The sequence below is a fragment of the Verrucomicrobiia bacterium genome (genome assembly GCA_035765895.1).
Taxonomy (GTDB): domain Bacteria; phylum Verrucomicrobiota; class Verrucomicrobiia; order Limisphaerales; family DSYF01; genus DSYF01.
The window spans coordinates 1-57671 of sequence record DASTWL010000014.1 but is presented as its reverse complement, the minus strand read 5'-3'; the positions used below and the strand labels follow the sequence as shown (position 1 = coordinate 57671).

The 57671-nt window shown below is 62.2% G+C and carries 55 protein-coding genes; 46 read left to right on the top strand and 9 right to left on the bottom strand.

The features are described from left to right. Nucleotides 1-95: 95 nt before the first annotated feature. From VFV96_03510 to rplQ, 28 genes are all read left to right on the top strand, one after another. Nucleotides 96-1418 (top strand): homoserine dehydrogenase, encoded by a 1323-nt coding sequence (locus VFV96_03510; protein HEU5069463.1) that lies wholly within the window; start codon nt 96-98, stop codon nt 1416-1418. An 11-nt stretch (nt 1419-1429) separates the two neighbouring features. Next, complete coding sequence (gene thrC, locus VFV96_03505; protein ID HEU5069462.1) at nt 1430-2788, top strand: threonine synthase; 1359 nt, start codon at nt 1430-1432, stop codon at nt 2786-2788. A gap of 110 nt (nt 2789-2898) precedes the next feature. Continuing rightward, nucleotides 2899-4116 carry an aspartate kinase gene (locus VFV96_03500; protein HEU5069461.1) on the top strand — a complete coding sequence of 406 codons (1218 nt, stop codon included), beginning with the start codon at nt 2899-2901 and terminating at the stop codon, nt 4114-4116. Nucleotides 4117-4359: 243 nt separating this feature from the next. Further along, on the top strand, nt 4360-5214 hold the full coding sequence (gene rplB, locus VFV96_03495) for a 50S ribosomal protein L2 (GenBank protein HEU5069460.1): 855 nt from the start codon (nt 4360-4362) through the stop codon (nt 5212-5214). A gap of 3 nt (nt 5215-5217) precedes the next feature. Next, on the top strand, nt 5218-5499 hold the full coding sequence (gene rpsS, locus VFV96_03490; GenBank protein ID HEU5069459.1) for a 30S ribosomal protein S19: 282 nt from the start codon (nt 5218-5220) through the stop codon (nt 5497-5499). A 1-nt stretch (nt 5500) separates the two neighbouring features. Then, complete coding sequence (gene rplV / locus VFV96_03485; protein ID HEU5069458.1) at nt 5501-5833, top strand: 50S ribosomal protein L22; 333 nt, start codon at nt 5501-5503, stop codon at nt 5831-5833. A 4-nt stretch (nt 5834-5837) separates the two neighbouring features. Next, a complete protein-coding gene (gene rpsC, locus VFV96_03480) occupies nt 5838-6506 on the top strand; it encodes a 30S ribosomal protein S3 (protein ID HEU5069457.1) in 669 nt (222 codons plus the stop codon). Nucleotides 6507-6523: 17 nt separating this feature from the next. After that, nucleotides 6524-6943 (top strand): 50S ribosomal protein L16, encoded by a 420-nt coding sequence (gene rplP, locus VFV96_03475; GenBank protein HEU5069456.1) that lies wholly within the window; start codon nt 6524-6526, stop codon nt 6941-6943. A 12-nt stretch (nt 6944-6955) separates the two neighbouring features. After that, on the top strand, nt 6956-7165 hold the full coding sequence (rpmC, locus tag VFV96_03470; GenBank protein HEU5069455.1) for a 50S ribosomal protein L29: 210 nt from the start codon (nt 6956-6958) through the stop codon (nt 7163-7165). A gap of 3 nt (nt 7166-7168) precedes the next feature. Then, a complete protein-coding gene (gene rpsQ / locus VFV96_03465; protein HEU5069454.1) occupies nt 7169-7477 on the top strand; it encodes a 30S ribosomal protein S17 in 309 nt (102 codons plus the stop codon). A 10-nt stretch (nt 7478-7487) separates the two neighbouring features. Next, nucleotides 7488-7853 (top strand): 50S ribosomal protein L14, encoded by a 366-nt coding sequence (gene rplN / locus VFV96_03460; GenBank protein ID HEU5069453.1) that lies wholly within the window; start codon nt 7488-7490, stop codon nt 7851-7853. 1 nt (nt 7854) lies between these two features. Next, on the top strand, nt 7855-8127 hold the full coding sequence (rplX, locus tag VFV96_03455; GenBank protein HEU5069452.1) for a 50S ribosomal protein L24: 273 nt from the start codon (nt 7855-7857) through the stop codon (nt 8125-8127). Nucleotides 8128-8157: 30 nt separating this feature from the next. Continuing rightward, nucleotides 8158-8700 carry a 50S ribosomal protein L5 gene (gene rplE / locus VFV96_03450; protein ID HEU5069451.1) on the top strand — a complete coding sequence of 181 codons (543 nt, stop codon included), beginning with the start codon at nt 8158-8160 and terminating at the stop codon, nt 8698-8700. A gap of 15 nt (nt 8701-8715) precedes the next feature. Further along, a complete protein-coding gene (gene rpsN / locus VFV96_03445) occupies nt 8716-8985 on the top strand; it encodes a 30S ribosomal protein S14 (protein ID HEU5069450.1) in 270 nt (89 codons plus the stop codon). 1 nt (nt 8986) lies between these two features. Next, nucleotides 8987-9382, top strand: coding sequence for a 30S ribosomal protein S8 (gene rpsH, locus VFV96_03440; protein ID HEU5069449.1), 396 nt, complete (start codon nt 8987-8989; stop codon nt 9380-9382). Between the two features lie 11 nt (nt 9383-9393). Beyond that, a complete protein-coding gene (gene rplF / locus VFV96_03435; GenBank protein ID HEU5069448.1) occupies nt 9394-9930 on the top strand; it encodes a 50S ribosomal protein L6 in 537 nt (178 codons plus the stop codon). Between the two features lie 42 nt (nt 9931-9972). Continuing rightward, nucleotides 9973-10338 carry a 50S ribosomal protein L18 gene (rplR, locus tag VFV96_03430; protein HEU5069447.1) on the top strand — a complete coding sequence of 122 codons (366 nt, stop codon included), beginning with the start codon at nt 9973-9975 and terminating at the stop codon, nt 10336-10338. A gap of 5 nt (nt 10339-10343) precedes the next feature. Then, a complete protein-coding gene (gene rpsE / locus VFV96_03425) occupies nt 10344-10985 on the top strand; it encodes a 30S ribosomal protein S5 (protein ID HEU5069446.1) in 642 nt (213 codons plus the stop codon). A 6-nt stretch (nt 10986-10991) separates the two neighbouring features. Next, entirely contained in the window at nt 10992-11465 is a 474-nt protein-coding gene (gene rplO / locus VFV96_03420) for a 50S ribosomal protein L15 (protein HEU5069445.1), read from the top strand. A gap of 17 nt (nt 11466-11482) precedes the next feature. Next, the gene (gene secY, locus VFV96_03415; protein ID HEU5069444.1) at nt 11483-12874 is read left to right on the top strand and encodes a preprotein translocase subunit SecY; all 1392 of its coding nucleotides are present in this window, start codon (nt 11483-11485) and stop codon (nt 12872-12874) included. Nucleotides 12875-12925: 51 nt separating this feature from the next. After that, nucleotides 12926-13702 (top strand): type I methionyl aminopeptidase, encoded by a 777-nt coding sequence (gene map, locus VFV96_03410; GenBank protein ID HEU5069443.1) that lies wholly within the window; start codon nt 12926-12928, stop codon nt 13700-13702. After that, on the top strand, nt 13663-13884 hold the full coding sequence (gene infA / locus VFV96_03405) for a translation initiation factor IF-1 (protein HEU5069442.1): 222 nt from the start codon (nt 13663-13665) through the stop codon (nt 13882-13884). The genes map and infA overlap by 40 nt, the downstream gene beginning before the upstream one ends. A gap of 3 nt (nt 13885-13887) precedes the next feature. Continuing rightward, nucleotides 13888-14001, top strand: a complete 114-nt coding sequence (rpmJ, locus tag VFV96_03400; protein ID HEU5069441.1) for a 50S ribosomal protein L36 — start codon at nt 13888-13890, stop codon at nt 13999-14001. A 6-nt stretch (nt 14002-14007) separates the two neighbouring features. Beyond that, entirely contained in the window at nt 14008-14403 is a 396-nt protein-coding gene (rpsM, locus tag VFV96_03395; GenBank protein HEU5069440.1) for a 30S ribosomal protein S13, read from the top strand. Between the two features lie 9 nt (nt 14404-14412). Next, nucleotides 14413-14994: a 30S ribosomal protein S11 gene (rpsK, locus tag VFV96_03390; GenBank protein ID HEU5069439.1), complete on the top strand. Its 582-nt coding sequence runs from the start codon at nt 14413-14415 to the stop codon at nt 14992-14994. Nucleotides 14995-15025: 31 nt separating this feature from the next. Continuing rightward, nucleotides 15026-15634, top strand: coding sequence for a 30S ribosomal protein S4 (rpsD, locus tag VFV96_03385; GenBank protein ID HEU5069438.1), 609 nt, complete (start codon nt 15026-15028; stop codon nt 15632-15634). Between the two features lie 147 nt (nt 15635-15781). Further along, nucleotides 15782-16792: a DNA-directed RNA polymerase subunit alpha gene (locus VFV96_03380; GenBank protein ID HEU5069437.1), complete on the top strand. Its 1011-nt coding sequence runs from the start codon at nt 15782-15784 to the stop codon at nt 16790-16792. A 22-nt stretch (nt 16793-16814) separates the two neighbouring features. Continuing rightward, nucleotides 16815-17285: a 50S ribosomal protein L17 gene (rplQ, locus tag VFV96_03375; GenBank protein HEU5069436.1), complete on the top strand. Its 471-nt coding sequence runs from the start codon at nt 16815-16817 to the stop codon at nt 17283-17285. An 84-nt stretch (nt 17286-17369) separates the two neighbouring features. Here the strand turns inward: rplQ and VFV96_03370 are convergent, their stop codons facing one another. Together VFV96_03370 and cutA are read right to left on the bottom strand one after the other, a co-directional pair. After that, nucleotides 17370-17951 (bottom strand): GNAT family N-acetyltransferase, encoded by a 582-nt coding sequence (locus VFV96_03370; protein HEU5069435.1) that lies wholly within the window; start codon nt 17949-17951, stop codon nt 17370-17372. Nucleotides 17952-18022: 71 nt separating this feature from the next. Beyond that, entirely contained in the window at nt 18023-18346 is a 324-nt protein-coding gene (gene cutA, locus VFV96_03365; GenBank protein ID HEU5069434.1) for a divalent-cation tolerance protein CutA, read from the bottom strand. 83 nt (nt 18347-18429) lie between these two features. Between cutA and VFV96_03360 the strand changes: the two genes are divergently transcribed. From VFV96_03360 to VFV96_03350, 3 genes are all read left to right on the top strand, one after another. Further along, the gene (locus tag VFV96_03360) at nt 18430-19554 is read left to right on the top strand and encodes a glycosyltransferase (protein ID HEU5069433.1); all 1125 of its coding nucleotides are present in this window, start codon (nt 18430-18432) and stop codon (nt 19552-19554) included. 71 nt (nt 19555-19625) lie between these two features. Then, nucleotides 19626-21185: a pseudouridine synthase gene (locus tag VFV96_03355; GenBank protein ID HEU5069432.1), complete on the top strand. Its 1560-nt coding sequence runs from the start codon at nt 19626-19628 to the stop codon at nt 21183-21185. Nucleotides 21186-21278: 93 nt separating this feature from the next. Next, nucleotides 21279-21788: an SET domain-containing protein-lysine N-methyltransferase gene (locus VFV96_03350; protein ID HEU5069431.1), complete on the top strand. Its 510-nt coding sequence runs from the start codon at nt 21279-21281 to the stop codon at nt 21786-21788. A 23-nt stretch (nt 21789-21811) separates the two neighbouring features. On the opposite strand, the gene VFV96_03345 is transcribed toward VFV96_03350, so the two are convergent. Next, nucleotides 21812-23209, bottom strand: coding sequence for a UTP--glucose-1-phosphate uridylyltransferase (locus VFV96_03345; protein ID HEU5069430.1), 1398 nt, complete (start codon nt 23207-23209; stop codon nt 21812-21814). Nucleotides 23210-23460: 251 nt separating this feature from the next. Here VFV96_03345 and VFV96_03340 point away from each other — a divergent pair, with 251 nt between their 5' ends. Next, nucleotides 23461-23808 carry an NADH-quinone oxidoreductase subunit A gene (locus tag VFV96_03340; protein ID HEU5069429.1) on the top strand — a complete coding sequence of 116 codons (348 nt, stop codon included), beginning with the start codon at nt 23461-23463 and terminating at the stop codon, nt 23806-23808. A gap of 18 nt (nt 23809-23826) precedes the next feature. Here VFV96_03340 and VFV96_03335 read toward each other — a convergent pair whose 3' ends face one another. After that, the gene (locus VFV96_03335) at nt 23827-25155 is read right to left on the bottom strand and encodes a response regulator (protein ID HEU5069428.1); all 1329 of its coding nucleotides are present in this window, start codon (nt 25153-25155) and stop codon (nt 23827-23829) included. 257 nt (nt 25156-25412) lie between these two features. Between VFV96_03335 and VFV96_03330 the strand changes: the two genes are divergently transcribed. Further along, a complete protein-coding gene (locus VFV96_03330) occupies nt 25413-26150 on the top strand; it encodes a hypothetical protein (GenBank protein HEU5069427.1) in 738 nt (245 codons plus the stop codon). Between the two features lie 9 nt (nt 26151-26159). Here the strand turns inward: VFV96_03330 and VFV96_03325 are convergent, their stop codons facing one another. Beyond that, the gene (locus tag VFV96_03325; GenBank protein HEU5069426.1) at nt 26160-26900 is read right to left on the bottom strand and encodes a tetratricopeptide repeat protein; all 741 of its coding nucleotides are present in this window, start codon (nt 26898-26900) and stop codon (nt 26160-26162) included. A gap of 139 nt (nt 26901-27039) precedes the next feature. Between VFV96_03325 and VFV96_03320 the strand changes: the two genes are divergently transcribed. The 7 genes from VFV96_03320 (at nt 27040) to VFV96_03290 (ending at nt 40823) form a co-directional block, all read left to right on the top strand. Then, the gene (locus tag VFV96_03320; protein ID HEU5069425.1) at nt 27040-28044 is read left to right on the top strand and encodes an aspartate-semialdehyde dehydrogenase; all 1005 of its coding nucleotides are present in this window, start codon (nt 27040-27042) and stop codon (nt 28042-28044) included. 102 nt (nt 28045-28146) lie between these two features. Next, a complete protein-coding gene (locus tag VFV96_03315; protein ID HEU5069424.1) occupies nt 28147-29619 on the top strand; it encodes a sensor histidine kinase in 1473 nt (490 codons plus the stop codon). Next, nucleotides 29616-30299: a response regulator transcription factor gene (locus VFV96_03310; GenBank protein ID HEU5069423.1), complete on the top strand. Its 684-nt coding sequence runs from the start codon at nt 29616-29618 to the stop codon at nt 30297-30299. Before VFV96_03315 ends, VFV96_03310 begins: the two co-directional genes overlap by 4 nt. A 219-nt stretch (nt 30300-30518) precedes the next feature. Next, complete coding sequence (locus tag VFV96_03305; protein HEU5069422.1) at nt 30519-31274, top strand: PEP-CTERM sorting domain-containing protein; 756 nt, start codon at nt 30519-30521, stop codon at nt 31272-31274. 412 nt (nt 31275-31686) lie between these two features. Further along, a complete protein-coding gene (locus tag VFV96_03300) occupies nt 31687-35148 on the top strand; it encodes an Ig-like domain-containing protein (protein HEU5069421.1) in 3462 nt (1153 codons plus the stop codon). Nucleotides 35149-35256: 108 nt separating this feature from the next. Beyond that, nucleotides 35257-36198 (top strand): prepilin-type N-terminal cleavage/methylation domain-containing protein, encoded by a 942-nt coding sequence (locus VFV96_03295; protein HEU5069420.1) that lies wholly within the window; start codon nt 35257-35259, stop codon nt 36196-36198. Between the two features lie 101 nt (nt 36199-36299). After that, entirely contained in the window at nt 36300-40823 is a 4524-nt protein-coding gene (locus VFV96_03290) for a TIM-barrel domain-containing protein (GenBank protein ID HEU5069419.1), read from the top strand. 121 nt (nt 40824-40944) lie between these two features. Here VFV96_03290 and VFV96_03285 read toward each other — a convergent pair whose 3' ends face one another. The 4 genes from VFV96_03285 to VFV96_03270 form a co-directional block, all read right to left on the bottom strand. Beyond that, complete coding sequence (locus VFV96_03285; protein ID HEU5069418.1) at nt 40945-41115, bottom strand: hypothetical protein; 171 nt, start codon at nt 41113-41115, stop codon at nt 40945-40947. A gap of 380 nt (nt 41116-41495) precedes the next feature. Beyond that, complete coding sequence (locus tag VFV96_03280; GenBank protein ID HEU5069417.1) at nt 41496-41930, bottom strand: hypothetical protein; 435 nt, start codon at nt 41928-41930, stop codon at nt 41496-41498. 362 nt (nt 41931-42292) lie between these two features. Next, nucleotides 42293-42736: a hypothetical protein gene (locus VFV96_03275; protein HEU5069416.1), complete on the bottom strand. Its 444-nt coding sequence runs from the start codon at nt 42734-42736 to the stop codon at nt 42293-42295. Nucleotides 42737-42958: 222 nt separating this feature from the next. Further along, nucleotides 42959-44344 (bottom strand): sulfatase-like hydrolase/transferase, encoded by a 1386-nt coding sequence (locus VFV96_03270; protein ID HEU5069415.1) that lies wholly within the window; start codon nt 44342-44344, stop codon nt 42959-42961. A 337-nt stretch (nt 44345-44681) separates the two neighbouring features. Between VFV96_03270 and VFV96_03265 the strand changes: the two genes are divergently transcribed. The 6 genes from VFV96_03265 to VFV96_03240 all read left to right on the top strand — a co-directional run. Further along, complete coding sequence (locus VFV96_03265; protein HEU5069414.1) at nt 44682-47852, top strand: GH116 family glycosyl-hydrolase; 3171 nt, start codon at nt 44682-44684, stop codon at nt 47850-47852. 21 nt (nt 47853-47873) lie between these two features. Further along, the gene (locus VFV96_03260; GenBank protein ID HEU5069413.1) at nt 47874-49085 is read left to right on the top strand and encodes a DUF6786 family protein; all 1212 of its coding nucleotides are present in this window, start codon (nt 47874-47876) and stop codon (nt 49083-49085) included. Nucleotides 49086-49110: 25 nt separating this feature from the next. Further along, entirely contained in the window at nt 49111-50721 is a 1611-nt protein-coding gene (locus VFV96_03255) for a glycoside hydrolase family 172 protein (protein HEU5069412.1), read from the top strand. A 111-nt stretch (nt 50722-50832) separates the two neighbouring features. Further along, a complete protein-coding gene (locus VFV96_03250; GenBank protein HEU5069411.1) occupies nt 50833-53910 on the top strand; it encodes a glycoside hydrolase domain-containing protein in 3078 nt (1025 codons plus the stop codon). Between the two features lie 252 nt (nt 53911-54162). Continuing rightward, complete coding sequence (locus VFV96_03245) at nt 54163-57240, top strand: two-component regulator propeller domain-containing protein (protein ID HEU5069410.1); 3078 nt, start codon at nt 54163-54165, stop codon at nt 57238-57240. 63 nt (nt 57241-57303) lie between these two features. Beyond that, a partial coding sequence (locus VFV96_03240) for a response regulator transcription factor (protein HEU5069409.1) occupies nt 57304-57671 on the top strand: 368 nt, incomplete at its 3' end.

Sequence of the window (57671 nt, the reverse complement as noted above, 5' to 3'; positions counted from 1 at the left end):
AATGCAGTCGCGGCGGGCCAAGGCTTTTTTTGAACTTATTCCGGTTCCAAAATTGCATTGTCCGTGCGGGCGCTTCCCGGCACTCTCCGCGCCCTATGCAGCAGGTGAACATTGGCATGATCGGGGGCGGAACGGTGGGCAGCGGCGTTTTCCATCACTGGCAAAACAACGGCGCCCTGATGGCCGCGCGCCTGGGTGTCCAGGTTGCCATTACCAAGGTCGCCGTGAAGTCGTTGACCGAGCCGCGGCCCTACGACATCCCGCGCTCCCTGCTAACCACGGATTGGAAGGAAGTCGTCAACGATCCGAACATTCATGCGGTCATCGAACTCGTCGGCGGCACCGGCATTGCGAAGGAAATCGTCCTGACGGCGCTGAAGCAGGGCAAGCCGGTCATCACCGCCAACAAGGCGCTGATCTCCGCGCACGGCGAGGAATTGTTCGCTGCGGCGAAAGCGAACCGGACGAATCTCTACTACGAGGCGAGCGTGGCGGGTGGCATTCCCATCATCAAGACCATCCGCGAAGCCCTCGTGGGCAACCGCTTCACGCACATCTACGGCATCGTCAACGGCACCTGCAATTACATCCTGACACGCATGAAGCAGGAGGGCGCGGAGTTTGCCGACGTGCTGGCGGACGCGCAACGGCAGGGCTACGCGGAGACGCCGCCAGACCTGGACATTGACGGTTTCGACGCCGAGCACAAGACCGGCATTCTCGCGTCGCTGGCGCACGGTTTCTGGGTGCGGCCGCAGCAGATTCACGTGGAAGGCATCCGGCACATCTCGAAACTCGACATGCAATTCGCGCAGCAGCTCGGCTACACCATCAAGCTGCTCGGCATCGTGAAGTCGCTGGAAGCCGGCGAACGCAGAGCCAAAGGCGCCAAACAGATTCAGGTTTCGGTTTACCCGACGCTCATTCCCAATGCCCACGTGCTCGCGAACGTGAATGGCGTGTTCAATGCCGTGTTTGTTCGCGGCGACGCCGTGGGCGACACGCTGTATTACGGTCGCGGCGCGGGCAAGGATGCGACCGCCAGCGCCGTGTTGAGCGATCTGGCGGATGCGGCCCTCGACCTGGTGCACGGCACGTTGCGCGTGCCGCCGTTCGCATCCTACGAGCGCAAGGGCACGGTGGCGCCCATCGGTGACGTGGTGTCGCGCTATTATCTGCGTTTGAGCGTCGTCGATCAGCCGGGCGTCATTGCGAAGATTTCAACCATCCTGGGCGCGGCAAAGATTGGCATTGCGTCGGTCATTCAGCCGGAAGGTCACGTGGGCGAAGTGGTGCCGCTGATTCTGATGATTCATGACGCGCCCAACGCCGCGATGCAAAAGGCCCTGACGAAAATCGCGAAGCTGCCCGTGGTGAAGGCGAAACCGGTGATGCTGCGGGTGGAAAGTTTTGACTAATTGCGCGGTTCATGGCTGCCATTCTTCTTCACAGCACGAACGGCCGGTCCCCGGCGGTTGATTTGCGCACGGCGCTGCTGCAAGGGCAGGCGCCGGACAAGGGATTATATCTGCCAGATGCCTTCCCGCCGTTCACGCCGGCCGAGATGGCCGCGTTCGGCACGATGCCCTATCACGAAATCGCCTTCCGCGTGCTGGGCAAATACACCGAAGACGTGCTGCCCGCGCACGTGCTCGAAAAGCTCTGCCAGGACGCCTACGACTTTGAAGTGCCGCTGGAGCGGGTGCGCGGGCTGGACCGCGTGGCGGTGATGCGGCTGGACCAGGGGCCGACGGCCTCATTCAAGGATTTTGCCGCGCGCATGATGGCCCGGCTCATCGGCCGCTTCGTGCGTGAAGCCGGACAGCAATTGACGATTCTCGTCGCGACGAGTGGCGACACCGGCTCCGCCGTGGCCAGTGCGTTTCACGGCGTGGAAGGCATTCGTGTCATCGTGTTGTTTCCCATCGCCGAAGTCAGCGACCGTCAGCGCAAGCAGATGACCACGCTGCGCGGCAACATCCGCAGCATTGCGGTGGACGGAAAGTTTGACGATTGCCAGGCGCTGGTGAAGCGCGCCTTTGCCGATCCGGCGTTGCAGCACATTCCGCTGTCGTCAGCCAACTCCATCAACATCGGCCGCCTGCTGCCGCAGAGTGTTTATTACTTCTACGCGGCATCACGGCTGGCCAAACCGGGCGAGCCGATCGTGATCTGTGTGCCCAGCGGGAACTTCGGGAACATGATGGGCGCGGTCATCGCGGGCCGGATGGGATTGCCGGTCAAAAAGCTCGTGGTGCCGGTGAATGGCAATGACGAGTTCCCGCGTTTCCTCGGCACCGGTGGCTATGCGAAGATCGAGCCGTCGCGCAATTGCCTTTCAAACGCGATGAACGTCGGGCACCCGAGCAACCTGGCGCGGCTGGTTGCGGTTTACGGCGGGCAGATGGATGAAACGGGCACCATCCTCCGGGCACCCAGCCTAGAAGCCATGCGGTGTGATTTGTATTCCAGTTCCGTTTCCGATGAACAGACGCGCGCCACCCTCAAGCTGGCGTGGGAGAAGCATCAACTTTTGTTGGAGCCACACGGGGCGGTGGGCTGGCATGGGTTTGGGGATTACCTGGCCACGGAACCGCTGGCCGGTGCGCCGGCAGTGGTCCTGGAGACCGCGCATCCCGCGAAGTTTCCCGCCGAGATCGAAAAGGTGCTGGGCTTTACGCCCGAAGTCCCACCGTCGTTGGCGGCTTTGGAGGTGTTGCCTGAGGACTTCGACCGCATGACGACAGACTACGACGCGTTTCGTGATTACCTGGCTGCCGCCCATTGAAAAGCGGGCCTGCTGATGGTGCGCTTAAGCGTTTATTCTGCGCCATTTCCCCGCTTTGCAAACCGGGTCAAACCCCCTATTTTGCGCGTCCGCCAAAGGGCGGGCACAACATGGCACTGATTGTTCAGAAATACGGTGGCACCTCGGTGGGCAACCCCGACCGCATTAAAAATGTCGCGGCCCGGGTGGCCAAATACCACGCCAAAGGCGACCAGGTGGTGGTGGTCGTTTCCGCGATGAGCGGAGTGACCGACAACCTCATCAAGCTGGCCAAGGAAATCATGCCGCTGCCCGCGGAACGCGAGATGGACGTGCTGCTCGCGACCGGGGAACAGACCACCATCGCGCTGACCGCCATCGCGTTGCATGCCTTGGGCGTCAAGGCGGTTTCGCTCACCGGCGCCCAAGCGGGCATCGTTACGGACGGGGTGCACACCAAGGCCAAGATTCACAACATCACCCCGCAAAGAATTCACGAGCACTTGCAGGCCGGCAGCGTGGTCATTGTGGCTGGCTTCCAGGGGCAGACGCCCGAAGGTCAGATCACCACGTTGGGCCGCGGTGGTTCCGACCTTTCGGCGATTGCGCTCGCCGCGGCGCTCAAGGCCGATCTCTGCCAGATTTACACGGACGTGGACGGCGTTTACACGGCCGATCCGCGCATCGTGCCCACGGCGAAAAAATTGCCCGAAGTGTCCTACGACGAAATGCTCGAGCTCGCGAGCCTGGGGGCCAAGGTGATGCAATCCCGCTCGGTCGAGTTCGCCAAGAAATTTGGCGTCGTCTTTGAAGTGCGCTCCAGCTTGAACGAAAACCCCGGAACGATTGTGAAAGAAGAAACGAAATCCATGGAAGGCGTCGTTGTGCGCGGCGTCTCGCTCGACAAGAACCAGGCCAAGGTCACGCTCATCGGCATTCCCGACAAGCCGGGCATGGCGGCGCGCGTGTTCAAGGCGCTCGGCGACGCGACGGTGAACGTGGACATGATCGTGCAAAACATCAGCCACGGCACGGGCAGCCCGTCCACCGACATTTCCTTCACCATGGACAAGCCTGACCTGCTCAAGGCGAAAAAAGTCATCGACGCGTTGAAGGCTGAGCTCAGCATCCGCGAAGTGATGGCCAACGAAAGCATCGGCAAGCTGTCCATTGTGGGCGTGGGCATGAAGAGCCACACGGGCGTGGCGGGCAAGATGTTCGACGTGTTGGCGCAGGAAGGCGTCAACATCGACATGATTTCCACCAGTGAAATCAAGATCTCGGTGGTGATTGATCTTGCGAAGGGCGAACAGGCCATGCGCGCAGTGCACACGGCTTTTATTGGCTGACCTTCCGGTTGCGCGGGCCGGCCGGTGTGTGGCAGAGCTGGGATTTGAACGGTTTCCGCGCCCAACCAAAAATCTGTAAAAAACCACTTGCCATCAAAAAGCAGATTGATATTGTCTGCGCTCCGTTTCGCCCAAAAGGCCAAACCGGACAGCATTACATCGGAACCGATAACTGATCGCCTCACCGGCGCAGGAATGATGGCTCCGCTAGCTCCAAGCTGACTTGGGTTTTGTTGACGACTTATGCCAGTTAAAACTTTTAGACCGCTGACGCCGTCGCTGCGATACAAGACTGTCGCGGACTTCAGCGATATTACCAAGACGACTCCGGAGAAGAGCTTGGTTGTGATCCGCAAGAAGACCGGCGGACGCAACTGCTATGGCCGTGTGACTGCCCGTGGTATTGGTGGCGGTCACAAGCAAAAGCTCCGCATCGTGGATTTCAAACGGAAGAAGCACGGTGTGGAAGCCACGGTGTCCGCGATTGAATACGATCCGACGCGTTCCGCCCGGCTGGCCCTTTTGGAATACAAGGATGGGGAAAAGGCCTACATGTTGGCGCCCGTTGGCATCCAAGTGGGGCAGAAAGTCATGAGTGGTCCGGCGGCGGCCCCGGAAGTGGGCAACGCGCTCCCGCTCAAGGCGATCCCGGTGGGTGTCGCGATTCACAATCTTGAACTCGTCCCGGGCAAGGGTGCCCAAATGGTCCGCTCGGCCGGCGGGGCGGCGACCTTGATGTCGCGCGACAGTGGTTACGCCCAAGTGCGCCTGCCTTCCGGCGAAATCCGTCGTATTCACGAAGAGTGCTACGCAACGATCGGGCAGGTGGGCAATACCGAGCATGAAAACGTCGTCCTCGGCAAGGCGGGGCGCGCGCGTCATCTCGGTTACCGTGGCATCACGCGCGGTGTGGCGCGGAACCCGGTCGATCACCCGAATGGTGGTGGTGCAGGCAAATCAAAATCCGGTGGCGGCTGGCAGCAATTGACCTCCCCGTGGGGTTTGCTGGCCAAGGGTTATCGCACCCGGAACAAGAAGAAAATTTCCAATCGGTTCATTCTGGTCCGTCGTGACGGCCGGCCGATGAAACTCAAGTAAACTATGGGTCGTTCGATTAAAAAAGGTCCCTTTGTTGACGGGCACTTGATGGATAAAATCGTCAAGGCGAAGGAGACGAAGTCCAAGGCGCCCATCAAGACGTGGTCGCGGCGCTCGATGATCACCCCCGAGTTCGTGGGGCTGACGTTCAATGTGCACAACGGCAAGGTGTTCAACCCGGTGTTTGTCACGGAAAACATGGTGGGCCACCGGCTGGGCGAATTCTCGCTGACCCGCACGTTCAAGAAACACGGCGCTCACACGGCGAAGGCGGAGGCCAAGTAGCATGGAAGTCCAAGCCATTACCAAGAACGTCAACACCAGCGCGCAGAAGATGCGCGAGGTGGTGCGGCAAATCCAGGGGCTGCCGGCGCTGCAGGCCGCCGCGGTGCTTTCCTTCATGCCCGGCAAACGCGCCGGCATTGTGGCCAAGACGCTGAAGAGCGCCATCGCCAATGCGGAAAACAACAACAGCCTCAAGCCTGAGGTGCTCCGCATCAAGGTGGCCACAGCCGGCACGGCGTCCACCTACAAACGGTTTCAGCCCAAGGCTCGCGGGTCCGCGGGTCCGATTCTGAAGCGTCACTGCCATGTTAAGATCATTCTGACAGACGAGTAAGCGTATGGGTCAAAAGACAAATCCAATCGGCCTCCGCGTTGCCGTCACCAAAGACTGGCGTTCCAAGTGGTATGCCAACAAGAAGGACTTCTCCGCGCTGGTTGTCGAAGACAACCGCATCCGCAGCTTCCTCAAGAAGAAGCTCGAAGGCGCCGCCGTGCCGCGCATTCTGATCGAACGCGCCGCCAGCCGCTGCCGCGTGACCATTCAAACCGCCCGCCCTGGCGTCGTCATCGGCCGCAAAGGGGCTGAAATTGACAAGCTCAAGGAAGAATTGAGCAAAATGACGGGCAAGGAAATTTACGTGGACATCGTGGAGATCAAGAGCCCCGATCTCGACGCCCAGTTGGTGGCCGAAAACATCGCGCTTCAGTTGGAGCGTCGCGTCTCTTTCCGCCGGGCCATGAAGAAGGCGCTGCAGGTGGCCAAGGATTTGGGGGCGCAGGGCATCAAGGTTCGTTGTGCCGGCCGGTTGGGCGGCGCGGAACTGGCTCGCGTTGAATCCTACCATTGGGGCCGCGTGCCGCTCCATACGTTGCGCGCGGAAATTGATTACGGCTTTGCCGAGGCGAAGACGGTTTACGGCAAGCTGGGGGTCAAGTGCTGGATTTGCAAAGGCGACCGCAAGCCGGTGAAGGCGGAGACTGCTAAAACCGAAACGGCTGCGGCCTAACCGAGGAGAGATGTGATATGGCATTGATGCCCGAGAGAGTTAAGTATCGCAAAATGCAGCGTGGCAGCCGCACCGGCCTGGCCACGAGCGGGAATACCGTGGCATTCGGCGAATACGGTTTGATGGCGCTCGAGCGCGCGTGGATCGACACCAAGCAGCTGGAAGCCTGCCGTGTGGCCATTGCCCGCCATATGAAGCGGCATGGCAAGATGTGGATTCGCGTGTTTCCGCAAAAGTCCTTCACCAAGAAGCCGCTGGAAGTTCGTATGGGCACCGGCAAGGGTCCGTTGGAGTCCTGGGTGGCCGTGGTGCGTCCCGCGAACATTTTGTTTGAAGTGGACGGGGTGCCGGAAGTCATTGCCCGCGAAGCGATGCGTCTGGCGGCGACCAAGCTGCCGATCGCAACCAAATTCGTTTCGCGTCACCAGCATTCATAACGCGCTACTGACATGAAATTTTCGGAGATTAAAGATTCGACGCTGACGGAACTCGCGGCCAAAGGCCGGGATTTGCGTCAGGAACTGTTCAACCTGCGCCTGCAGCAGGCGAGCGCCCAGCTGGAAAAGCCGGCGCGCCTGCGTCAGTTGCGCCGTGACATTGCGCGCGTGGAAACCCGCATGTCGCAACTCCGCAACGAGCAAACCAAGAAGGCAGCTTAAGGTATGGCCGATACGAACACGACAGCAGCGACAACCGGCGAACCGCGCGGCAAGCGCAAGGAACGCGTGGGCGAGGTGGTCTCGAACAAAATGACCCGCACCATTGTGGTGCAGGTTCTGCGGCGTCATCCGCACCCGCAGTTCAAAAAGGTCATCAGCACCTACAACAAGTTTTACGCGCACGACGAAAAACAGGAAGCCCGCATTGGCGACCGGGTGCGCATCGTGGAAACCCGCCCGCTCTCCAAGCTGAAGCGCTGGCGGCTGGTGGAAGTTGTGGAACGCGCCCCGGAAGTGAATCCGGCCGCCTAAGAAAGAAGCCATGTTACAAGTCCGCTCTCATCTCGATGTGGCCGACAATACGGGCGCCAAGGTCGCCTGGGCGATCGGCGTGCTGGGCCGCAACCAGCGCTACGCCCGGGTTGGCGATGTCATCAAGGTGCACATCAAGGAAGCTGCGCCGGACGGCCAGGTCAAAAAGGGCGAGGTGCACGACGCCGTGGTCGTGCGCACCCGGGAGGCGATCCGTCGTGACGATGGCTCCTGCCTGCGGTTTGACTCGAACGCCTGCGTCATCATTGACAAGGAGCTGAATCCGAAGGGCACCCGCATCTTTGGTCCCGTGGCCCGCGAGCTGCGCGACAAGAAGTTCATGAAGATCATTTCACTCGCGCCGGAGGTTGTCTGATATGTCGAAACAGCACGTGAAAAAGGGCAGTGAGGTCGTGGTCATCAGTGGCGCCGACAAGGGCAAGCGCGGCAAGATCATTGCCGTCTATCCCAAGCAGCAGCGCGTGATCGTGGAAGGCGCCCACATGATCAAGAAGCACCAGCGCAAGAGCCAGCAAAACCCCAACGGCGCCATCGTCGAGCGCGAGGGGACGATTCACATTTCGAATGTGATGCTGGCGGAGAAATTTGACGCCCGCGCCCAGAAGCGCGGCGCCCAGGCGACCGCCTGAACGCTCCGGCCATAACCGGACCAAAGCGAAATGAAAGCCCGACTCCATCAAAAATACGTCAGTGAAGTGATTCCCGCGCTCAAGGAGCGCCGGAAATATGCGAACGTCCATCAGATTCCGCGCATCGAAAAGATCGTCGTGAACATGGGGATTCGTTCGGATTTGGAAAAAGCCGCTTTGGACGACGCGGCCAAGGATCTGGCGGCCATCACCGGTCGCAAGCCGGCGATCAGCAAATCGCGCCACAGCATTGCCAACTTCAAGCTCCGCAAGGGCATGCCCATCGGCTGCCGCGTGACGCTCCGCAAGGACGCGATGTATGAGTTCTTTGACCGGCTGGTGGCGGCGACGCTTCCCCGGATTCGTGACTTCCGTGGCCTTTCGCCGCGCAAATTTGATGGCCGCGGCAACTACACGTTCGGCGTGCCGGACCAGACGATCTTTCCGGAGATCGAACTGGACAAGGTGAAGCGCAATCAGGGCATGGACATCACCATCGTGACCAGCGCCCCCACGGACGCAGAGGCGCTCGAGTTGTTGAAGTTGATGGGATTCCCGTTTGCCGAAAAGTAACCGCACGAATTTTATATGGCCAAGAAATCATGGATTGAGCGCAACAAGCGCAAGGCCGCGACGGTGAAGAAATACGCCGCCCTGCGGGCCGAGCTGAAGGCCAAGCACGATTACGCCGGTCTGGCGAAGCTGCCGCGCGATGCCAGCCCCACGCGGCTGGTCAATCGCTGTGCGATCAGCGGGCGTCGTCACGGCTACATCCGCAAGTTCGGGGTGTCCCGTCTGACGTTCCGTGAGGCCGCCCTGAACGGGTTGATTCCGGGAGTGACCAAAGCAAGCTGGTAAGATTATGAACGATTCGATTTCTGACATGCTGACGCGGATCCGCAACGCGGGCCGCGCATTGCAGCCGGCTGTGGAGATGCCGCACTCCAAGATGAAGGAGAGCATTGCCAAAGTCCTCAAGCAGGAGGGTTACGTTTCCACCGTGGAGGTGGAAAACGCCGACAAGATTCAGAAGAAGATCAAGGTCCAGCTCAAGTATCAGGGCAAGAAGACCGTCATGGAAGGCCTGCGGCGCGTGAGCTCGCCCGGCCGCCGGGTTTATGTCGGCGCCCAGGACATTCCGCGCGTGCGCGGCGGCTTGGGTGTGGCGATTCTGTCCACCTCCGAAGGGGTGATGAGCGGGACGGAGGCCCGCAAGAAGAATTTGGGCGGAGAACTGCTCTGCTTCGTCTGGTAAGGATTTGAGTTATGTCGCGTATCGGTAAACAACCCATTGCCCTTCCGCCGAAGGTCAAGATTGAGATCAAAGGCCGCAAGGTTCTGGTTGAGGGCCCCAAGGGCAAGCTCAACATGGACCTGCCGCCTCGCACCACCGCAAAAGTGGCCGATGGCAAGGTCGAGGTCGCCCGCGAAGGTGATGACTCACAGGCCAGGGCCATGCACGGTCTGGGCCGGGCACTGATCAACAACATGGTCAAGGGCGTGAGCGACGGCTTCATGAAGAAGCTCGAGATTCAAGGCGTCGGTTTCAAGGCCGCCGTCCAAGGCAAGACGGTCACCATGAATCTCGGTTATTCGCACCCCATCAATTATCCGATTCCGGATCAGGTCAAGGTGACCGTGGAAGAAAACACCAAGATCACGATTGAAGGGCCGGACCGGCAGGTTGTCGGTCAGGTGGCCGCGGAATTACGCGGTTTCTATCCGCCGGAGCCCTACAAGGGCAAGGGCGTCCGTTACGCCAACGAACGCGTCGAGCGCAAGGAAGGCAAGACGGTTCAGTAACAGTGAATCAACGGTCACGGCCAGCTCCGTGGTCCAGTCCACATGAAAGTTCAAAAGAAACACGATTTGAAGCGGCGGCGCCACTGGCGCATCCGCACCAAGGTCAATGGGACGACCGAACGTCCGCGCATGAGTGCGTGTTTTACCAACACCCACATCTACGTGCAGTTCATTGACGATACGAAGGGCGCCACCTTGGCGACGGTATCGACCCGTTCGAAAGGGCGGGCTGCCGGTGAAAAGCTCTCGGCCAACGTGAAGAGTGCCGTTGAAATCGGCAAGCAAGCGGCCCAGGCCGCGATGGGAAAGGGCATCACCCGGGTGGTTTTTGACCGTGGCGGCAATCCGTATCACGGCAAGGTCAAGGCGCTGGCGGACGCCGCGCGCGAAGCAGGTCTAAAGTTCTAGTTTCCATGAAAGAAGAAATTGTTGCAGACAACGCGACGCCCGCGCCCGCGCCCGCGCCCGAGCAGCCCGCCGATTCACGTCCCGCACGTGGGCCCCGGGGCCGCCGGCCGAGGTCGTCCGACCAGTCGCGCGAGTTTGGCCAGACGGGCGACGAACTCGTGGAGAAGGTCGTGTTCATCAACCGCTCGGCCAAGGTGGTCAAGGGCGGACGCCGGTTCAATTTCAGCGCCCTCGTTGTCGTGGGCGACAAGAAGGGACGCGTCGGCGTGGGCCTGGGCAAGGCCAGTGAAGTGGCCGACGCCATCCGGCGCGGCGGCGAAATGGCCCGCAACAACATGGTGGGCGTGGCGCTGAACGGCCCGACCATTCCGCACGAGGTTTATTCGCACTTTGATGGCGCAAGGGTTTTGCTGCGCCCGGCGTCACCCGGCACAGGCATCATCGCCGGCAAGACGGTGCGCGCCGTGCTGGAATCGGCGGGGGTGAAGGACATTCTCAGCAAGTCTCTCGGTTCCAAGAATTCCGCCAATGTGGTCAAGGCGACGCTGAACGCCTTGCTGAGCCTCCGCCTGCGCGAGAACATTTACAAGGCGCGCGGCATCGAAATGAAAAAGGCCGAGCCGGCCACGGCGACGGCGACAGCTTAACAGGATATGCGACTTCACGATTTAAAACCTCGTCCGGGTGCCAAGCACCGCCGGAAGCGTTTGGGGCAGGGTGAATCCAGCGGTCACGGCAAAACGTCCGGCCGCGGTGGCAAAGGCCAGACCGCCCGCTCAGGCAGCTCCATCCGCATCGGTTTCGAAGGTGGTCAGATGCCTTTGATCCGCCGCATTCCGAAGCGCGGTTTCAACAACACCCGCTTCGCCACCGTTTATCTGCCGGTGAATGTCAGTTCGTTGAATGACTTTGCCGACGGCACGCGGGTGGATGAAGCCGCGTTGCGCGCCAGCGGGCTGGCGAGCGGCAAGGCCGCCGGCATCAAGATTCTGGGCGACGGTGAGTTGACCAAAAAACTCACGGTTTGTGCGAGCGCCTTCAGCGCTTCCGCCCGGGCCAAGATTGAGGCCAGGGGCGGGACGTGCGAAGTGGTTGCCGGCAAGCAGTCTGAGACCGCCAAGGGTTAAGTTCGGGGAGCCTCTCAATGTTTGCCAACATCGCCAACACCTTCAGCAATTGCTTCAAGATTCCGGAACTAAAATCCCGGATCATCTTCACAATGGTGGTTCTGGCGATCTGCCGCATCGCGGCGGTCGTCCGCATTCCCGGGCTGGATGGCACGGCGCTCGCCAATTTTTTTGCCCAGAACGCGCATGCCAGTTCCTCGGTGCTGGGCATGTATAGCATGTTCACCGGTGGAGCGCTGGAGCACTGCGCCATCGGCGCGCTGGGCATCATGCCCTACATCAGCGCCACCATCATCATTCAGCTGATGACCGCCGTCGTGCCCCAGTTGAGCAAGCTGGCGCGTGAAGAAGGCGGACGTGTGAAGCTGATTCAATACGGGCGCTACCTGACCGTGCTGCTCTGCCTTGGCCAGGGCGCGGCGATGGCGCTGGGCTGGGAAAACCCGAACAAAATATTTGGCGAAGGCATAGGCCGGCTGGTGCTTTACAGCGATTCCATGATCTGGTGGTATCGCATTCAGACCGTTTTGATCCTCACGACCGGCACCATGTTGCTCATGTGGCTGGGCGAACAAATCACCGATCGGGGCATCGGCAACGGCATCTCGCTCATCATCACCATCGGCATTGTGGCCCGCCTGCCACAGGCGTTTCAGGGATTGGTGGACATGTTTGGAAGCTCCGGCAGCGAAAACAAGCTGAAGGTTGGCGAAGCCGGCATTCTCATCGCGTTGCTGGCCGCCGTGATTGCCGGGGTTGTGGCGGTCACCCAGGCTCAGCGCAAAATTCCGGTGCAATACGCCCAACGGGCCGTGGGCCGCAAGGTGTTCGCCGGCGGAACCTCGTTCATGCCGCTCAAGGTCAATTATGCCGGCGTGATGCCGATCATCTTCGCTCAGGCGATTTTGATGTTCCCCCAGAAGTTCTTCATGTTTGTGGGGGGCATGGTGCAAAACAAATTTCTCAAGGACCTCTTCAACTGGTTTTCGATTCATCTGAGCGATGGCTCCGGATTTTATCTGACCATTTATTCGCTGATGATCCTGTTCTTCTCCTATTTCTGGGTGGCCACGCAATTCAATGAATTGCAGATTTCGGACGACCTGAAGAAGAACGGCGGTTATATTCCAGGGGTTCGCCCCGGCCAGGCCACCAGCGATTACCTGCACTTTTCCATGACCCGGATCACGTTCGCCGGCGCGTTCTTTTTGGTCATCATTGCCGTGATTCCCATGCTCCTGTATCGCATGATGGGCGTTCCGTATCCGGTGGCACAATTTTTCGGCGGCACGTCCATGCTGATCACTGTCGGTGTGATGCTGGACACCATGCGTCAGGTCGAGTCGCATTTGTTGATGCGTCATTACGACGGTTTTTTGAAGAAGGGCCGCCTCAAGGGCCGGTTCTAAACCACTGTGATCAGGCCGCCGGGCGAAAGCCGTGGCGTGCCGGCAAAAGCGATGATCATTCTCAAAAGCGAGCGGGATTTGGAGGCGATGCGACCCGCTTGTGGAGTGGCGCGGACGGTGTTGGAGGAGGTGGCCGCGTTCATTCGGCCCGGGCTGACGTTGAAACAGGTGGACAGTTACGCCGCCGAGCGGATTCGCGCATATGGTGCAAAGAGCGCCTTTTTAGGCTATCGCAAGTATCCGTGCCATATTTGCATTTCGGTTAATGACCAGGTGGTGCACGGGCTGGCCATCGACCGCGAATTGCGCTTCGGTGACATTGTCAGCCTCGATGTCGGGGTGGTGCACAACGGGTTCATCGGGGACACGGCGACGACGGTGGCGGTGGGCGGTTGCAGCGTCGAGGCGCAGCGGTTGATGGATGTGACCGAAAAGGCGCTCCATGAAGGCATTGCGCAGGCGGTGGTGGGCAGGCGCGTCACCGACATTTCGCGCGCCATTCAGAACTATGTGGAAGGGAATGGCTTCAGCGTTGTGAGGGAATTCGTGGGCCACGGGGTGGGGCGCTCGATGCATGAGGAGCCGCAGGTGCCAAACTTTGTGGATCCCAAGAGCAATCAGCGCCTGCGTCCGGGAATGACGATTGCCATTGAGCCAATGGTCAACGCCGGATTGCCCGGGGTGAAGATCTTGAATGATGGCTGGACAGTCGTCACGCAAGATGGTTCACTCTCGGCCCATTTTGAACATACGGTTCTGATCACCGAAGCGGAGCCGGAGATTTTGACATGCGCGCACAAGATGCCTTCCGGGTTGAAGGTGTCGTAACGGAAGTCTGTTCGGAGCGCACCTGTCGGGTGAGACTGGCCAATGGCCATGTCGTGTTCGGTTTTGTGCCTGTTCGCCAGAGCGGTCAGGCCCGGCTGCTGGTCGGCCGGAAGGTAAATTTACAACTGTCGCCCTACGACCTGTCGGAGGGGCGAATTTTAGTCGAAGCACATAGCAATTGATTTATGAAGGTTCGCGCGTCAGTCAAAAAACTTTGCGAGCACTGCAAGGTGGTTCGCCGCAAGGGCGTCATTCGGGTGATTTGCACCAACCGGCGCCACAAACAACGTCAAGGCTAGTTCATTATGGCACGTATCATTGGTGTTGAAATCCCGCCGAACAAGCGCATCGAAATCGCGCTGCGCTACGTTTACGGCATCGGGCCCACGAATGCGAAGGAGATTCTGGCCAACGCCGGCATCGACCCCGGCATCCGGGCCAAGGACCTGACGGAAGCCCAGCTTTCCCAAATCGTCCATGCCATTCAGGAGGGCAAGTATGTCATCGAAGGTGACCTGCGCCGCGAAATTGGCATGAACCTCAAGCGCATGCAGGCCATCAAGTGCTATCGCGGCGTCCGCCATCTGCGCGGCCTCCCCGTGCGTGGCCAGCGGACGCAAACCAACGCCCGCACCCGCAAGGGCCCGCGCAAAACGGTCGGCGTGCAACGCAATCCCAACGCCAAAACCGGCATCCACTAATTTATTCGTATGTCCGACGAGACCAAACCGAAGATCGAAGCCGCGGCGGAGAAACCCGCCAAGGCCGCCAAGCCCGCCAAGAAAGAGAAGACCGCTGCGCCGGAAGCCGCCGCCGCTCCCGCGCCTGCTGTTGCGGAAGCCAAGCCTGCAGAAGGACCCGTTGCCGGCAGTGCGCCCACCGCAGCTGAATTGCTGGCTGACGATCTGGCCGGAAAGAAGATCGTCAAGGCCAAGGGTTCCAAGAACATCACGACCGGAGTGGCCAACATTCTGGCGACGTTCAACAACACCCAGGTCAACATCACGGACATGCACGGCAACATCATCGGGTGGTCCAGCGCCGGCCGCGTTGGTTTCAAAGGGTCGCGCAAGAGCACGGCCTACGCCGCCCAGCAGGTGGCGCAGGACGCTGCCCGCCAGGCGATGGCCCACGGCATGCGCGAAGTGGAAGTGCGCGTGAAAGGCCCCGGCTCGGGCCGCGAATCGGCCATCCGTGCCTTGCAGGCCATCGGACTTGAAGTCACGATGATCCGGGACGTCACCCCGGTGCCGCACAATGGCTGCCGACCGCGCAAGAAGCGCCGCGTCTAACCCCCCTTTAGCAACCCAAGACTGATTTGTTATGGCTCGTTACACTGGTCCTCGCGTCCGCATCAGCCGCCGCTTTGGCGTCCCCATTTTTGGGCCGACGAAGTATCTGGAACGCCGTGCTTATCCGCCCGGCATGCACGGCCCCAAGTCCCGCCGGAAATTCACCGAATACGGTTTGGGCCTCATTGAGAAACAGAAGCTGCGTTATTATTACGGACTGATGGAACGCCAGTTCCGGGGCGTTTATGAGAAGGCCATCCGCCGGCGCGGCGTCACCGGCGAACAGATGCTCCAGATTCTGGAAACCCGCCTGGACAACGTGGTTTACCAGCTTGGTTTTGCCAACACCCGTGCGGCGGCACGACAGATGGTCGGACACGGCCACGTGCAGGTCAACGGCCGCAAGGTGAACATCCCGTCCTATGCGCTGCGCGTGAACGACGTGATCACCATCAAGAACAACAATGTCTCGCGCCAGATGGCGACCAAGAATCTGGAGAGCGCCACCAGCCGCGCCGTGCCGGACTGGCTGTCGCTCAGCAAGGACGAGCTCAAGGGGGTTGTCATGCGCATTCCCTCCCGCGATGAGATTCAGCCCATCGCCAATGAGCAGGCCGTCGTTGAATTTTATTCCCGCTAATTGACCACCGGGGTGACGGAAAAGGCGGTGGCGGAGTTCCAGGGAATTACCGCGCACCTTTTTCCGCACCCCAAAACAATTATACGGACTGCGATGCCGCCGGGAATAACGGCGTCGGAGTCAGATTAAAATTGTTGAAAGGAAACCATGCCTATTCGTCTCGGACGTTTTGAAATGCCGAAGCGGCTCACGAAGGATGAGAGCACCGCAACGGACACCTATGCCAGGTTCATTGCCGAACCATTTGAAACCGGTTACGGCCACACCATCGGCAACTCCCTGCGCCGCGTGCTGTTGAGCTCGCTTGAAGGCGCGGCCATCACCTCCGTCAAGATCGACGGCGCGATGCATGAGTTCGCCGTGGTTGATGGCGTCGTCGAGGACGTGACCGAAATCGTCCTCAACCTCAAAAAGATCAAGTTCAAGGCCAACACGCGCGACCCTCAAACCCTGTTGCTCTCCGTCAACAAGGAAGGCGCCGTCACGGCGGCGGACATTCAGGTCAACCAGAACCTCGAACTGGTCAATCCCGACCAGCACATCTGCACGCTCGACAAGAAAAAGAAGTTCGAGATGGAACTCGAGGTGAAGGTCGGCCGCGGATTCTGCCCGGGTGACGAAAACAAGAAGCCCGGCCAGGCCATTGGCGTGATCGCCATTGATTCCATTTTCTCGCCCGTCACGCGCGTTCGTTACGGCGTCGAAGCGGCCCGCGTTGGCCAGCGCACGGACTATGACCGTCTGGTCGTGGAAGTCTGGACGGATGGGCGGATGACACCCGACGATGCGCTGACCCAGTCGTCGGCGATTTTGCAGCACCACCTCGATGTGTTCGTTGGCTATGACAAGAACGCCGTTGAGTTCGAAGAGGTGGCGGACCGGCAGGATGACGAAAAGGCCAAGCTCAAGAAGCTCCTCAACATGAGCGTCAATGAAATTGAGCTGAGCGTGCGTGCTGCCAACTGCCTGAACAACGCCAACATCACCACCGTTGGCCAGCTGGCGATGAAGAGCGAGCAGGAGATGCTCAAGTATCGCAACTTCGGCAAGAAGTCCCTGAATGAAATCAAGGACAAGCTGCAGGCGTTGGGCCTGGCGCTCGGCATGACGTTCGAGGCCGAACTGCTCGACGGGCCGAAGGATGACAAAAAGGTCTGAGTGACCGGCAGGATGATTTTTTATGCGACATCTTAAAAGAACCGCCAAGTTGGGCCGCACGAGCGAGCATCGGAATGCGATGCTGGTCAACCTCGTCGCCAGCCTGATCAAACACAAGCGGGTGACCACGACGCTGGCCAAGGCCAAGGCCGCCCGTTCCGTGGCCGAGAAAATGGTCACCCTCGGCAAGAAGGGCACCATCCACGCCCGCCGGCTGGCCGCCGCGCGGCTGCGCGCGCAGGGTCGATCACTCGAACAGAGCAAGGAAGAGCGCAAAAAGTGGCGTCAGAACGAGGATGTGGTGCATATCCTGTTCGATCAGATTGCCCCCGTCTTCAAGGACCGTAAGGGCGGCTATACGCGCATCGTCAAGCTGGGCGAGCGGCGTGGTGACGTGGCCAAGATGGCTATTTTGGAATGGGTGGAACTGCCTGCCGCGGGCGAACCGGCGCCGGAACCGGCCGCGGCCAAGCCTGAAGGTGAGCAGAAGTAAGCCCAAATCTTTGAAAATGCAAAAGCCCGCTCGTTCGAGCGGGCTTTTTTGTTTTCGGATGTCGCTGGCCGGGCGGTTTGTGCTTCAGCCAGCACTGGCGTATTCCTCGTCCGTTTTCAGTTCCAAGCCCATCAATACATAGTCGTGTTTGATGGCCTGCATGTCCTTCACGTATTCATCGAGGCGCAGCAGGTGGCTGAAGCCGAGCATGGCGAACAGCTTCATGCCGGCCTCCTGCTCTCCGAGAAATTCCGCCTCCGCCTTTTCCAGGCCGGCGTTGCGCGCCAGGTCAATCACTTCCTCGACAAGCAGCCGGGCGGTGCCGTGCCCGCGAAACTGCGGGTGCATGAGCACGCTGATCCGTCCGATGTGGCGCTTCCAGCCGCCCAACTGTTGGTGCAGGGTGGCGGTGCCGATGATTTTGTTCTCGGCCAGCGCAAGGAGCGGGAAGTTGCGGCCGTAGTCGATGTGCTGGCACCAACTGCGGATGACCGCCGCGTCCTGAACACGATGTTTGATGAACATGCGTTCCTTTTCGGGAATCGCCTGGAAGAATTCGAAGAATGCCCTCTCATCGTCGCGCTGCAGCGGACGTAATGTGCACTTGAATCCGTCCTTCAAGGTGACTTTTTTAGGGTATTTGTGGAGGTGTAGTTCAATCGACATAAGTCTCCTTTGTTGGTTGTGATGCCAATCTGCCCAACCCTTTTCCCTGCGGCAAGTCTCCTCTCGCCATTTCAACAGCTCGCCGCGAGCCAGTCGAGATAACGCTGCGAGCCGGCGTGCAGTCCCAGCACAACAAACTCCGGGGTGTCGTAAGGGTGCTGTTGGTGGACCAGCTCCTCCAATTGCGCCAGCCGGGTGCGACGGGTTTTCAAAACCAGCAGCACTTCGTGGGCGGACTCGATTTTGCCCTGCCACCAGTAATGCGACTCAACTTTGGGGATCAGGTTGGCACAGGCAATCAGCCGGGCGCGCAACGCCTGTCGGGCGAGCCGGCGGGCCACGACCGGACTGGGGGCGGTGACCAGAACCAGGGCAAATCCAGAGGCGCGTTTCATGGCCCCACACTGCCCCGGTGCCGCCGCGGGTTCAACGCGATTCCCGTTGCTCTCCATCGCCGGTCCGGCGCAAATTCCCGCCCATGCGAATCCTCATAGCGACGGCCACCGCGGGGGGCGGCCACCTCGCGGCGGCGGCGGCGGTCGAAGAAGCGTGGCGCAACCTGCGGCCCGCCGACGCGCTGGAAAAGCTCGATTTGGTGCAGTTTTTTTCGCCGCTGCACCGGCGCATTCATGCGGACGGCTACGAAAAAATGGTCGAACATGCGCCTGAACTTTGGGGCATGCTGTTCAGCAAGACGGATGATCCGAAGGTGGTGGCCCGCTTGAACCGTCTGCGGCGGGTGTTCACCCCCACGTCCAGCCTCAAGCTGGAAAAGCATGTCAAGCGCAGCAAGCCCGACGTCATCATCTGCACCCACTATTCTCCGCTGGAAGTGCTGGCCCGCCTCAAGCGCGGGCCCGGTGCGCCGGCGCCTTACGTTGTCAGCGTGGTGACGGATTTTGAGGCCCACGCGTTGTGGATGAGCGATTGTGTGGACCTGTATTGCGTCGCGGCGGAGGCCACGTGTGCGCGGCTGGTGGCGCGCGGTGCCGCCCCCGCCAATGTGGCGGTGACTGGCATTCCGATTTCGGCCCGGTTTGCACAGCCGGTGGAGCCACGCGAAATCTGCCAGCGCTTCGGTTTGCGCGACGACCAGCCGGTGGTTCTGCTGCTGGGCGGCGGCTTTGGCTGGGGGCCAATCTCCGAAACGCTGGCCGAGCTGGACAAGATTGAAGCCCGTTTCCAGACGCTGGTGGTGTGCGGCCGAAATCAAGAGCTTCGGCGTGAAGTGGCGGCGCAGGATCGCCGGCATCCGACGCATGTGCTGGGTTTCGTGTCGAACATGAACGAGTTGATGGCGGTGTCGGACGTGGTCATCACGAAGCCCGGTGGGCTCACGACGTCCGAGGCGCTGGCCAGCGGCCTGCCCATGGTGGTGATCAATCCCATCCCCGGCCAGGAAGCCGCCAACAGCGATTTTCTCCTGCAAGCCGGGGCCGCCATCAAAGTCAACCGGATCGAGGAAATGTCCCATCGCCTCGGCCAGTTGCTGGGCGGCAAGAAGCTGGCCGCGATGAGCAAGGCGGCCCGTGCGGTCGGCCGGCCCACGTCGGCCCGGAATGTTTGCGAGGCGGTGTTGCAGCGTATTGCGCACCTGAAGTGACGGCTGCCCGCGCCCGGAGCGGGCGTGCGATTAACTTTGGCCTCTGCGCGGCGAGGTGTTAGGCTCCGTTCGTGGCCAAGTTGCCTTACATCGAATTCGCCAACGGCTTTCGCATTCCCATCCTCCACGAGGATCGGAACGTCATCGCCATCGACAAACCGCAGGGCTGGATGCTGGCGCCCGTTTCGTGGCAGAGCACCGGCCGGAATCTTTTTGCCGCCCTCACATCGTCCGTAAACGCCGGTGATTTCTGGGCCAAATCACGGAATCTGAAGTTCGTCCGCTTCGTTCACCGGCTCGATGCCGACACGTCGGGTGTGCTGCTGCTCGTCAAAACACCCGGCGCGCTCCCGGCCTTCACGGAATTGTTCGAGGACCGCAAGGTGGAGAAGATTTATCTGGCGGTCGTGCACGGCATGCCCGAAGTGGTGGAGTGGAAATGCCGGCTGCGTATTGCGCCCATGCCCGACCGGCCCGGACGAATGGAAATCAACAATGCACAGGGCAAGGACAGCGAAACCCTGTTCCGGGTGATCGACAAGCGGGCTGACCGGGCGCTCGTCATGTGCTGGCCGCTCACGGGCCGCACGCACCAGATTCGCCTGCACCTGGCTGCCGTCGGACATCCGGTTTGGGGCGATGAACTTTACGGACCCGTGCCGGTCACGACCTCGGACAAGACGGAATCAAAACTCGCACTGCGGGCCATCCACCTCAGCTATCGCGACCCGTTCCTGGCGGAACCGGTGCACATTGCCGCGGCATCGGACGCCTTCCTCAAAGCCCATGGGTTTGACCCGGCCAATGCCGCATTGCAGAACCGGACGGCGCCGGAGCGGGCGTTGGAGCATCCCAAGGCCCGCTTGGAGGAGCGGCGGCGCGTGGAAAAGGAAAAACGTCAAGAGGAACGCAGTCAGCGCCGGCATGAAGCGCAGGAAGGCGAATGGGAATCGCGTCCCGCGCGATCTGACTGGCAGCAGGACGAGGCATTTGCGGCGCAGGCCGACGCGGCCGGCGAAGCCCGACGATCACCCCGTTCCTTTGACCGCCGCCAGCCGGCGGAAGGCCGTTTCAGCGCCCGCCCGCGACGAAGCGAAAGCGGCGCCAGCCGGTTTGGCGAGGCGCGATTTGGGCGGAAGCCCTTCCGCGGCCCGCGTGAGTTTGCGGACGGCGTAGGCGGGCGCGAAGCCCGCCGTCCCGGCAGCTTTGCGCGCGGCGACCGCCGCTCCGGCGGCAACCGTCCCGGCTCGTTTGATCGGTCCGGTGGCGGCCGGCCGGACCGGGAGGGAAATCGCTTTGAGCAGGATTTTCGTCGGCCTCGGCGTCCCTATGGCAATTCCCGCGAGGGTGATGCAGGACGTGAGCCGCGCCGCCGCGCCGCGGGTGGCGGGCCCGGCGTTTTCAAATCCTCGGCCCAGTATGGTCTGAAAGCCGGTTTTCAAAAGTCCGGCGCTTTTCCGGCAAGCAGCCGTCGCCCGTTTGGCGCCGGTCCAAAACGCGAAATGCTGCGCACCGGGGAAGGCAAACGTCCGTTCCGTTCGCAGCAGGGCGAACGCGGCGCCGGGCAGTTCCGCGGTGGCAAACCGGGCTGGAAGAAGAAGACAGGACCGCGGTCGTTCCGCAAATTCTGACGCGAACACTGCAACTGTTTTTCGGCGCGAACAGCCGCTTGAATTGTGCGGTTCGTCGGGCAAAGTAATCCCCGTTTGGAGGCAATGGTTTTCATGAACAGCACTCAACCACCCGCGACGACGCCCGCTGAATCGGGCGACTCGAAGCATTCCCTGGTGCGCTTCACCTATTCATCGATTCACGGCACAGGCGGCTTTGCCCGGTGCGACATTCCCGCCGGCACGCGGGTCATCGAATATGTGGGGGAGCGGATCGACAAGGCCGAGGCCCGGCGGCGCTGCGAAGCCGACAACCGCTACATCTTTTACCTCAACGAGGCATGGGACATCGACGGCGACGTGCCCTGGAATCCGGCGCGCTTTCTCAACCACAGTTGCGTGCCCAATTGCGAATCGGAACTGGACGAGGACGCAGGACGCGTCTGGATCATTGCACTGCGCGACATCAAGGCGGGCGAGGAACTGTCCTTCAACTACGGTTATGACCTGGCCGACTATCTTGATCATCCGTGCCGGTGCGGCGCGCCGGGGTGCGTGGGCTACATCGTATCGGAGGAACACTTCGACCATGTGCGGTCCCGGGCGGCCAAAAAGGCGAACTGAAGCCGGCATCCGCCGGCATTCCATTACAGCATCAGATTCGTGTCGGTATAATCTCCCGGTGGCAATGCCTTGGGCGAGTCGGAGCGGTTCGTGATCGCCACCTTTCCCTGAAAGACGTTGGCCGCGCTGAACTGAACCGCACCGTTCACGGTCAGCGAATCGCAACTTCGCAGGGAAGGCACGCCGTGGTGCGTCAAGGCGTCGAGCTGGTCCACGAGCTTGTAATGGGCGCCGTCCAGATTGAGCGCGGGTGGTTGCCCATGCCGTTCCGGTCGCATTTCAATGCGCCAGTCCGGCGTGGTCTCATAGGCGTCCGACCGGACCGCGAGCAGGTCGGCGCAGGTTTTTACCGGCGCAAAGCGGGTGCGCGGCACCACAATGGCGCCGGCATTTTCAAAACATTCAATCGCGGCGCCCATGGCGGTCTCCAGTTGGGCGACCTTGGGTGACTGGCCGTCGCGTGGATCCACGGTTTTGATGTTCTTGATCAAGGGCAGGGGGATCATGCCGCCGTGCCGGGCCAGCACTTCAGCCAGCAAATCCAGACGCACCCAGAGATTGTTCGTGTTGAAGAACCGATGGCGGGCGATGTCTTGAAACGCGGCTTCGTCGGCGGCCGGACATTGCGCGGACTCGCGCAAGAGCAACCGCCCGGCGCGCTGGGCGAGGTGACCGCCCTTGCGATCAGCCGCAGTGCGCTCGCAGACTTCCATGAGAAACGGCTGGTTCGACTGCGCGAAGTAATTCAGCAATGGCAGGTCCAGACTGGCGCCGAGATTGTCGGAATTCGAGACGAACAGGTATTTCACACCGGCGTCCAGCAGCCGTTGCAACCAGCCCGATCCGGCGAGTGCGGCGAACAAATCGCCATGGCCGGGCGGACACCATTCCAGTTGCGGGTTGGCGGGCCAGCGGGCCGGGCGCAGCGTGGCCAGATCCACCTTGGGCACGAAGTTCTGCATCAACTCCAGCCCTTTGGGTTCGCCCAGTTCGGGATGCTTTCGCAGGGCGGCCAAGGTGGGTGCGCTGGTGCTGAAGCTGTTCATCAGCAGAAATCGCAGTGGCACCGAATGCGTCCGGCGCAGGTGCAAAATCTGGCGGGCAATCAGATCGAGAAAGGTTTCGCCGTCCCTGACCGGCAGGAGCGACTTGGGTGATTCGAGCCCCATGCTGGTGCCGAGACCACCATTGAGCTTCAGCACAACCGTTTGCCCCAGCAGTTGGATGTTTGGCCGGGCGGTCCGGGGCAGTTCCTCATACCGCGGCAGCGCGGAGACCGGCTGGATGCTGGCCTCGGGAATCTGGCCGGTCTGCCCGGCGACCAGCGCTGCGTAATTGTGGCGGAACGCGGTGATGCAGGCATCGTTCAAGCCGGCCGCCCGCATTTTGCTTTCAAACTCGGCAAATTGGTTAGCTTCCATGATGGCGCAGGGTGCGCCGGGGTGATGTAGCGGGAAACGTTGGCAGGGAAAACACGGAAATTCCGGATTTCTCCGAAATCAGTCGAAGTCATGGTGTCGGCCAAGCCTTCTGTTCAACTCACGTTCCAGATGCAGATGCCAGAGGATGTTCGTTGCCTGGCGCATTGGGGAAACGCCTTGAACTGGATGGCCCGACGCCTACAATCCGGTGCGTGGAGACGACGCAACTTCAGCAGTATTTGCCGGTCCTGATGCTCGGCTGCTTGGCGGTCCTGTTCACCGGCGGCATGCTCGTGGGCTCAGTGATGCTTGGCCGGTCCGCGAAACGGTCCAAGATCAAGGATACGGCTTACGAGTGCGGCATGCTCCCCATTGGCGAGGGCAGCACGCGTCTTTCGGTAAAGTTCTACCTGGTGGCGATGCTGTTCATCCTCTTCGACATCGAAGTGGTCTTTCTCTATCCGTGGGCGGTGGTTTACAAGGACATGTTACGTCACCAGGCGGGCCTGATTTTGGGCGCCATGCTTTCCTTCCTGGGAATTCTCGTCGTGGGTTACGTCTATGCCCTGAAGAAACGGGCGCTGGATTGGAAGGGCTGAGCGCGCCGCGCGGCTGGCTCACGTTTCGCCGCCGGCCGGCTTCGGGGTGTTCAGTTGAACCACCATCCCTTCGCGGGCGGCCTCAATCTCGATGGTCGAATGCCGCTGTGCGGCCAGTTGCCGGGCCTGTTCCACCATGGAACCAATCTTCGCGTCGTCGTGGTCCGGATCGTGGTGAAAGAGGTAAAGCCGTTTGGCGTGGGCCGCGATGGCGAGTTCAACGACGTCGTTCACACAGCCGTGGCCCCAGCCCTTGTGCCGTTCGTATTCTTCCGCATCGTATTGGGCATCCAAAATCAACACATCCGTGTCCCGCAGGAACTCGACCAGCTTGCGCGATTCGCTCTGCGCAAAGCGGGTGTTGACGGCCGGCGGACTTCCCTCGGGCCGGTGATGGAGCCGGTTGGGCGGTTCGTTGTCCGGGAAAAAAGCCACGGAGCCGGCCTGGGTCGTCAGCCGGTAGCCCACACAAATGCCCGGGTGGTTGGCGAAGAATGCCTGCACGCGAACGTTGCCCACCGGGAAATCCATGTCCCGCAATTCATCAATCTCGACGTTGCTGGGCAGTTCCTCGAAACCCACGGGGAAGTAGGGGCTTTCCATCTGGCTGGAGAGGACTTTGAACAGCCCGTTGCGCGCCCCTTCGTAGCCGAAGATGCGGATGCGGTTGTTGGACCGGTAAAGAGGTTGAAAGAACGGCAGCCCCTGGATGTGGTCCCAATGCGTGTGGGTGAGCAGGATGTCTAACTGCAGGGGCTGTTCCTTGAATTCGCGCGTCAGTTCACGGCCCAGCGCGCGCAAGCCCGTGCCTGCGTCCAGGATGATGATCTGACCGTGGGCGCGCAGTTCGACGCATGCCGTGTTGCCACCGTAACCAACCGTGGCCGGACCGGGCGTGGCAATCGAACCGCGCACGCCCCAGAATTTCAACCAGACGCGTTCGTCTGCAGCACCGGCGGCCGGCGGCGGAGGCGTGGTGGTCGGGCTCTCAACAAGCTCCTGCAACATGTGCACCAGCGTGGGCACATCGAACGGTTTCACAAAATAAGCGTCGGCTCCTGCTTCCAGGGCGGCCTGCCGGTCGCTGGGAAACGAGCGGCCCGTGGTGATGACAATGCGCGTGCCGCGCAATTGGGGATCGGACCGCAAATTCTGGCAGACTTGGAACCCGTTGCCGCGCGGCATCAACAGGTCACAGACCACGACCGCCGGCCGGTGTTCGCGGATCAGCTCCATGGCGCGCTCGCCGTTGTCCGCCTCCCAAAAAGCCCAGCCGCCGGTTCGCAACTGGTCGGCCACCAGCGCGCGGTAATCCGCGTCGTCATCGACGATCAGGGCTGATCTCATGCGTCGGTCCGGTCTGGTTTGGGTTCACTTCAACGGCCATTTCTATTCCAATCACGCGTCACGCCATCCGCTGAAACTTCCAGGGTGGGATTCACCAGCCGGGCCGCCCGGCTTCCGGGCAATCTAACGTCGGTCGCGCCTGATTCAATCCCTAGTTTTTGGGAGGGCGATTCGGGGTTGCGCGGGGGACCGGTTCATGCCTCCATGTGCGGCGTGGCCGGGCACGCACTGGCCCGGAAATTCTTCTCCACATACGTATGGGTGAAATCATCCCCGTCAACGGGCTTTCCAATCGCGAGTTTCTTGAACGTTACGCCGCGCCGGGCCGGATCGGGCTGGCGGGCGGAACCACCCTCGTGGATCAGGCCATCTGTCGCGCGCAACGACACCTGCATGACCGGCGTCAATGGGGCGTTTGGTCGCACGCCTTTGTATTTGAAGGGGTGCGGGTGGACGGCCATCACTGGGTGGTGGAATCGGACATCCAAATCCATCGCAAACACATTCAACTCGGCGTGCAGGAAAATCGCGTCACGAAATACCACGATGAGGGACTTTATTCCTCGCTGGCCGTTCTGGACTTCGGCCTGTCGGCGGAACAGGTGAAGACGCTCGTTTGTGAGGGGCTGGAACTCGTGGCCAATCACGAGCGCTACTCCATCCGTGAACTGTTCGGCACCTTGATTGCCCTGCGCCATGCACCCTTGCGGGCGGAGGCGAATCTGCTGGCGCGCGAACGGTCCATTTTTTGTTCGGCATTCGTGCGGCACATTTTTCGCCGGGCAGGCATGGATTTGGTGCCCGGGGTGGACGTGAAGAACACGGCACCCGAGGACATTGCGAACAGCGGCTTGCCGCACACCCGCTACACGCTGCTGCGGGACGTGGCGCACAACCGCGTGGAGGCACTCGGACGCCGGGTCAAATTGCGCGTCAAAGCGCGGCTGCGTCAGGTCCGGCGAAAGGCGGCGAGCGGAAAGCCGGCGGGCGGGTGAACGGCGGGCTTATGCCTCCTCTTCGGCGGTGGGTTCGGCTTCTCCTTCCGTCCCGGCCTCGGCATCCGCCAGCGCCTTTTCTTCGGCTTCAATTTCCAGCATGGCGTAGTGCACGCCGAGATTATGCTGGGCGGTTTTGTCCCCCTGTTTGGCGGCGCGAATGAACCAGCGGACGGCCTGGCGATTGTCGGGCTCCACGCCGCGGCCGGTCTGATAACACAGGCCGAGATTGCACTGGGCGGGGGCGCATTCCTGTTCGGCGGACAGCCGATACCAGCGGACCGCTTCCGCGAAGTCCTGTGGGACGATCTGGCCGGTTTCGTGGTAAACGCCGAGATTGAACTGGGCCTGCGGTTCGCCTTGTTCCGCGGCGGCTTGGAACCATTTGAAGGCCTCCGCAAAATTCTGCGGGACGCCCTGGCCGGTTTCGTAGAGGACGCCGAGGTTGTATTGGGCGGCGGGGTCACCTTGTTCGGCCGCTTCGCGATACCATTTGGCGGCTTCGCCAAATTCCTGCGGCACGCCAATGCCGGACTGATAGCAGAAGCCGAGGTAACATTGGGCCACGGGATCGTTCTGGTCGGCCGCCTTGCGATACCAGCGCACGGCCTCGACGGGATCCGGCGCGACGCTCTGGCCGGTCTGGTAGCAGACTCCCAGGTAGCATTGTGCCTGCGGGTCGCCTTTTTCGGCGGCCTCGCGCATCTCGTCAAACGACGTCCAAGTGCGGCGGCCTCGGCTGATGGGCATGGTGTTGGATCCCAAATTCCAAGCAAATGACGGCCACTTGCTTCGGAGACAGAGTAGTTTCGCTCCGGCCGATTTCAAGGGCAATACCGGCCGCCTCACGTTGACACGCTGCGCTTCGCGGGTATCCTCCCGCCGCTTTATGAATCGCAATCCGCATGTGGCCGTGGTCGGCGCGACGGGCGCCGTTGGCATTGAAATGATCAAAACCTTGGAAAAGCGTCAGTTTCCGGTCGGGAAGCTGACGCTGCTGGCTTCGGCCCGGTCGGCCGGCAAGAAGCTGAAATTCAAGGGCACGGACATCACAGTGCAGGAATTGACCCAGGATTCGTTTGCGGGCATCGACCTCGCGCTCTTCAGTGCGGGTGGCAGCATTTCCAAGGAGTTCGCGCCCATCGCGGCCAAGGCCGGCTGCGTGGTGGTGGACAACTCGAGCGCCTTCCGGCAGGACGACAACGTCCCGCTGGTGATTCCGGAAATCAACGCGGAGGACTGCCGGTGGCACAAGGGCATCATTGCGAACCCCAACTGCACCACGGCCATCACCCTGATGGCGTTGTATCCGTTGCACAAGGCCTTTGGCGTGAAGCGCATTTTTGCCTCCAGTTATCAGGCCGTGTCCGGCACGGGCGCCAAGGCGCTCGAGGAACTGGAACGGCAGGTTGGCCAGATTGTCAACCAGCAGCCGGTAACCAAGGAGGTTTACCCGCATCAGATCGCGTTCAACGTGCTGCCGCAGGTCGATGCCTTCCTGCCTTCGGGTTACACCAAGGAGGAAATGAAGATGGAAAACGAGGGACGCAAGATCATGCATCATCCTTCCTTCCGGGCCAGTGTGACCTGCGTGCGGGTGCCCGTGTATCGCTCGCATTCCGTGGCCGTAAGTGCCGAGTTCGAGCAGCCCGTCACCGTGGCCGCGGCGCGCGACGTCCTCAAACAGGCGCCCGGTCTGGATCTGGTGGACGAGCCGGAGAACAAAAAGTATCCGATGCCCCTGTTCACGTCCGAGAAATACCATTGCGAGGTCGGGCGCATCCGCCGGGACTGCGCCATGGAGAACGGCCTGGCCTTCTGGGTCTGCGGCGACCAGTTGCTCAAGGGCGCCGCCTTGAACGCCGTGCAGATTGCCGAAGTGTTGGTGAAGTAGCCGCCTTTGAAGCCCGGGCCAGGCTGTTCCCCATGAATCCGGGCAACGGCATCAACGGTGAAGACCTCCCACAAAACCCTCACGCTTCAAGGACACCGGCACATGGAAGCGTGGTGTGGCGAAGCGGGCCGGGCGCGCAGGACACTCCAAGGCAATCACGAGGTCAGGCGGATGAGCGCGGCGGTCATGTTGGCCGTCGCGTTTCTGGCCGTTGCGTTTCCCGCACGGGGCGCGATTTTGTGGAGCCATCCTGGAGCGGTCCTGGTTTGCAACAACGGCGACGGGGAGGACATTCTTCACGGGGCAATTCCGCCACAGACCACCAATTCGTCTGGCACGCTTTATTTTCGTATCAAGGTCGATCCGATTTCCGACACGGCCGCGAAGGTGATCAATCAATTCGAGGCCGGATTCATGCTGGTGGCAAAACGGCAGGAGCACTTGGGCATCGGCAATGCCGGAGGGGCCATGGCTTACTCGGCCCTGCATGTGCCCAAGGCACCGAAGGGCTTCCAGGATTTCAACTCGGCGTCTCCCGATCCGCCGTTTGCCTACGAGTATATGCGGGCCGGCACGCCGCGGTATATCGTTTTTAAAATTGATTACGAGCCCGGTCGGGACGCGCGCGTCACGGTCTGGCTGAACCCGGATCTTTCCACCGGGGCGACCGAATTCAACCAGCCCAGGAACATCGTGGTTCATTTTGAGACCGACGCCACCTTCGACGAATTCCGCCTGATCCATCGGGGCTACGGTGGGGGCTGGAAGTTCAGCGAGATGGTGGTGGGAACGTCATTTGAAGACGTGCTGTTGCGGCATTTCTGGCAGGCATGGTGGTTCGTGGCGATCTGCGTGGCGATGTTGCTGGCGGCGGTGGCGGGGGCGGTGCAGCTGTTGGAACGGCGGCGTGCCCAGGTCCAAATCCAGCAGCTTGAAAAGGAGCGGGCGGTCGCGACGGAGCGGACCCGCATCGCCCAGGACATTCACGATGAAGTGGGGGTAAGCCTCACAAAAATCAGCAAGCTCAGCGATTTGATGGAGCTGCATGAGCAGGTCAGGGAGGCGAACGCCGAGACGCGCCAGACCATTGCAGCAACGGCCCGCGACACCATCCGGGCCATGGACGAAATCGTCTGGGCGATCAATCCCCGGAACGACACGTTGAAGGAAATGGCCGACTACCTCGTGTATTTCATGAAGGATCTGCTGGGTTCAACCACCATCGCCTGCCAGTTGCAGGTGCCGCTGGCCCTGCCTGACCTGCCGGTGACGGCCGAGGTCCGGCACGCCCTGTTCATGGTGGTCAAGGAAGCCTTGAACAACGCCGTCAAGCATGCGGCCTGCACGGAAATCCAGCTCGCTTTGCAGGTGGGAGAAAATCAAATTTCCATCCGGGTGGCGGACAACGGCACAGGCTTCCGGCTCGATCAAGCCACCGGCGTGGGAAATGGCCTGGAAAACATGCAGCGACGAATGAGCGCCATCGGCGGTGGGGTGGAATTTGCCACCCGGCCGGGAGCGGGCACCGACGTGAGATTTTATTTTCCGATCCGCCGGGGGAAAACCGCATCATGAAAACTACCGGTGACAAAAACCGTTCCGCCACCGCCCGGATCAAGGTGGTGATCGTCGAGGACCAGGCCTGGTTGCGGGAAAATCTGGCCCGGGAAATCAACAGCGATCCGGACTTGAACTGCGTCAATGCGTATCGAACAGCGGAGGCAGCCCTGCGGGGCATCCCCAATGATGCGCCCGACGTGGTGCTGATGGACATCAACCTGCCGGGCATGGACGGTGTGGAGTGCGTCAAACGGCTCAAAACGCTCTGGCCGGAAGTGCGGTGTCTCATGCTGACGGTCTATGAGGAGAGCGAGAAAATTTTCAATTCGCTGCTGGCCGGCGCCAGTGGTTACCTGTTGAAACGCACCAGCACCGGGGAGTTGTTGGAGGCGATCCGGCAGGTGCATGGCAGCGGCTCGCCCATGTCGAGCAGCATTGCCCGCAAGGTGGTGGCTTACTTCAACCAGATCGGCGCCGCCAAGGACGACAGCGTGGCCGCCCTGTCTCCGCGGGAACAACAAGTGCTGGAACTGCTTGCCAAGGGCTCGACTTACAAGGACATCGCGCATCAGCTATCGCTCAGCATCGAAACCGTCCGCATGAACGTGAAGCACATATACGCCAAGCTGCACGTCCATTCGCGGGGTGAAGCGGCGGCGAAATATCTGCAGCCCCCGCCTTTCGTGGTGCCGTAAAACACGGGCCGGCGTGACCGGGCATCAATGGCGCTGAACCCCGCGCGATGGGTTTTGATGTTCCCGCCTGCGGCCGACTCCAACTGGTTTGGCATACACCCGTTTATGGGTATTGTTGCGCCCCGCAGCAGTTGTAGCCTCTCCCGCCGATCCCCTTGAGCCGGTCGCTCAAAAACGACCCGGGGTGACATTTGGATTCCTAAAACAAAAAACCTGCGCATGAAACAACCGCTCTTCCGTCGCTCAATTCACGTTTTGACTCCCTTGTTTGCCGGCCTGGCGCTGGCAGCCTGCCCGTCCCTGTGCCGCGGAAGCACTGTGTTTTCTGATGATTTTAGCGAAGCTCCGGGAACCTTGATCATCGGCAAAGCCGCGGACGTCGGGGGGCTTTGGGGCGGAAGCGCCGGGGCCAATCCGGGCCCGGCGGCCGTCAGCGCGGCCAATTCGTTGGACACCAGCGGCGATCAGCGGCTGCTGTTCAACAGCTTCACCGCCGCTTTGGGAGCCGGCGAGGTGCTCACGCTTTCTTTCGACACGCTTCCGCCGTCCAATGGTGCGTCACTCAACAATGGCTGGGCGGGAATCAGCCTGTATGCGGGTTTTGTGGACGCCAACAACCCGGGATCGGAAACAATGTTTGCGGGCGATCCCAGCGCTTCTGCCTGGGGCACGGACGGCTCCATTGGCCGCTACTTTGGTGCCGACAGCACGCTGAACAATCACCTGACGCTGACTTACGAATACGACACCGGCGCCTGGACGTTCTCATCCTCCGGGTTTTCTGCCAGCGGCACCGGACCGGCCGGCCTGGCGCTTGACGGGTTGAGAATCGGCAACGGCAACAGCGCTGACATCAACCTGGACAACCTGACCGTGGACATCAGTCCCGTGCCGGAGCCGTCATCGCTGGCGCTGGTTGGGGCGGGCGTGGGGTTGCTGGCGGTTTTGCGTCGTCGTTCCGGACGCGGAATGTGAGTTTATTGGCTCGTGATGAACGACTCCCCGGCATTCGTTGAGGTGAATGCCGGGTTTGTTGTCCGTCCATTCGATGCGCAAATTGAATTGACGCCCGCCTCTCCGGTCGCGCGGGCGCGAAGGCTGACTACCCACGTTCATGGGTATTGTCCGTTCCAACTGCGGCTCTATTTTTAGCCCATTCTCGTAAGCGGTCTCTCGACGTCGGCCACGGTGACAAGTGGTTCGAAGACGTCTGACGGCGCCGGGCCGATTTCGTTGCGGACCGCCGTGCGAGCGGCTCCCCGGTCGAATGGTCGCGCGAGGTTGGTGATCGCAGCGCCACCACCACGGATTGGTCACCAATCTGAAATTATTGGTTCATTTTCCCTCAAGCGGGAACGCAAACGCCGACAAGCTGACACAAACCCCTATGAAACAACGAACCCACTGCAAGACATCGCTGATGATGGCTGCCCTGGTCACGACCTGGCTGGCCATGAACCAGGCTTCCGCCCAAACCACCAATGCCTTTGATCAGGCCTCTGATCCTGCCTACACCGGACTGGGCGCACCCAACGGATTGGGCACGGGCGGCCAGAACGGCGGCTACGGCTTCGGCCCCTGGACCTTTACCGTGACGGGCACGGGCGGCGCGTTCATTCAAAACAACGGCCCGAGTGGTTACTCATTTGATTTGTGGAACACCTCGGCCAACAACGGCACCGAGGCGATCCGTCCTTTCAACACGCCCCTCTCGCCGGGAGATTCCTTTCTGGTGGCCTTGCGTTTGAACAGTTTGGACAACGGGAATACCACGAACCGTTTTGCGCTCGAAGACGCAGGCGGAAACATTTTGTTCAGCTACTGGCATCTGGGCGGCGACAATTTGAATGGCTGGTATAGCGATGCCACCACGAGCGTGGGGGTGGCGACCAACTTTCAGTATGCCTACCAGCAATTTGTCACCTACAAGTTCACCTTGAACAGTGCCACGACTTATACGTTCACCGATCTGGCCACTGGGGCCAGTTTCACCGGGACCATCGCGAATGCGCCCATCGCCCAGTCGGCCTTCATCCGGCGCAATGCCGGCACCTCGCCTGGCAACGGCCAGGATTATCAGTTTGACCGGCTGACGATTATTTCCGCCACGCCACCGTCGTTTCAGGCGCTTTCGCCCGGGGCGGGTGCTCTGAGCGTGGCGACGAACGCCACGATCAGCCTGAATGTGGCCTCCGGCGGTGTGCCGCTGAATTTGGCGTCCGTGTCGTTCTCGCTCGACGGCAATGCGGTCACGCCCACCGTCACCGGCAGTTCGAGTCTCATGGGCATCAGTTACACGCCGGTCTCGACATTTGACTATGGCACGACGCACACGGTTCGGGTGATCGTGCAGGACGACAACACGGTTTCCTACACCAACACGTGGAGCTTTACCACGGGCTACGCGGCATTGCCGGTGGCGCTGGCCGGACCGCTGACCACGGGCGGTGGCAATGATCTGACGATTCTTACAGCCGCCGGTGAAGCCTGGCTGGGCACCAACTATGACACCAACTCCGTCCGGACTCTTTATGCCCGATACAGCATGGTCTTCAATGACCTGAATGGCGAAACCGGCAATGGCGGCGGTTACGGCGGTTTGCATTTCATGCAGGACAATGCGCAAAAGCTGATCGCCGGCAACGCGTGGGTTTCCACCAACTGGAGCCTGGATGCGGGCGGCCTGCAGATGAATCTCAATCCACTGACGCCCGTGGTGTTGGGCGAATGGCATACCATCGTCGAGCGCATCGACTTTCAGACCAATGGCAACGACAGCGTGAAAATCTGGCTGGATCCCGATTTCAGCCAACCGCAGGAAGCGCAGACAAATGTGGTCACGCTGAGCGCGGATGTCAGTTTCAACAACGTCCGGCTCCGCTGCGGCAATGGCACGGCCAGCGCCACGTGGACCAACATCATCGTGGGCGCGCAACCGACCGACGTGGGATTTCCACCTTCGGTGGCACCGCAATTCCAGGCGCAGCTTCCGGCGCCGGGATCGTTTGACATCGCCACCAATACCAGCATCGGCGCGCAGGTGCTCGTGGGCGGTTACCCCATCCAGTCCGCCTCGCTCCGCATTGATGGCGGCAGCGCTGTCACGCCGGACACGAGCGCGATTTCCCCGAGCATCCTCGGGATCAGTTACCAACCCTCGACGCCCCTGAGTTCGGGCACGCTGCACACCGTTCAACTGGTGGTCACGGATGCGAACAGCAGTTCGTTCACGAACACGTGGACTTTTACGACCGGTTTCGCCGCCCTGCCGATCGCGCTGAACCGGACGTTTGCCGCCAGCAACAATGTGGACACCGTCATTTTCGCCGCGACCAACGATCCCTGGATCGGGACCAATTATCAGGGGACGCTTGCGAAAACGCTGTATGTCCGTTTCAGCGCGGACTTTGTTAATCTGAATCCACCCGGTCCCACCTGGGGCGGCCTGCAATTTTTCCAGGACAACACCGAGCGGTTGCTGACCGGCAAGGGTGGTGGCACCGCCAACTGGAGCGTGGCGGCGGCGGTTCCCGACACGGACATTCCTCCCTACATACCTTTTGCGACCAATGAATGGCACACGTTTGTCGTGCGCGCGGATTATCCGGCCGGCGGCGGCAATGCCACGGTTAAAGTTTGGCTGGACCCGGACTTTGGCCAGACTGAAGCCGCCCAACCCAATCCCCCGCTGGAGCTTTCCTGCAACAATGCGTTCAACAACATCCGTCTGCGTGCGGGCTTCGCGCCGGCCAGCGCCCTGTATTCCAACATCTTGGTGGCGGCGACTTCGGACGGGGTTGGCTTCGCCCCCTCGATGGATCCGGTATTTCAAAACTATGTTCCTGCCGTCAACGCCTCGTCCGCGCCGGTGTCCACGCCCGTGGGTGTGGATGTGTTGTTCGGCTCCTACGGCATCGGCACCAACACGGTCGTCATGACTTTGGATGGCAATCCGGTGGACCCGAGCTTCACCGTCACGGCCAGCTCCATCTCGATGAGTTACCAGCCGCCCAGTGCCTTCACGCCGGGATCGGCGCACACGGTGCAAGTCAGTTTGACGGACTCGAACAACACGCCGTATTACGCGACGTGGTCCTTTACGGCGGATTCGTATCCCACGCTGCCGGTAAAATTGGATGGGCCGTTCGATGTTTACGAAGGCTCATACGTGACCTTGTGGGATTCGCAGAACGGCTGGCTCAACGGCAATTTCGGCCCCGCGTCCACGAACACGCTTTACGCGCGGTTCAGCATGGTGTTTTACGACTTCCCACAAACTGATCCCAACGCCGGCGGCTCCTTTGGCGGCCTGCATTTCTTCCAGGACAACAGCGAACGATTGCTGGTCGGCAACGCCTGGCTGTCCACGAATTGGAGTGCGGATGCCAAGGAGGCGGGTGAGCCCGATGTGTTGCCCATTACGCCCATCGTGCCGGGCGAATGGCATACGTTCGTGATCAAGAGCGTGTATGCCTCCAACGGCCCCACGGCCGAGTCCATCTGGCTGGATCCCGACTTCTCCAAGAGTCTGGCCAACCAACCGCAATCGCCGTTGACGGTCTCCATGAACAATACGTTCAACAACATCCGGCTGCGTTGCGGCAACGGATCGACCTTTGCCGAGTTTACCAACGTGGTCGTCGCGGCCTCCGCGCAGGACCTTGGCTTCCCCGCGGTCGTGCCACCGGGACGGTTGAGCATCCAGAACGGGCAGCTTTCCTGGACCGGCGACGGCACGCTGCAAAGTGCGCCTGCGGTAAGCGGACCCTGGACCGACAAGGCAAATCAATCCAACCCGCAGCCTTTGTCCACCACCAATGCGGCGGAATTTTATCGCCTGCGCCAGTAGCAATCATTGGGAACGGGCCGCGGCTTGAAGGAACAGCGCGCCATGGACAGCTGGCGGGGTCCCGGGGTGGCCCCGCCAGCCTTTGCAACCTCAATCGGGACGAACAAGTTGAAAATCTACATCGAAGAAATCATGGTCTTTCGGCGGAAAACCAGGGTCCGTCAATCCGCCCGGACGCGCGCCGGGTTCACGCTGATTGAACTGTTGGTGGTCATCGCCATCATTGCCATTCTGGCGGCGCTGCTGCTGCCGGCGTTGTCAGCCGCAAAGAAACGGGCAACCCAGGCAACGTGTCTGAGCAACCAGAAACAACTGGCCCTGGCGTGGACGATGTATGTGAGTGACAATGCCGGCCGGGTGGTGGGTTTCAGCACGATCCCGGGCGCCAACCCGGCGAACTGGCGGGTGGAGGCCGATTTGGTTCCCACCACGCCGCCCGCCAGCCTTTCGGGTCAGGACGCCATCCAATGGCGTTTTCGGGAGGGCTACAAAATCGGCCCGCTGTATCCCTATGCGCCCAACGCTGATGTCCTGCATTGCCCCGGGGATGTGCGGAAGAGTTTGCCGCAGTATTGTTGGGACAGCTACTCGGGCGCCGGCGGCTTTGTGGGCGGCGACAGCACCGCCTTTCCGGGCAGCCACTTGGGAACCATCAGCAAGGAATCCCAGCTGATGCACGCGAGCGACCGGTTCTTGTGGGTGGAGGAATGTGCTTCCCAGTCGTTGGGGGGCGCGACCTACATCGAAAACCAGCATGCGTGGGACATGAAGCCCGGCGGACCGGACATTGGCCCCTCGCCGTTTTTTACCGCCCAATGGGTTGACTCGCCGGCGGCGTTTCACGGGGCCAACAGCACGTTCAGCTTTGCCGATGGGCATGCGGAATCCCACAAGTGGGTTAATCAACTGGTCATCAATTTTGCCAACAGCCTGAGTCCCTCCAAGTATTACAACATTGGCGGCGCCTCGAGCGCCGGTGCCCTGGCCAACGCGGACAAGGAAGACCTGTATTACGTGGCCAGCCACTTTGCGACGGACATCAATCCGTGACGCGATTTCCCCGTCCGCCGTTTGCCGTGATTTTGCCGGAACCATTTTTGCCGTTTTCCATTTAGTCCCCGCACCGGGGAAATGTCCGATCGATCCATAACATGAAAGTTGCCACCGTTGCCCTGTTTGCCGTTGTTAATCTTGGGCTCATCAGCCAGAACCTCATCGCCGGCGACAGCGTGGTTGTCGGCTCCGTCCGTGTTCAATGCCTGTCCAGCAACCTCGTCCGGCTGGAGGTGATGGGGCCGGAGGGATTTGAAGACCGTCCCACGTTTCACGTGGTGAGCCGCGACTGGCCGGGCACCGCCAGCACCACCAATCTCGGAGCCGGGCAGGTGCTGATCTCCACGCCGAACTACACGGTGCATGTCCCCTCTGGCGCGACGTCCTTGAGCGGCATTTACCTGACGTCGCCGGGCGGGCAGACCAACTTCACGTATGACGGCAGCCTGAACAACAGCGTCTGGCTGCCGGGGCCGGCGGAGAAACCAGCGTCCTGGTCGTTTGCCGATTCGCCACGTCTGATGCCGCCAGGCTGGGGCATAACTCCCGCTCCACCCGGCGCGCCGCTCGCGTCCACGAGCGGCTGGGACACGAACAACGATGCCCCCGACGTTTATGTGTTTGTGCCCAACGGCAGCTACCAACAGTTGCGCAGTGATTTTCTCAAACTGACCGGCCACACGGGCATGATTCCGCTCTGGGCGTTCGGCTGCTGGGACAGCCGCTGGTATGATTACACCGAATCCACAGCACTGGACCAGATTGCCGCCTACCGTTCGCGTTCCATTCCGCTGGATGCGCTGGTTTGCGACACGGGCTGGCGCGTGAACGCCTCCACCGGTTACCAGCCCAATTCCAATTTCTTTCCCGACATGCCGCGTTTCCTTTCCGAAGCGCACGCCGCCAACGTCCGCGTGATGTTCAACGATCATCCCGAACCGGTGGCTGCGAATGCGCTGGATCCGGTGGAAGTCACTTATCGCTACACCAACCTGACACAACTGCTCGGCGAAGGATTGGACGTCTGGTGGTATGACCGCAACTGGGGCGTCAGCTTGTTGTCGCCCTCGCCCAATTTGCGCCACGAAGTGTGGGGGATGCGGGTTTATCATGACGCCACGGACGCCACCAACGCGTCCTTGCGGCCGATGATCATGGCCAACATTGACGGCATCGACAACGGCGTCCGCAACCGGCCAATGAACGTCGCGGCGCACACCTATCCCATTCAATGGACCGGCGACATCGGCCCTTCCTCAACCTATCTGCGATACGCCGTGCAAAACGCCGTTCACTCGGGCGTGCAAGCGTTGTTCCCCTACGAAAGCGACGATCTCGGCGGGCACACCAGCAATCCGACTCCGGAAGGTTACATCCGCTGGATTGAATATGGCGCGCTCTCGCCCATCTACCGTCCGCATTGCACCTACAACCTGACGCGCATGCCGTGGACCTTTGGGCCGGAGGCCGAATGGACGGCGCGGCGCCTGCTCAACCTACGCTATCGGCTGCTGCCGGTGTTCTACGCCGCGGCGCACGAGAATTATGAAACGGGCGAACCGTTGCTCCGGCGTTTGGATCTGGATTACCCCCAATACGCGGACGCCAGCCGCGAGGACCAATACCTGATCGGCCATTCGCTGCTGGTGGCCCCAATGATTGACAGCGGCGCGACCACCATTCCGTCGTCGTGGCTGACCACGACAAACGGCCAGCCTGGGCTGAACGCCGCCTATTTTTCCAGCACGAACCTGAGCGGCGCGCCCACGTTGACGCGGGTGGATCCCAACCTTGATTTCAATTGGAACAGCGGCAGCCCCGGCGGTTCCGTGCCGGCGCAAAATTTCACCGTGCGGTGGATTGGCAACCTCACCATCCCGCCCGGAGCCGGCGACGTGCATTTGGCCGCGTTGTCCGACGACGGCGTGCGCGTCTGGGTGGACAACCAGCTTTGCATCGACAATTGGGGCCCCAATGACTCCGTCACCACGACGTCCAGCAGCATCCTAAAAGCCGGCCAAACCTGCTCGCTGCGCCTCGAGTATTTGCAGTTGGGCGGCAAAGACGTGATTGCGTTGCAATCGCTCGGGGCAAATCCGTCCCGGACCCTTTGGGTTCCGCCGGGCAAATGGATCAATGCCTGGACCGGCGCCACCGTGAACGGCCCGGCCACCGCCGCCGTGGACGCCCCGCTCGGCCAGATCCCCTTGTTCATCCGTTCCGGTTCGATCTTTGCGCTCGCGCCGCAAATGGAATACACCGGGCAGTTGCCCTGGGATCCTGTCACGCTGGACGTGTATCCGAGCACCACGGAAACCGACCAGACGACGCTTTACGAGGATGACACCCTGACCACGGCTTACCAAGCGGGTCAGTTCCGCACCACCACCCTCAAAACGTGGGCGGATGACGCGGCGAAAACCGTTTCCGTTGCGATTGCTCCGGCCGCCGGCACCTTCACCGGTGCGCTCACCCAACGTTCATGGGTGGCGCGGCTGCATCGTCCGCCCCACTGGCCGGATGACCTTGCCCCGGCACAAGTCACGCTGAACGGCCAGCCCATCGGCCCGGTCATGCGGCGCGTGAAAAACACCACGGCGATGCCGCTCGGGGCGGCCAACGGCGCGCCGGATGCCGATGTCTTTGAAGTGACTTTGCCGGAAAGTTCCGTGCTGACGAGCAATGTGCTGGTCGCCACGTTCGCTTCGGCTTCCAGCCCGTGGACCTCCGGTGACATCGGCTGTGTCGGTGCCAGCGGCAACGTCATTGAGGGCGCGTCCACGTCGTCCAATGCCGTCTGGCTCGTGCGCGGCGGCGGCGCGGGCATCGGCGGCACCAACGACGGTTTTCACTATCTTTATCAGCCCTGCGTCAGCAATGCCCAATTGGTGGTGCGCCTGACCGGCCAACCATCCGCCAGCGCGGGTGCGGAAGCCGGCATCCTGTTCAGCGAAGGTCTGGACGCCACCGCGCGCAACGCCGTGATTGCCCTGACCGCCGACAATCATCTGGTGTTTCAAAGCCGGTCCACCGCCGGTGCGGCGGCACAAACCACGACCATCTCCGGATTCACGGCGCCATGCTGGTTGCGCTTGCTGCGCACGGGCGACAGCTTCATCGCCTACGCCTCCACGAGCGGCGCGCAGTGGACCCAGGTGGCGGCGGTGAGCATTCCGGGATTCAATGCGCAGGCCTACGTGGGTTTGGCTGTCACGGCGGCTATCGCTGCCACCAATGCCGTGGATGACACCCATTACAACCAGGCGGTTTTCTCCAACCTGACGCTCAACAACACCGTCGGCATTTCCACGGTGCCCAACCAGACCACCGCTGCGTCCACGCCGACCCCGGCCATTCCGTTTACGGTGAGTTCAACCGGCGGCAATCCGCTCACCGTCATCGCGTCGTCCAGCAACACCAACCTGCTGACCACGCAAAACATTGTGATCGACGGCACGGGCGCCGGCCGCACCGTCACGCTCACACCCAGTCCCGGCGGCACCGGCCGCAGCACGGTGACGTTGACCGTGACCGATGGCGCCAACACCGCCAGCGCCCAGTTTAGCCTGACCGTTTTTCCGGCTTCGGGATGGGCGGCCGGCCAGATTCTGTTGGAAGACAATTTCGGCAATTACGCGGCGGGCAATCTTCCGGGAACAGCCTTTCATGGCACCGGTTTTGCCACCGGCGGCTCATGGCTCGGGCTCGACAATGCTTTTGGCGCGAGTGTTTCCGATGCGGCAACCGTTTCCTTTCCGGGGCTGACCTCGCCATTGCTCCACTCCTCCGGCGGGACGGTCACCGTCAAGGGCGACGGCTCCAACTTGGAGGCATTGCCCGACCTGTCCGCCGGCGGACCGTTCGCGGACGCCGGGCTCCTGGATTCGGCCAGCGGCACCATCGGCGGTGGGAACATCAGCGGCACGCTCTACCTGCGATTTCTGATTCGCGCGCATTTTGATACCGGAAACGGTGCCTACGGCGGACTGCAATTGAGCCGCAGCGATGACACCACGGGAGTTTTGATCGGCAACAGTTCATCCGCCTGGGCGTTCAGCCTTTGGTCGCCCGCCACCAGCACCTCGGCGGACCTCGTCAACCACAGCGGCAATTACCTTTTTGTGGATGCGCAGGTGCATTTGCTCGTGGCGCGGATTGATTACCACGCCAATGCCGACGACACCCTGACCGTGTGGCTTGATCCCGACACGACCGCTGGCGAGAACAGTCAAAGTTCCGCGACGACCTACCTCGGCGGCGTTTCCGGCGATTTCAGTTTCGACCGGTTTTTTTTGCGCGGCGGTTACAGCGGCAAACAATTTGATTACGGCGCCATTGGCCTGGGCACCAGCTGGTCGGCCGTGGTGCCGACGGCGCCGGCGCCGGAAGTGCCCGCACCGGCCGTCCAGGGCGCCGGCCTGTCCGGCAGCCGCGAATTCAATTTCTGCTTCAGCGGCGCGGCGGGACAGAGTTATTCCATTTTGGCCAGCACCAATCTGGCTTTGCCACTGGCCGACTGGACCGTGGAACGCACCGGCACGTTTGGCTTTGATCCGGTCTCGCTGAACTGGGCCATCCCGTCGGACGACCTCCGCCGCTTCTTCCGGATTTCGATTCCTTAAGCCCGGAAAGGGGCCGGCACGCGCCCAAGACGCTTCGGTGGCGGTCCTGCCGTTCCCGGCGTGCCCGCTTGCCCTGGCTTGACCTGACTCAAAGGGCGCGCCCGGCTCATGGCCGCCGAAATTATCTGAGGCCGATTAGCACACCAACCAGGATGGCCAACGCAACGGCGCCACAAGCGGCCCAAATAATCTGCGGTCGCTGCACGGCCGTCGCCGCCTGATAGCGGCGGATGATGAAAAGCACTGACAAGAGCGAAACAATAACAAGGAAGGCGACAAGGGCGATGGTCATGTTTGTATGTGCTGGGTTTGAGGATGGGGGAGCGGCATTCAACTTGCGCCCAACGTGCAGCAGTGTATCCCGCCGCCCGCCGCGAGCAAGCATCGCTTTGCTTGGGACGGGGTGGGGCGGGTGATGGCGCGGAAATCATCCGCCAGCGGTTGGGTTGACGGGGCCGGGTGTTGAGGAGCGAACCTGCGTGGACCAACTCGCCGACGGCATTGAGGACGCCGGCGTGATGTTTACGGTCGCCGAGATCGAGGCTGAAGGTGAAGCCGCTGGGCGCGCCGTGTGCGGCGACAGGGGAGACCAACGGAGGGGATTGGTTTGGTTCTCATAGGCAGAGCACTCTAACCCATCGCACTGCGACGGGCCTCTGCCTTCTCACCTCATCAGGTTGCGTTGGCATAAATCTTTAGCAAAAAAATCTCCAGCTTGACGACGGACTCACGATCTATGCCGTGAATCGCATGCATCGAATGAGCGTAAAGGTGTGGGGGAATGGCCACAAATCTGTATCCCATCGTTTTCATTCCAAGCATGGCGTAGTAGATGCCGGGCAGCATGTCTGCCTGTCTCGCCAGAACCGCATCGCGCTCAAAAACCACGTGCGATCTGTGGAGCGTGGCTGCGCTCCAAGCAATGCGCATCGCACCGTCTGACTCGTCCACGTATGGCACGGGGTCTTGAAGAACCGTATCAAACTCTAATGGGTCTCCCTTGTTGCGGTAGAACTTCAAGACGGCGTTGAATCGATCGGAGTCGGCGATTGGGCTGCCATAACCCTCAATCTCTTTCAGCAGTTTGACTCCGGCCTGAATTTTCACGGGTGTGTCCAATTACCATCTAGCCAGCATGGCTTTCGCTGCAGGTGGAAGGGGTGTCTGCTCTCCGGCGTAAACGTGGGTTGCGCTGCGCGAGCGGCGCCGAGCCACCCGTGGTGGGACGCACGCTCCGGACAACGCAAAGACGAACAGCAGCCATCGTCGGCCCGGTTCTGCTCTCCATACAATCGTTGAATCAAACGAAGGATGGTCAGCTCGTCCGGTGTGAGGGGGCGCTTTGGCATGCTCATTCAAATTTGCGTGAAACGGTCTGGACAGCATGGCCTACACCGAAGGTGGAAGCGGTGTCGATGCTCTTCCGCTGCACCCAATCGGTCATAGCCAGCCTTGGAGTTGGCTGCTCCTCAGTAAATGAGTTTTTTGAGGTCGTTCTCAGCCCTCTTCAAGTCTGCTTGGTCAAGGAATTGAATGAGTAGACACCCGCCTTCGATTGGAGCCATAATTTTGGGCGCGCTTGCGGGCTTATCGCCCACAACAACCAGTAGCCGTTTGCCAATCGACTTCTCAGTTAATGACGCAAACGCCTTGGCGTCTTCCGTTCCGAACGCAACCGCCAGGCCATTTGACTGTGGATAGACTTCCTTCAGCATGGTGATGTCCAAGTCTGGCTTTGCTGCAACGTAACCGAGCTTCGGCAGATCTTGCGTATCAATGAACCTGCCACCGTCAATCGGTTGGTCGCTTACGACATAGAACGCCAGTGGTGCATTGATCGCCTGAGGCTGGGGCTTTTGGCAGCCAATCGCCAAAAGTGCTAAGACTAAGCAGGCGTAGATGAATGTGCGCATACTGGTTGCAGGCCAGACAGCATGGGCTGCGTTGAAATTGGCCGGTATATCGACGCTCCGGCGTAAACGTGGGTTGCGACCCGTGAGGGAAGCCGAGCCACCGGTTGTGGGACTCACGCCCCAAACAACGCAGGAACGAACAGCAGCCATCATGAAGACCTATCTACTCCGCCCGGCCCCGTCCGTCCAGCGCCAATCCTGCCGCGCCAGCGGATTCCAGGTTCAAAGCGTGAACCGGTGGTTGGCCCAGGCGAGTAGTTGGTCGCGGAGGCGGTTGACGATGTCCGGATGTTCGCCCGCGAGATTGTGGGATTCGTGTTCGTCGTGGCTCAGGTCATACAACTCGGGGCGGGTGCCGTCCCGCATCAGCAGCAGTTTCCAGTTGCCTTCGCGAATGGCGAGGTCCGGCCAGCGGTTGTCAGCCGGTCCCGGCCGGTCGGGTGGACGCACCCAGAACAGCGGCCGGGTGCGTTGCGCGGCCGCGCGGCCCAGCCAGGTTTGGCTGAAGTCTTCGCCATCGAAGGCCACCTGGGCGGGCAACGTCACCCCCGCGAGGCGGGCCACCGAGGGGAGCAAGTCCACCCCCGAAATCACGCTCGACGTGTTGGTGGTGCCCACGGCGGCGGCCGGCATGAAGCCGGGCGCCCAGATGATGAACGGTTCGCGAATGCCGCCTTCGTAGAGGTTGCCCTTGTGGCCGCGGAAAGGGCCGGCGCGTCCGGCGCCCGGTTCGGGGCCGTTGTCGCTCGCGACGATGAGGATGGTGTTGGTGCGCAGCGCCGCATCGTGGCGCAGGTAGTCGAACAGTTGCGCGAACTGGGCGTCCATGGCTTTCACCACGCCGAGATACAACTGCCGTTTGCTGCCATCGCCCCGCTCGGCGCAGGGCGGGAAGAACGGCGAGTGCACGTCGTCCGGCCAGACGTTGACGTAAAAGGGCCGGCCGGCCTGTTGCGCTTCCTGCATGAAGCGGATGGCGCGCTGGACGAACACGCTGGTGACGACGGCCCGGTTGGTCCAGGTGATTTCACCGCGGCCCAACTGGTCGCTGCCGAGCGCGTATTTGTGCGGCGGCCGGCCGTCGCAGGCGTCGCACAAGGGGAGGATGCGGTCACCGAGGCCCTCGAACTGCGTCAGGGTTTGGTCGAAGCCATATTCCTTGATCAGCGGCGCCTCGCCGACGTCGCGTTGTCCGCCCATGTGCCATTTGCCGAAATGTCCTGTCGCGTAGCCGGCCGCGTGCAGCAGGCGGGCGAGCGTGGGCGCGGACGGGTCGAGCCATTGGGCGAGGCCGCGCTGGTTGTTTTCCTTGCGCGAGGCGAGATACGAGGTGATCCGCCAGCGCGCCGGGAACTGGCCGGTGGTGAAACCGGTGCGCGAGGGGGAACAGATCGGCGAACTGACCGAGAATTGCGTGAAGCGCAGGCCCTCCGCCGCGAGCCGGTCCAGGTTCACAGTGGCCACGTCGCGGTCGCCGTAGCACGACAGGTCGCCAAAGCCCATGTCGTCGATCAGGAGGAAGACGAAGTTGGGCCGGACCAGGCCATTGGCGGCGGACAGCGGGAGGGCGAGCAGCAGGAACAGCGGAAGCAAGCGAAGGATTTTCATCGGATGAATGGTGCGGTGCGTGAGGGCGCTGCCAGTAAGGCACGTTCGCGCGCGGCGGCCAAGCCTGAATCTGCTTCTGTCCGGCACGGGCGTGGTGGAGCGCCGTTCTCCAATTCGGCGCGTGCTTGGGCGCCTTTCAATACCTGCCGGGTCGGAGACCGGCGCTCCGGGGGGCATGGTCAAGATGCGCCGTCCGGCGCGGCGGCGTTCCGTTCGACGGCGGAAGGCACAGGTTGTTTTGAAGTTCCCCAAATGGGGAATAGGCAAACGGCGGACGCTTCGTTACCTTCGCCCCATGTCCATCCCCGGTGAAACTGCCTGAACCCTGCCGTCACCCATGGCCAAGAACCCGCCTCCGCAAAAAAATTGTTCCGGTCCGTCGTGTGGCTGCCGTCCGCAATGGGGCCGGCGCGATTTTCTGAAGCTGGTCGGCGTGGGCGCGTTGGGCGCGGCGGCGGGCTGGCCGGCGATGGCCGGGCCGTTCACGCGTCAGGATTTCGAGCGGCTGGTGCCCGCGGACAAGAAGCTGCATCCCGATTGGGTGCGTTCCCTCGCGGCGCGCGGCGAACGCACCGTTTACCGGGGCGCGGAACTGGAATACATCGGCATGCCCATCGGCGGGATTTGTGCCGGACAATTGTATCTCGGCGGCGATGGCCGGCTGTGGCACTGGGATATTTTCAACCAGTCCATCGCCACCGACGCCGCGCATTACGCGCATCCGCCGCCGGCGGCATCACCAGTGGATCAGGGCTTCGCCCTGCGCGTGACGGTGGCCGGCCAGACGACCGAACGGCGGCTCGACCGGACGCATTGGCGCGATGTTGCGTTCACCGGCGAATACCCGATTGGCTTCGTCGAATACCGTGATCCGGACTGCCCGGTCACCGTGAACCTGGAGGCGTTCTCGCCGTTCATTCCGTTGAATACGGAAGATTCCTCGCTGCCGGCGACCGTGCTGGAATTCACCGTGCAGAACAACGGCCTCGCGCCCGTGGAAATCGAGCTGGCTGGCTGGCTGGAAAACGCGGTCTGCCGGCACAGCGGAGCGGCGCATGAAGGTTGGCGACGCAACCGGCTGGTGCGACGGTCGGGCGCGTTGTTGCTCGAAGCCAGCGTTGAAGCGGGCGCGCCGTCGGATCCGGCCCGGCCGGACATTGTGTTCGATGATTTCGAAGACGGCACCTACCGCAACTGGCACGTGACGGGAACGGCCTTTGGCTCCGGCCCGGTTGCGGCCGCGGCCATGCCGGCCTACCAGGGCGACGTGCACGCGCATGGAAAACGGCTCGTCAACACGCACGCGTCCGCGCCGGGCACCAACGTCGGAGAACGCGACGCGGCCACGGGCAAACTGGTCAGCCGATCGTTTGCGCTCAACCGGAATTACCTCACGTTCCTGATCGGCGGCGGCGCGGCGGCCGGCCAAACGTGCATGAACCTGCGGGTGGCCGGGCAGATCGTCTTGAGCGCGACCGGTCATGACGACAACCGGCTGCAGCCCGTGAATTGGGACGTGCGCCCGTGGGCCGGGCAATCGGCAGTCCTCGAAATCGTGGATGACGGCACGGGCGGCTGGGGAAACATCGGCGTGGATGACATTGTGCTCCGCGACCAGCCGCGACAGTCGGCGGTGCCGCTGGCCCGGGAACCCGATTGCGGCACGCTGGTGCTGGGGCTGTTGGCGACGCAGCAAGAGGACTTCGGTCAGACGGAAGTTTTGGCCGACGGCGAGGCGCTTCGCCTGTTCAACCACAGCCCGGCCGCGGCCGCGCCGGCGCGCCAGCCGTTGAGCCGGAAGCTGGTGGGAGCTGTTGGCCGGCGGATGCGGCTGGCGCCGGGCGCCTCCGGCGTGGCCACGTTTCTGGTCGCGTGGCACATGCCCAACCTGGCCATGGACAAGCTGCCGCCGGGCCGGCATTACGCCACGCGGTTTGCGTCCGCGCTGGCGGTGGCGCGTTACGTGGCGCGCGAATTCCCGCGGTTGAGCGGGCACACGCGGCGCTGGCATCGCACGTGGTATGATTCATCGCTGCCTTACTGGTTTTTGGACCGCACCTTTCTAAACACCTCCATCCTGGCCAGCTCCACGTGTCATCGGTTTGGCGACGGCCGCTTCTACGGATGGGAAGGCGTGGGCTGTTGCGCGGGCACGTGCGGTCACGTCTGGCATTACGCGCATGCCGTGGCGCGGCTGTTTCCCGATCTCGAACGCCGCACCCGCGAAGCGGTCGATTTTGGGCTCGCCCAGCAACCGGACGGCGCCATCCATTTTCGCGGCGAGTTCAATGACTTTCCCGCCGTGGACGGCCAGGCCGGCTGCGTCCTGCGCGCGTTGCGGGAACACCAGATGGCGCCCGATGCTGCATTCCTCCGGCGCAACTGGCCGCACATCCGGCGCGCGACGGAATGGCTGATGGCCAAGGACCACGACGCGGACGGCATTCTCGAGGGCAATCAACACAACACGCTGGACACCGACTGGTTTGGTCCGGTGGCGTGGTTGAGCGGGCTCTACCTGGCGGCGCTGGCCGCGGCGGAAGTCATGGCGGACGAAGCGGGCGACGCGGATTTTGCGATTCGCTGCCGCCGGATCTTGAAGGTCGGGCGCGAGAACTTCGTGGCGCGCCTTTACGAGGACGGCTACTTCGTGAACCGGCCGGATCCTCGCCACCTCGACGCCATCAACTCGGGCAGCGGGTGCGAGATTGACCAGGTGTTCGGTCAGAGCTGGGCGTTTCAGGTCGGGCTGCCGCGCGTGTTGCCGGAAACGGAAACGCGCTCGGCCCTGCGTGCGCTCTGGCGCTACAATTTCACGCCCGACGTCGGTCCCTACCGCGCGGCCTACCGGCCGGGCCGTTGGTATGCCATGCCCGGCGAGGCCGGATTGTTGATGTGCACCTTCCCGCGTTCGGACTGGGACTACGCCCAGGCCAAGGGCAAGGGACCGGATTGGGCAGCCGGCTATTTCGACGAGTGCATGAACGGATTTGAGTATCAGGTGGCGGGGCACATGCTCTGGGAGGGAATGATTACCGAAGGCCTCGCGATCACGCGGGCCGTGCATGACCGCTACCATGCGTCCAAGCGCAATCCCTGGAACGAAGTCGAGTGCGGCGATCATTACGCGCGCAGCATGGCCAGTTATGGCGTGTATCTCGCGGCGTGCGGTTACGAGCACCACAGGCCACAGGCGCAGCTTGCGTTTGCGCCCCGGCTCGCGCCCGAGGATTTCAAGGCGGCCTTCACCACCGCCACCGGGTGGGGGAGCTTTGCGCAGCAACGCGGCCCGCACGCGCTGCACGGCCAGCTCCGCCTCGAATGGGGCCGGCTGACGTTGCGCCGCTTCGGACTGACCGCGCCCGCCACCGTCACGTCCGTGTGCGTGACAATGGAACAGAAACCGATCCCCGCCACGCTGCACCGCGACGGCGAACGGTGCCGGATTGAATTTCATTCCCCCGTGCATCTCGTCGAAGGCGACACTTTGGAGATCCGGCTCAGCTAAACCATCACCCCGCATTTCATCATGAAAAAAGAAACGCTCCTGCATTCACTGGTTTTCACGGCCGCCGCTGCCACGGCCGCTTCCGGCGCGGATTTCGGCGGCGATGCGGCGTTCCTGCAGCAGCACACCGACCTGATTCTGCTCCGGAGCAAGGATGGTCAGGCGCAGGTGGCGGTGGCGCCCGCCTGGCAGGGGCGCGTCATGACGAGCACCGCGGCCGGCCCTCAGGGGCGGAGCTTTGGCTGGCTCAACCGTGACCTCATCGCGTCCGGCAAATGGCAGGAACACATCAACGTCTTTGGCGGCGAGGACCGTTTCTGGATGGGCCCCGAAGGCGGCCAGTTTTCCGTCTTCTTCGCCAAGGGCAGTCCGTTCGAGCTCAGCCACTGGTTCACGCCCGCGCCGGTGGACACGATGCCGTATCGCGTGGTGCGCCAGGCGGCCGACCGCGCGGTGTTTGGCGCGGAGTTCAAGCTCACCAACTATTCAGGCACGACGTTTGACGTGCAGGTGGAGCGCACCGTGCGCGTGCTGGAGCCGGACGAAGCCTGGCGGCACCTTGCCGTGAAGCCGGCCGCGGACGTGAAGCTGGTCGCCTTTCAGAGCGAAAACAAGATCACCAACGCGGGCCGCGCGCCGTGGCGCAAGGAAAGCGGCCTGCTGTCCGTCTGGATTCTCGGCCAGTTCAATCCGACGCCGGAAACCACCATCGTGGTGCCCATCAAGTCCGGTCCGGAATCGGAGCTGGGCGTGAAGGCGACGTCCGACTATTTCGGCGCCATCCCGGCCGATCGTTTTCGGGCGACGGACCACGCGGTCTATTTGAAGGCAGACGGCCAATTTCGCAGCAAGATTGGCATCAATCCCCGGCGCAGCCGCGCCGTGCTGGGCAGCTACGATGCGGGACAAAAAGTGCTGACGCTGGTGCAATTCACGCAGCCGGCCGGGGTCAAGGACTACGTCAACTCGCTCTGGAAACTGCAGGAACATCCGTATGCGGGTGACGCCGCCAACAGCTACAACGACGGTCCGCCGTCGCCGGGCGCCAAACCGCTGGGGCCGTTTTACGAACTGGAGTCTTCCTCACCGGCGGCGGTGCTCGCGCCGGGCGCAAGTCTTGCGCACGTGCACCGGACGATTCATCTGACCGGACCGGAACCCGCGCTGAACGCCATTGCGCAGCAGGTGCTCGGGGTTTCTCTGGCGGACATCCAGCACGCGTTCACGCCGTGAGTGGGCCGCGCAATCAATCAAGACCATGAAGCTGCCGATGAAATTTTTATGCGCATTGATGCTGGTCACGTCCGGGGGCCGTGCGTTGGCGGCCGCCCCGCCGGCGGTGACGCTTGAATCCCTGCTGCGGGAAATGACCAACCGCTGTGCGGTGGCGGAATGGCCGGTGCCGGCCTATACCTGTGCGCAAGTCAGCAGTCACGATCCGCACAAGACCAGTCCCGCCGACCCGGCCGGCTGGCACGCGAACGTGGATTACGGAAACTGCCTGCGCGTCGAAACCAATGCCAATCGTCGTGAATGGGTCATTCTGGACGCGTCGGGGCCCGGTGCGATCACGCGCATCTGGATTCCTCTCAACGCCGACAAGGACAAGCAGGTCGTGCGTTTTTATTTTGACGGCAACCCCGAACCGGCCATCGCGGTTCCGTGGAACGAATTGTTGAGCGGAAAGGGATTCGTGCGGCCGCCCCTGGCGTTCGTGTCGTGGAACGAAACGGATCTTCAAAACCAGCTGCGTCCCGATTACCGGGCGCCGCGCGGTGTGGGCGGCGATTTGTATCTGCCCATTCCCTTTGCGCGTGGCTGCAAGGTGACGCTCGATCAGGAGCCGTTTTACTACTGCATCAATTATCGCCAATACGAGCCCAGGACAGTGGTGAATACTTTTTCCCTCGCTGCATTTCGCACGGCGCGCGACACCGTGGATGCGGTGGGCACTGCGTTGCTGACGCCAACCAAGCCGGATCATGTGGCGCCGCTCAAGCAAGCCCGGCTTGCCGCGGGTGAAACTTTGGCGTTCCCCCTGCCGTCGGGCCCGGCGGCGGTGAATCAGCTCGAAGTGAAAGTGGATCCGGCCAGTGCGCCTGCGGTGCTGCGCGCGATTGTGTTGGAGGCCAGTTTCGACGGCGAGGCCACTCTTTGGTGTCCGCTCGGCGAATTCTTTGGTGCCGGCGCCCGTCTGCATCCGGTGCAGGACTGGTATCGCACCGTGCGGGCCGATGGCCGGCTGACGGCGCGCTGGATCATGCCCTACCGGAAGGCGGGCCAGATTCGCTTGAAAAATTTGGGAACCCAGCCGGGCACGGTGGCTTTGGGTGCGACCGTGCGGCCGTGGCCTTGGGACGCCCGCTCGCAGCATTTTCACGCGAGCTGGCATGCGCAGCGGGACCTCAAGACGCGTCCGCGGTCGGACTGGAATTACGTGCGCATTACCGGACAGGGCGTTTACGCGGGTGACACCCTGACGGTCTTCAGTCCGGTGAAGGAATGGTATGGCGAGGGGGACGAGCGGATTTACCGCGATGGCGAAACCATTCCCTCCCACATCGGCACCGGCACGGAAGATTACTATGGCTACGCGTGGGGCATGCCGAACTTTTTCAACTCGCCGTTTCTCTCCACGCCGGCGCGGGACAGCCAGGCGCGCGACGACTGGCGCGGTTACACCACGGATTCGCGCCTGCGTCTGCTCGATGGCATCCCGTTTCGCCGGCAACTGCAGGTGGACATGGAGATCTGGAACTGGGCCGACACCCGGGTGGATTATGCCGTGGGAACGTTCTGGTATGCGCGGCCCGGCGCCACCGACAATCGTCCCCCGCAACCGGACGAAGCCGTTCAGCCATTGCGTTAGGACGTCGCGCGTGTGACGCAATCCCGCCGTGTTGATGAGTCGCGGGCCGGCGCAAGTTACCAATTCTGGTAATAGGAAAGCCCGGCCAAGACGCTTAACCTGTCCGTCACCATGCATCACCTGTTCGCTTCCTTGGTTGGGTTGACGTGTGCCTTCGACCGGCGCGGGCGGCGGGGGCGCGTCCTTTTCGCGATGCTCGCGTTCACCGGTTTGCTGGCGGGGGCGGCGGTTGGTCCTGCCTGGATGCCAACGACCACACCGTGGGATCCGGCGCTGGGCTCACATCGGGTTGTGGTGCGCGTCGCCGGGCCTGCCAATGCCGTTCGGGCCCGCCTTGAGTGGCGGCGTCGCGACCGCGATCCTGAAAAGAAGGCCGTGCTGGTTTATGAACTCCAGCAGGGGCGGCGCGTGACGAATGTCGTGGTCCGGTCCGTTGACAACGTGGCGGGGGACTTCGTCTTTGAACCTGTAACCGGTGCGGGCGAATACGCGGTTTATTTTCTACCGGTGACCATTTCCGGCGGTTCCTTTCCGGTCAGTCATTACCGTGAACCAGAAGCAACAGCCGATCCGCAGTGGACTGCCGCTGCCATGCAACGGATCGCGCAACTGCCCGCGGCGGAGCCGGTGCGCTGGGAGGCGCTGAGTGAACATGATGCCTGGAATGAAATGGAGGTCATCGCCACTCCGGAGGAAACAGCCGCCGCCGCTCATCGGGCGACGAATGGTTTCCGTCTCTTCCTCTCCGGCCCGGATGAAGCGGTGCGGATGCCGGACCGGTTGCCGCGGGTTTGGGCGACCGCGGCGCCGGACCCCGTGTCAACGCTCGCGGTGCAGCGCGGCGAATACGCGGTTTTTCAGGTCGCCGTCTGGGCGGCGGCCGCCGACCTCGCCGATGTGCGGGTGACGTTTCCGGCGGAGCAAAGCACCGCCGCCACGCCGGGGATCAAGGACTTCATCTGCCTTTCCACCCACGGCGTGGACTGGCTCGGAAAACCGTTCATCCGCCGCGTGGACGTGCCGCACGGGAGCGTGCAGGCATTTTGGTGCGGCGTGGCGATTCCGGAAACATTGCCGGAACGGATGGCCGAAATTCCGGTTCAGGTGCGCGTGCAGGCTGAGGGGCGGGCCGCGCAGGATCAGGTGCTCCGGTTCAAGCTGAAGCCCGGCCGGGTGCGCGATCATGGCGATGCTGATCCGAAGAGCTTCTCACGATTGCGCTGGTTGAATTCCACGACGGCCGAAGACGACGCGCCGACGCGCGGCTACGAGCCGTTGCACATCGCCGGGCGCACCATTGCCTGCCTTGGTCGCGCAGTGGAATTGAATGAGCAGGGCCTGCCGGCGCGCATCAGCACGTTTTTCAACGCGGCAAACACGCGCCTCGAGCCGACGGTCCAGCAACAACTGCTGACCCGGCCGGTCGAGTTGAACTGCACGCTGGCCGATGGCCGCCGCGCGCAGTTGCGGGGCGGAGCGTTTCGGTTTGTCCGGCGCGGGCCGGGCCGTGTTGCGTGGACCAACGAATGGCGGGGCGACGGTTTGACCGCGACGTTGCAGGGGGAGATGGAGTTTGATGGTTCGCTTCACTACCGCGTTGCCCTGGCGGCCACGACCGGGCCGGTGTCGCTGTCCGATGTGCGGCTGGAATTTTCCCGTTCGCCGGAGACGACCCGGTATGCCCTGGGCTTGCAGCTTGCGGCCGGCACGTGCCCGGACCAATGGGACTGGCACTGGGACGTGGCGCACAAGAACCAGGACAGCGTGTGGCTCGGTGCGGTCAACGGCGGGCTGCGCGTGCAGTTGCTCGCGGACAATTACGTCCTGCCGGCCGTCAACATTCACTATGCGCACCGGCCGTTGCACGATCCGCCCTCGTGGAGCGGCGGCGGGGTGGGCGGAATGCAATTCCGCCGGGGGACGGATGCCGCCGTGCTGGGTTGCTTCAGCGGTCCGCGTCAACTGGCGCCGGGCCAGCCGTTGCACTTCGACTTCAACCTGCTCGTGACGCCCTTTCACACCCTGCCAACGGCGGAACAATGGCGGGATCGTTACTACCACACGGGCAGCATTCCGCACGATCTGGACCGGTATCTGGACCAGGCGAAGGCCGACGGCGCCAACATCGTCAACTTCCATCAGGGCAACCGGCTCAATCCCTACATCAATTACCCGTTCATCACCTGGGAGCAGTTGCGCGACGCCAGTGCCCGGGCGCATGAACGCGGGCTGCGCACAAAGTATTACTACACGGTGCGCGAGTTGTCCTGCTGGGCGACGGAACTTTTTGCCCTCCGCAGCCTGGGCGATGAAATTCTGCTCACGGGAAACGGCGGCGGGCATCCCTGGGGCGAAGAGCATTTGGGCGGCAATTACTGGCAGGCGTGGTATGAACCGCAGGTGCAGGACGTGAGCTTCCTCACCCAGACCCTGAGCCGCTGGGACAACTACTACATCGAAGGCCTGCGCTGGCTGTGTCAGAACGCCGGCTGCGACGGGCTGTATCTCGACGACATCGCCTACAATCGCGACATCATGTTGCGCGTGCGGAAGGTGCTGGACCGCGATTGCCCGCGCGGCGGTTTGATTGACCTGCATTCCTGGAACGAGTTTCAAGCGTCGGGCGCGTGGGCGCACTGCGCCAACTTGTTCATGGACAGCCTGCCGTTTGTGGATCGCCTGTGGTTTGGCGAGGAGCATCAATATGCCGGGCCGCCGCCCGAACATTTCCTTGTTGAAATCAGCGGCGTGCCGTTCGGGCTGATGGGCGAAATGTTGCAGGGCGGGGGCAATCCGTGGCTTGGCCTGGTGTTTGGCTGCACGGCCCGCCTCGGCTGGGGCGGCGACCCGCGTCCCGCGTGGAAGCTGTGGGATGATTTTGGCGTGCAGGACGCGGAATTCATCGGCTGGTGGGCCGATGCGGATTGCCCGGTGCGGTGCGCGGATCCGGACGTCAAAGTTTCCGTCTGGCGGCAAAAGGGCAAAACGCTCGTTGCGGTCGGCAATTTTGCCGCCACCCCCAAGTCGGTCACGCTGCAGGTGGACTGGCAGCAACTGGGTTTGAAGGCCGGCCAGGCTGAATTTTTTGCGCCGGCCATTCCCGCATGGGGCCAAAGCGAGCAGCACCTGCCGGCGACTGCGGTGCTCCCGCTCAAACCCTTCGGTGGTGCCGCTCTGATCCTCCGCTGAGCCACAATCTCCCCGACACCCACACAGTCACACCAACCCAACCCAACCAATATGAACAAACGCAAATTGCTCATCACTGTTTCAGCGGCCGTTCTGATTGCCGGGCGGGCCGGCGCGGGCGGCGCGCGAACGAGGTCGCGCAGTTCAAAGACTGCCTGCGTGATGCAAGTGGTCTTTTCGTTTGCCGCGTGCGGAGGCGACGGCTAGGTTCACGTTGCTCTCGACCATTCCATGAACCCCTGCAGGCTGCGCATGCCGACCCCTGGTCACCTGATGCTGTTGATCGGGCTCGTCCTGGCCGGCGCGGCCCAGGCGGCTTTGAACGACAGTTTTCAAGTGCGGAGCTGGCATGTGGAGAACGGCCTTCCCGACGGAACCGTCACCGCGCTGGCCCAAACCCCCGACGGATACTTGTGGGTGGGCACGCAGAAGGGCCTGGTCCGGTTTGACGGCGTCAACTTCAATCCAGTCCCGCAGTTCGCCGGCGCGGCGCCTGATGACCGCTGGATCACCGGCCTGTTGGTCGATCGTCAGGGCGCGCTGTGGAGGGTCAGCAAGTCTGGTCTCGTCACGGAACTTGCCCATGGCCGCACCCAAGTTCGCTGTCCGGCACGGGAGCTTCCGGCCATGCGCAGTGCGGCGGCGACGAATGATGAGGCGGGCGCGGATTCCACCGCCGGCCTGTCGTTCATGCCCGGCCGCATCGCTCTGGACGGCGACGGTGACGTGTGGGTGTTGCGCGAGGATGGAACGGTCCTGCGTTTTCAAGGCGCCGGTCCGCCCGGCACTCCGGGCGCAACCCATCTGCCGTCGGGTTCGCCCGGCTGGCTGAGTGCGGACGGAAGCGGTGGCATTTGGTTGTCCAAGGCGGGTCGGGTTTATACGTGGCGCCAGGATGAATGGGTTGCCGTGCCCGAAGCGGGCAGCGACCAGGCTTCCTGGTTGTGCGCTTGTTCGGCCGGGCGCGAGGGACTGTGGGTGGCGGGGATTCGGGGAAGCTGGCTTTCCGGTTCGTGGGTGCGGCAGCGGACGCCGGCCGGCTGGCAAGCGCCGCCTTTGGCCACACCGCCGGCGCCGGATTCCGCCCGGGCGTTGGTTTCAACCCTGCTCGAAGACCGCCAGGGACGGCTGTGGATGGGCATGTATTGGAGCGGGGTTTATGTTCAAGCGCAGGCCGGCAAGTGGGAACGGGTGCAAATGCAGGGACCACTGGCGCAAAGTGTCGTCACCTGCCTGTTGGAAGATCATGACGGCGCCGTCTGGGCGGGCACCATCGGTGAAGGCTTGCATCAAATCGTCCCCAAACAGGTCGCGATGGTGATGCTGCCGCCTGACGCCGGGGAAAGCATCGTCAACACGGCGTTTGCGGATCATGACGGCGCCGTTTGGATCGGCACGGATGGCAAGGGCATCTTCCGCTGGGAACCGGGGCGGTTTACCCGGTTTGGTCAGGCCGAGGGCCTGCCGCACGAGCACGTTTGCGCCATTCTTCAGGACGCCCAATCCGTGATCTGGGCCGGCACGTGGGCGGGGCTGGCCCGCTTTGACGGCACCCGTTTCGTTGGCGTCCGCGGCGTGCCGGCGTTGGCGCAGCCCGTCGTGACCTTGTTTGCCGACCGCTCGGGGCGCTTGTGGGCGGGCAGCACCCGGGGCGTGTGCCGGCGGCAGGACGATGGATCATGGACGGTGCTGACTTCCGCGGCGGCAGATTCCAATTTGGACGTGCGCGGCATCACGGAAGACCGGGCGGGCCATCTCTGGGTGGCCGCCATTGGCGCCGGCCTGTTGCAGGTCCGGGGCGACCAGTTGGTGTCCGTCGGCGCCGCCATCGGGCTCGACCGCAAGGACGTGCGCTGTGTGTTGTGCGATGCGGATGACGCCCTCTGGATTGGCACGCTCAACAACGGGCTGTTCCGTTACGCCGGAGGCCGCTTGCAGCACTATTCCATGGCCGACGGGCTGCCGGACGATTCCATCATTTCGTTGGTGGCCGACCCATTGGGCAATCTTTGGATGAGTTCCGACAACGGCATCTTCGGCTGCTCGTGTCGTCGCCTGGCGGACTACGTTCGCGGCCAGAGCCCGGCGTTGCTGTGCTGGCAACTGGCCCCGGCACAAGGGCTGGCCAACCGCGGTTGCTCGGGCAGCGGCCAGCCCGTGGCCAGTTGGTCGCCTGACGGGCGGCTCTGGATTGCCGACATGCGCGGCGTGGCCAGCTTTGATCCCGCGATGGTCACCCGGGGCAAGTCGCCGCCCAATGTGTTCGTGGAATCGGTGACCGCGGACGGCGTGATGTTGACCGCCAGGGACGGTGAACTCCGCGCTCCCGCCAGCACGCGCCGGTTTGAATTCCATTTCGCCGCGCCGGACCTGGCGGCGCCGCAGACCTTGCGGTTTCGGTATCGGCTGGAGCCGTTGGATTCCGAATGGGTGAACGCGGGGGCGGCGCGCCTGGCGGCCTACAGCCAGTTGCAGCCCGAAACCTACCGCTTCCGGGTGATGGTGGGCGGCGTCGATGAACGCTGGCACGAGGCGGCCACGCCCGTCCGGTTGACCGTCCATCCGCGGCTGTGGCAGGCGCGCTGGTTCCAGGTCCTGGTGCTGGTGGTTCTGGTATCCGCGATTGCCGCGGGCCTGACCTTGAATGAGCGCCGCAAGCTGCGCCGCCGTCTGGAACGCATGGAGGCCCAGCAGGCGCTGGAAACGGAACGCCGTCGCATCGCGCGGGACTTGCATGATGACCTGGGCGCCGGCCTGGCCGAGGTGGTGCTGCTGGGAGAACTTTCGCGGCAGGGCAACGTGCCGGCTGCGGAGCTGCCCGCGCATGTCAGCTCAATGACCGACAAGACGCGCGCGTTGGTGACCGTCATGGACGAGATCGTATGGACGGTCAATCCCCGCAATGACACCGTGAAAAGCCTGGGTAGTTATCTTTCGGAACATTTCCAGCGATTTCTGGCCCCGGCGCGCATTTCGGCCCGGGTGAGTCTGCCGGACGACTTGCCCGGAACGCCGCTCTCGGCCCAGTTCCGGCACAATATTTTTTTGGCGGTCAAGGAAGCCCTGCATAATGTGTGCAAACATTCGGGCGCGCGGGAAGTCTGGTTGCGCCTGGCATGCACCGGCAACGAACTGATGCTGCGCGTGGAGGACGACGGCAAGGGATTTGATCCCGCGACCGTGAATGGCCAGCGCAACGGTTTGGAGAACATGCGCAGCCGCCTGGAGGCGCTGGGCGGACGCACCCGGTTCGAGAGCCGGCCCGGACACGGCACCACGGTGGTGTTCACCCTGCCACTGGACCGGTGCCGGCCGGCGGTGGGCAAATGAATTTCAAGTGCCTTACCCATTTGGGTGAGGCGCGCAGCGGGCAACCTGGGAACCAGTCAACCGATGATCATCAAAGTCGCAATTGTGGAGGACAAGGCCGGCGTCCGGGAGAACTGGGCGCGGCTGATCAACGCCGCCGAGGGGTTTTCCTGCGTGCTGACGTTTGACAGCGGCGAAGCGGCCTTGAAGGCGCTGCCGGCCGAGCAACCGGATGTGGTGTTGATGGACATCCATCTGCCGGGCATGTCCGGCATCGAATGCACTGCGCGGCTCAAACAAGTCCTCCCCTCGACGCAGGTGCTGGTGGTCACGGTGTATGACGATGCCGACAGCATTTTCGAGGCATTGAAGGCCGGGGCCTCGGGCTACCTGCTCAAAACCACGCCGCCAACGGAATTGTTGCAGGCCATTCGTGACATCATTCGCGGCGG

Excerpts from the sequence above, each read along its gene's own strand:
- VFV96_03510 (HEU5069463.1), top strand. The coding sequence starts at position 96 with ATGCAGCAGGTGAACATTGGCATGATCGGGGGCGGAACGGTGGGCAGC.
- thrC (HEU5069462.1), top strand. The coding sequence starts at position 1,430 with ATGGCTGCCATTCTTCTTCACAGCACGAACGGCCGGTCCCCGGCGGTT.
- VFV96_03500 (HEU5069461.1), top strand. The coding sequence starts at position 2,899 with ATGGCACTGATTGTTCAGAAATACGGTGGCACCTCGGTGGGCAACCCC.
- rplB (HEU5069460.1), top strand. The coding sequence starts at position 4,360 with ATGCCAGTTAAAACTTTTAGACCGCTGACGCCGTCGCTGCGATACAAG.
- rpsS (HEU5069459.1), top strand. The coding sequence starts at position 5,218 with ATGGGTCGTTCGATTAAAAAAGGTCCCTTTGTTGACGGGCACTTGATG.
- rplV (HEU5069458.1), top strand. The coding sequence starts at position 5,501 with ATGGAAGTCCAAGCCATTACCAAGAACGTCAACACCAGCGCGCAGAAG.
- rpsC (HEU5069457.1), top strand. The coding sequence starts at position 5,838 with ATGGGTCAAAAGACAAATCCAATCGGCCTCCGCGTTGCCGTCACCAAA.
- rplP (HEU5069456.1), top strand. The coding sequence starts at position 6,524 with ATGGCATTGATGCCCGAGAGAGTTAAGTATCGCAAAATGCAGCGTGGC.
- rpmC (HEU5069455.1), top strand. The coding sequence starts at position 6,956 with ATGAAATTTTCGGAGATTAAAGATTCGACGCTGACGGAACTCGCGGCC.
- rpsQ (HEU5069454.1), top strand. The coding sequence starts at position 7,169 with ATGGCCGATACGAACACGACAGCAGCGACAACCGGCGAACCGCGCGGC.
- rplN (HEU5069453.1), top strand. The coding sequence starts at position 7,488 with ATGTTACAAGTCCGCTCTCATCTCGATGTGGCCGACAATACGGGCGCC.
- rplX (HEU5069452.1), top strand. The coding sequence starts at position 7,855 with ATGTCGAAACAGCACGTGAAAAAGGGCAGTGAGGTCGTGGTCATCAGT.
- rplE (HEU5069451.1), top strand. The coding sequence starts at position 8,158 with ATGAAAGCCCGACTCCATCAAAAATACGTCAGTGAAGTGATTCCCGCG.
- rpsN (HEU5069450.1), top strand. The coding sequence starts at position 8,716 with ATGGCCAAGAAATCATGGATTGAGCGCAACAAGCGCAAGGCCGCGACG.
- rplF (HEU5069448.1), top strand. The coding sequence starts at position 9,394 with ATGTCGCGTATCGGTAAACAACCCATTGCCCTTCCGCCGAAGGTCAAG.
- rplR (HEU5069447.1), top strand. The coding sequence starts at position 9,973 with ATGAAAGTTCAAAAGAAACACGATTTGAAGCGGCGGCGCCACTGGCGC.
- rpsE (HEU5069446.1), top strand. The coding sequence starts at position 10,344 with ATGAAAGAAGAAATTGTTGCAGACAACGCGACGCCCGCGCCCGCGCCC.
- rplO (HEU5069445.1), top strand. The coding sequence starts at position 10,992 with ATGCGACTTCACGATTTAAAACCTCGTCCGGGTGCCAAGCACCGCCGG.
- secY (HEU5069444.1), top strand. The coding sequence starts at position 11,483 with ATGTTTGCCAACATCGCCAACACCTTCAGCAATTGCTTCAAGATTCCG.
- map (HEU5069443.1), top strand. The coding sequence starts at position 12,926 with ATGATCATTCTCAAAAGCGAGCGGGATTTGGAGGCGATGCGACCCGCT.
- infA (HEU5069442.1), top strand. The coding sequence starts at position 13,663 with ATGCGCGCACAAGATGCCTTCCGGGTTGAAGGTGTCGTAACGGAAGTC.
- rpmJ (HEU5069441.1), top strand. The coding sequence starts at position 13,888 with ATGAAGGTTCGCGCGTCAGTCAAAAAACTTTGCGAGCACTGCAAGGTG.
- rpsM (HEU5069440.1), top strand. The coding sequence starts at position 14,008 with ATGGCACGTATCATTGGTGTTGAAATCCCGCCGAACAAGCGCATCGAA.
- rpsK (HEU5069439.1), top strand. The coding sequence starts at position 14,413 with ATGTCCGACGAGACCAAACCGAAGATCGAAGCCGCGGCGGAGAAACCC.
- rpsD (HEU5069438.1), top strand. The coding sequence starts at position 15,026 with ATGGCTCGTTACACTGGTCCTCGCGTCCGCATCAGCCGCCGCTTTGGC.
- VFV96_03380 (HEU5069437.1), top strand. The coding sequence starts at position 15,782 with ATGCCTATTCGTCTCGGACGTTTTGAAATGCCGAAGCGGCTCACGAAG.
- rplQ (HEU5069436.1), top strand. The coding sequence starts at position 16,815 with ATGCGACATCTTAAAAGAACCGCCAAGTTGGGCCGCACGAGCGAGCAT.
- VFV96_03370 (HEU5069435.1), bottom strand. The coding sequence starts at position 17,951 with ATGTCGATTGAACTACACCTCCACAAATACCCTAAAAAAGTCACCTTG.
- cutA (HEU5069434.1), bottom strand. The coding sequence starts at position 18,346 with ATGAAACGCGCCTCTGGATTTGCCCTGGTTCTGGTCACCGCCCCCAGT.
- VFV96_03360 (HEU5069433.1), top strand. The coding sequence starts at position 18,430 with ATGCGAATCCTCATAGCGACGGCCACCGCGGGGGGCGGCCACCTCGCG.
- VFV96_03350 (HEU5069431.1), top strand. The coding sequence starts at position 21,279 with ATGAACAGCACTCAACCACCCGCGACGACGCCCGCTGAATCGGGCGAC.
- VFV96_03345 (HEU5069430.1), bottom strand. The coding sequence starts at position 23,209 with ATGGAAGCTAACCAATTTGCCGAGTTTGAAAGCAAAATGCGGGCGGCC.
- VFV96_03340 (HEU5069429.1), top strand. The coding sequence starts at position 23,461 with ATGCTCGGCTGCTTGGCGGTCCTGTTCACCGGCGGCATGCTCGTGGGC.
- VFV96_03335 (HEU5069428.1), bottom strand. The coding sequence starts at position 25,155 with ATGAGATCAGCCCTGATCGTCGATGACGACGCGGATTACCGCGCGCTG.
- VFV96_03330 (HEU5069427.1), top strand. The coding sequence starts at position 25,413 with ATGGGTGAAATCATCCCCGTCAACGGGCTTTCCAATCGCGAGTTTCTT.
- VFV96_03325 (HEU5069426.1), bottom strand. The coding sequence starts at position 26,900 with ATGCCCATCAGCCGAGGCCGCCGCACTTGGACGTCGTTTGACGAGATG.
- VFV96_03320 (HEU5069425.1), top strand. The coding sequence starts at position 27,040 with ATGAATCGCAATCCGCATGTGGCCGTGGTCGGCGCGACGGGCGCCGTT.
- VFV96_03315 (HEU5069424.1), top strand. The coding sequence starts at position 28,147 with ATGGAAGCGTGGTGTGGCGAAGCGGGCCGGGCGCGCAGGACACTCCAA.
- VFV96_03310 (HEU5069423.1), top strand. The coding sequence starts at position 29,616 with ATGAAAACTACCGGTGACAAAAACCGTTCCGCCACCGCCCGGATCAAG.
- VFV96_03305 (HEU5069422.1), top strand. The coding sequence starts at position 30,519 with ATGAAACAACCGCTCTTCCGTCGCTCAATTCACGTTTTGACTCCCTTG.
- VFV96_03300 (HEU5069421.1), top strand. The coding sequence starts at position 31,687 with ATGAAACAACGAACCCACTGCAAGACATCGCTGATGATGGCTGCCCTG.
- VFV96_03290 (HEU5069419.1), top strand. The coding sequence starts at position 36,300 with ATGAAAGTTGCCACCGTTGCCCTGTTTGCCGTTGTTAATCTTGGGCTC.
- VFV96_03285 (HEU5069418.1), bottom strand. The coding sequence starts at position 41,115 with ATGACCATCGCCCTTGTCGCCTTCCTTGTTATTGTTTCGCTCTTGTCA.
- VFV96_03275 (HEU5069416.1), bottom strand. The coding sequence starts at position 42,736 with ATGCGCACATTCATCTACGCCTGCTTAGTCTTAGCACTTTTGGCGATT.
- VFV96_03270 (HEU5069415.1), bottom strand. The coding sequence starts at position 44,344 with ATGAAAATCCTTCGCTTGCTTCCGCTGTTCCTGCTGCTCGCCCTCCCG.
- VFV96_03265 (HEU5069414.1), top strand. The coding sequence starts at position 44,682 with ATGGCCAAGAACCCGCCTCCGCAAAAAAATTGTTCCGGTCCGTCGTGT.
- VFV96_03260 (HEU5069413.1), top strand. The coding sequence starts at position 47,874 with ATGAAAAAAGAAACGCTCCTGCATTCACTGGTTTTCACGGCCGCCGCT.
- VFV96_03255 (HEU5069412.1), top strand. The coding sequence starts at position 49,111 with ATGAAGCTGCCGATGAAATTTTTATGCGCATTGATGCTGGTCACGTCC.
- VFV96_03250 (HEU5069411.1), top strand. The coding sequence starts at position 50,833 with ATGCATCACCTGTTCGCTTCCTTGGTTGGGTTGACGTGTGCCTTCGAC.
- VFV96_03245 (HEU5069410.1), top strand. The coding sequence starts at position 54,163 with ATGCCGACCCCTGGTCACCTGATGCTGTTGATCGGGCTCGTCCTGGCC.